Origin of the sequence: Saccharopolyspora sp. NFXS83 (assembly GCF_026241095.1) — a bacterium.
Lineage (GTDB): Bacteria > Actinomycetota > Actinomycetes > Mycobacteriales > Pseudonocardiaceae > Saccharopolyspora_C.
The window spans coordinates 452,011-509,086 of the sequence record NZ_JAPFGB010000001.1; the positions used below are offsets into that span (position 1 = coordinate 452,011).

The following is a 57,076-nucleotide window of genomic DNA, read 5'->3' on the forward strand; positions in this document are numbered from 1 at the left end:
CACGCCGCGGGTGAGCGCGACATGATCACCGGCCTCGGAACAGGACCGATCGGGTGGCGCTCTTGACCTGAACGGCGGAACTCGGTGATCGTTGACCTTCGATACGTTGGCTATGAGAACTGTCCCCGGTCGGCGGAGAACCACGTTCCTCGCTTTCGGAAAGAAATGCCGGCGCCGGGGCCGGCGGAACAGACCGCGAAGAGAGACGAGACCGCCGATCCGGTTCGTGTGGCGTGACTCGAGCGCCGGACCGCATCCGGTGAAGTGAGGGGGTTCGGGGATGGCGAGCATTCCAGGAATCGATGTCGCGCGATATCAAGGAGAACCGGACTGGGCCGCCGTTCGCGGCGCCGGATTCGCGTTCAGCTACATCAAGGCGACCGAAGGCGTCGGCTATGTGAGCCCGACGCTGGATTCACAACTCGGCGGGGCCCGCGCGGCCGGGCTGGTGACCGGGCTGTACCACTTCGCCCGGCCGGACACGAACTCGCCGCAGGCTGAGGCCGCCGACTTCGCCGGGCAGCTGGCCCGGACCAACTCCAGCGGCGCAGGGAACCTGCCGCCGTGCCTGGACATGGAGACCGAGGCCGCCGACCTCGGGGCGTGGATCAAAGGCTTCGTGGACGCGTTGCGCGGCCACACCGGGCGCAACGAGGTCGTCGTGTACGCCTCCTCGTCCTGGTTCAGCGACAAGCTGGCCACCGATTCGTGGGTCGACCCGGGAGTGTTCCTGTGGGTCGCGCACTACGGGAAGCCGCCGGGGCAGCCGGGCTTCCTCACCGATCGGGTGGCGATCCACCAGCACGCCTCCGACGGGCAGGTGCCCGGGATCGCCGGTGCGACCGACCTCAACGTGTCGCTGGTGGACCTGCCGGTGCTCACGGGCGGCACCGCGCCGCCGCCGGCACCGCCTGCGCCGCCCGCACCCGAGACCTACGTGGTGCAGCCGGGGGACACGCTCTCCGGGATCGGGGCGAAGGTCGGCGTGGCCTGGCAGTCCATCGCGCAGGCCAACGGCATCAGCGACCCGAACCTGATCTACGTGGGCCAAGTGCTGCGCATTCCGCGCTGATGGGCTGGGCTCGTTCGCCTCGGGTGTCCGGGCGCGTGATGGAACCTCGGTTGGTCTCTCGCCGTCCTCGCGAGAGGCCAACCGAGAACCCGCCGGTGGTCGCCTTGCTCGCGTGGGCCGACCGCAAGATCAGGTGAGGACCGGGGCGCGGGCGAGTACCGCACCGAGGCCGTAGGCCAGTCCCATGACGGCGAGTTCCGCCGTCGCCCAGGTGATGAGCGCGGTTCGTTGGTGGCGTTCTATTCGTGGGAGCAGCCGGTACCGGGCGTGGCCGCCCAGGCCTGCGAGCAGTGCGAGCAGGGCGGTTTTGAGCAGCACGATCCGCCCGTAGCCGGTGGTCACGAGGCCGTCGAGTCCAATCCCGGTGGCGGTGAGTTCGGTCAGGCCGTTGAACAGGCCGGTCACCGCGACCACGGTGATGGCGGCGGTCGCGAGCCGCGAATAGCGCGGCAGCGTCGTGGCCAGCGGGCCCCGGTGCGGGGCGACGAACAGGGTGATCGCGGCGAGTCCGCCGGCCCAGACGGCGGCGGCGAGCACGTGCAGCTGCACCGAGACCATGCTCAGGTTGTGGTACTCCCAGTCGGTGGCGTGCCCGGTCAGCGGCATCGGCAGCAGGCCGAGCAGGGCGAGCACGGCGCGGAGGTCGTCGGTGGGTCCCTCGTTCGCGCTACCGCCGGTGGTGGTCCGGCCGTCGCGCACGACGCCGGTCAGGCCGAGGGCCGCGCAGCCCGCGGCGCACACCGCGCTCAGCGCCAGCGCCGTTCCGGCGGGGACGCCGCTGACGTATCCGGCGACGTCCTCGGCGGTCGGGGTGCCGCCGACCAATTCGGCGGCGTAGAGCACCAGCAGCAGCAAGGCGCAGATCAGCCAGGTCAATGCCGTGATCACCGCGGTCCGCCGGGACAGCGCGAGGTGCCTGCGAGCGTGCCTGCCGCGGTCCGGGAGCAGCCTGGGCAGCAGGCTCAGGCCGACCGTCGCGACGGCCGCGAGGTCGAGCAGCGCCCGCACCGGTGGTGCGATCAAGCGGGTGGCCGCGTCGGGCGCGGCCAGGCCGGGCACCTCGTCGGCGCCGATGTGGGCCGCGGCGGCGAGCGCGGCGGCTGCGGCGAGCAGCACGGGCGCGATGGCCGCGATGCGGGCGGTCCTGTTCCTCGTGGTCTCGCTGCCGGGAGCGGCGCGTCCGGATCGGTGGTGTTCGGGGCCGGTCCCGGTGTCGGCGGACATCGCAGCATCGTCGCACCTGGTCGAGGCGCGCCTGGGCCTGCGGTGACCGGGAACGGTTCAGCGTGTTGGCCCGATCACGATTTCCACCCGAATAGTTGATCTTGAATGGGCTGCGGATGTTCCGCTGGCGTGCGGTTATTCCCGCGGCATAACGATTTCCGCCGGTTCGGATCCACCGCCGCCGCGTGGCGTGAAACCATCGTTCGTTGTGTTGCTGACAAAGGTCTCAGCGTGGTTGTTCTACAGTCGTGCACGTGGATCAAGCGGGCGGTAATGAGTGGGCGGGGTATGTGGCGCATACCCCGCTGCTGCTCGCGCCCGCGGATTCACGAGGGGAAGGCGGGGTGGCGCGACTGAACCCGCACCGACCGCGTTCGTCCGTTCACGGCGTGCATTCTTGTTATGCCGGTCGGAGCACCGCGCGGGTTCGGCGCGTTTCCCGCGCGGCGGCCGTTCACTGCTATTCGTCGATTGTTTCCCCGCAGGTTCTGGATGAGCTGGAAACCTTATCGGGCGAGCCGGTCGCGACGGGATCTTCGGCTCGCTCCGCCGAGATCCCGGGCCGCTGCCGCGGGGACCTCCGGGTGATCCCTTACGCGGAACGGAACGCAGGCGGCGGATCCGGTGGTGGTCCCGGGGGCGCTCGTCTGCTGTGTTCGAGGGAATCCGGCACGGCTGCGCTGGGTGAACGGGTCGAAAGGTCCGGATCGAGCCCGTGTGCCGCCGTGCTCGGCGCATCATGGGGTGGACCGATCCGGGGCGGCGGCGCCGTGGACGCTGGTGTGCGCGGCGAATGATCGGCTCAGGGAAAGTGAGGGTGTGCGCCCCGATGTGGGGCGGGCCCGCGATGCGCGAGATTGAGCGGTGTGGACGAACAGCACGGACTGCCAGGGACGACTTCCGGGAGCGGGGTCGGCCGGACGTCGCGTCGCGGGCTCCGGGGTGGGGCGTGCGCGGCTCGGAGGCCGGGTGACCGGCAGGTGATCTTCGTGGGGCGGTGTGCGACGTGACCACGCTCGCGGTGGCGCTGGCGGCGCTGGGCGCCTGCGGCTATGCGGTCGGTGCCCGGCTGCAGCACGGCGCGGTGCAGGATGCGATCGGCGACGGCGGGCTGAAGGTCCGCAGCCAGGTGCGGTTGCTGCGCAACCAGCGGTGGCTGCTCGGTCTGCTCGCGCTGGGCAGCGGTGCGCTCCTGCACGCGTGCGCGCTGGGTCTCGCGCCGTTGAGCGTCGTGCAACCGGTCGGGGTGCTGGCGCTGCCGATCACCGTGCTGCTCAACGCGCGGCAGGAGGGTGTGCGCACGCGGGACTTGAACGTGCACGTGGTGCTGGCGGTGCTGGCCGCCACCGGGGGTGTCGCGGCGTTCGTGTTCTTGGCGGCCGGGAGCGCGACCGCGACCGCGGTGTTGCCGGACGAGCAGGTGCTGGCGACCCAGCTCGTCGCCGGGGTGGTGCTGGCCCTCGGCGTGTTCGGGCTGCTGACCCGGTCGAAGATCCGCTGCATGGCCTACGCCGCGGGCTGCGCGGTCGCCTACGGACTGGTCTCGTTGCTGGTGCGGGCCTTGGTGCAGCAGCTCGGCAGCACGCCGGTGCTGGACATCAACCCGCTGCCGGTGGTCGTGATCGTCGTGGCGATGGTCGTGGGTGGCTGGCTGCTGCAGCACGGCTACGCCAGCGGTCCCCCCGACCTGGTGGTGGCCTGCCTGACGGTGATCGACCCGCTGGTGGCGGTGGGCCTGGGGATCGGCCTGCTGGGCGAGGCCGATGCCGTCGGCAGCGCCACGGCGGTCGGCGAAATCCTGTGTGCCGTGATCGCCTGTGCCGGGGTGTTCGCACTCGCACGGCATCACCCGGACACCCAAGAGCAGCGAGTGCAAGCAACCGTGACCGGCGACGGCAACACCGACGTACGACGGATACGTTCTGACGGGAGTTCAACTTGACTTCGCAACCGTTCGGTGGAGATCGGCTGCGCATCGTGATCGGTGCGGTGATGTACCCGCCCGAGGTGAACGGTGCGGCGAACTTCGGCCACCGGCTCGCCACCGGGCTGGCCCGCCGCGGCCACGACGTGCACGTGATCTGCCACTCGGTGGATCGGCAGGAGAGCACCCGTGTCGAGGACGGGGTGACGGTGCACCGGGTCGCGTCGTACCGCACTCCGGCGCACCCGACGTTCCGGGCGTGCCCGCCGTGGCAGGCGTCCTCGGTGGCGGACCGGTTGCTCCGGGAGATCCAGCCGGACATCGTGCACGTCCAGTCGCACTTCTTCATCGGCCGCGGCCTGATCAACGCCGCTCGCCGGCAGGGCATCGGGCTGATCGCCACCAACCACTTCATGCCGGAGAACATCTTCGGCTACGTGCGGATCCCGCGAGCCCTGCAGAAGGCGGGCGCGTGGCTGCTCTGGCACAACCTGATCAAGCACTACGGCAAGGCGCAGCTTGTCACCGCCCCGACGCCGCGGGCGGTGCAGCTCCTGCAGGAGAACGGGTTCTCCAAGCCCGCGGTGCCGGTGTCGTGCGGTATCGACGTCGACCTGTACCGGAGCCGGGCGCAGGAGGTGCGCAAGCAGGATCCGGACCCGGCGACCCGCACCATCCTGTTCGTCGGCAGGCTCGACGAGGAGAAGCACATCGACGACCTGCTGCGGGCGATGGCGCTGCTCAAGACGACCCACGCCACCCGCCTGGAGATCGTCGGGGACGGCAGTTGCCGGGAGCCGCTCGGCGAGCTGGCCGCCGAGCTCGGCATCGAGGACCGGGTGCACTTCGCGGGCCTGGTCGACGAGCAGGAGCTGCTCGACGCCTACGCCAGGGCGGACCTGTTCTGCATGCCGAGCATCGCCGAGCTGCAGAGCCTGGCCACCATGGAGGCGATGTCCGCGGTCACGCCCGTCGTTTTGGCGGACGCGATGGCGCTGCCGCACCTGGTGGAGGCCGGGAAGAACGGCTGGCTGTACCCGCCGCGGGACGTGCACGCGCTGGCCCACGCGATCGACGACGTGATCGCCGACCGCGACACCATCGACCGGATGGGCGCCGCGGGCGAACGGCTGGTGAGCCGCAAGCACGACATCGACGCGGTGCTGGGCCGGTTCGAGTCGATCTACCGGCACGCGCTCGCGCATGACGACGGGGTGACGCCCGTGGAGCTGCCGGCCGAGCTGGCGAGTTGAGCCGCCGCCATGACCAGCAGACCACTGACCCGCGACTCCGCGGTCCCGCCGGAACCGGTCCTGAGCTCCGAGCTGCGCGTCGAGCGCACCCAGGGTTCTGACCTGCATTTCTGGATCTACCGCACCGAGGCCGGCGAGTCCCCGGAGCACCGGGGGCACGGAGCTCCGGGGACTGCGGTGCCGGAGCCCGGCGCCGATGTCGATGAGACCGGCGGAGATCCGCTGATCGTCATGGTGCACGGGCTGCGCGGTACCCACCACGGGCTGGAACCGATAGTCGAGCGGCTGCCCGGTCGCACCGTGGTCGTTCCAGATCTGCCTGGTTTCGGGGACTCCGGTCCGATGACCGACCGCGCGCACGACGTCGCCGGGTACGCCGCCGTGATCGTCGAGCTGATCGAACGGCTCGGCGGGCGGGAGCGGCCCGTGGTGCTGCTCGGGCACTCGTTCGGTTCGATGGTCGCGGCTCATGTCGTGTCCTGTGATCCGGAGTTGGTGGCACGGCTGGTGCTGGTGAATCCGATCTCGAGCCCGGCGCTGCACGGGCCGAGGGTGATGCTGTCCCGGCTGACCTCGCTGTACTACACGCTGGGCACGGCGTTGCCCGCGCGGCTCGGCCGACTCCTGTTGGCGAACCGGTTGGTGGTGCGGGCGGCGGGCCAGGCGATGCTCCGGACCCGCGACCCGCAGGTGCGCCGCTTCGTGCACGAGAGCCATCTGCGCCACTTCAGCCGGTTCCACAGCCCGCAACTGCTGAGCGAGACCTACGAAGCCTCGGTGACCGGCACGGTCGCGGACTACCGGGCGGCGCTGGTGCTGCCGACCCTGCTGGTCGCGGGCGAGTCCGACGAGATCGCGCCGGTCGCCGGTCAGCGCGAACTCGTCGCGGGCCTGCCGGACGCCGAACTGGTGATCATCCCCGGCGTCGGACACCTCGTGCACTACGAGACCCCGGCCGCCGCCGCGGCGGAGATCGACCGCTTCTTGGGAGAGGCATGAGCGCACGCCCCACCGATGCGGCCGAGTCCACCGGCGCCGCCGACGTGGTCGACGGGCGGTCCCCGCGAGTGTTCGTGGACGCCCGGTGGACCAGGACCGACGCGCATGACGGGATCAGCCGCTTCGGGGCCGGGCTGATCGAGGCGCTGCACGCCCTGCACCCGGTGACGATGCTGATCCACGACGATCGCCAGCTCGCCCTGCTGCCGGCGGGCGTACCGCACGTCAAGATCAACAGTCCGCTCTCGGTGCGGGAGCTCGTCGTCTCGCGCAGGCTGCACGCGCTGGGCGCCGACGTGGTCTTCAGCCCGATGCAGGTCATCGGTGGCGTCGGCCGCCGCTACCGGCTCGTGCTCACGCTGCACGACCTGATCTACTACCGGCACCCGGAGCCACCGGGCTTCCTGCCGGCGCCCGTGCGGGCGATCTGGCGGCTGTACCACCGCGCCTACTGGCCGCAGCGGGTGCTGCTGAACCGCGCCGACGCGGTGGTCACCGTCAGCGAGACCACGCGGCGGTTGATCGGGCGCCACCGGCTCACCCGGCGACCCGTGACGGTCGTCCCCAACGCGCCCTCCGAGCCCCCGGAACCGGACCAGGACGGTGCCGAGCAGGCCCCGGTGGGCCAGGTCCGGGACCTCGTCTACATGGGTTCGTTCATGCCCTACAAGGACGTGGAGACGCTGCTGGCGGGAATGGGCTCGCTGCCCGGGCACCGCCTGCACCTATTGAGCCGGATCGCGCCTGCCCGGGAAGCGGAGCTGCGCGCGCTGGTGCCGTCCGGATCGGACGTGGTGTTCTGGAACGGCATCGAGGAGGAGGCGTACCGGACGCTGCTGCGCCGGTCGGCGGCCCTGGTCACCGCCTCGCGGGACGAGGGTTTCGGATTGCCGATCATCGAGGCGATGCATGCCGGAACTCCTGTCGTGTGCAGCGATCTGGACATCTTTCGCGAGGTGACCGGTGGCCACGCCCGGTTCTTCCCCGCCGGTGACGCCACGGCTTTCGCGGCGGCGGTCCGCGAGGTGGACGACCCCGAGCAGCGAGTGGAATTGGTGCGTCGCGCCCGCGAGCAGGCGGCCGGGTTCACCTGGGACCGATCGGCCCGGCAGCTGTTGCGCGTGCTGGCGCCGGGCCGACCTGTGTCGTCCGAGGAGTCGGCGTCCTGAGGAGTTCTCGCAGGTGATCCGCGCAGCGGGTCGGGTGGCGGAACCGCGGCGGTTTCCGCACCGACAAGGCGAGGATCAAGCTGCGCGCATTCCCGGCGGGACGGCCGACGGGGATCAGCGTGGCCAGACCTTGATGGCGCGCGCGACGTAATCGGACCGGGGGACGAAGGAACCCGGCGGATAGGTCGAGAAGTCGGCGTGCGTGTCGCAGGTCGGATCCTGGTACACCGTCACGGGTTTTCCGGTCTGGTTGACGAACGACTTCGTCTCCGGCTGCGGTGGCAGCGCGACGCATTCTTCGAGCGCCGTCGTGCGCAGCTCCGCCCGGTGCGGTTCACCCTGGTACTCCACGTGCGGGTAGGCGCAGAAAGAGCCGTCCTGGCACGGAATCGGCTCGGCCGGGCCTGCTTGCGCGGCGGCTCCGCCGAGGGCGCTCAGCGCGATCCCGACCGCGAGCGCCGGGGCCAGCGCGAATCGTCGTGAAATCCACAGTGGACAAATTCGCGAGCGCGCGGACCTGATCTGAGAAGTAGCGGCGTGCATGAGCGATCACCTTTCACGGCAAGGGAAATCAACGGAAGAATCGTCCTTCGGGCCGTCCTCGCGGCCCTGACGAAATCCAGATTCCCGAAACCGGGATCAGAGCGCCAGCACTTCAACCGGATACACCCCGACCGAGTGGATTTCCGGTTCGCCGCCGACGATGTGGCGACGAACCGGAAATCCCGGCTCAGCCCGCAGACCTGGTGACCAGCGAGCGCGTGACCCGGACCGCGCCCTGCCGCACGGCGCGCTCCACCGCCCACCGCCGGACGCGGAACTCCGCGATCGGCAACGAGATGGCCACCGAGGCGGTCACGCAGCCCGCCGGGTCGAACACCGGCGACGCCATGCACGCCAGCCCGGGCTGGAACTCGGCGATCTCCAGCGCGATCTGCGACTGCCGCACGTGCGAGAGGTGTTCCTCCAGCGCGGCGGGGGTGCGGATCGTCGACGGGGTGCACGGAACCATCCCGGCCTGCTCCAGGTAGCGCGCCCGCTGCTCCGGCTCCATCGCCGCGAGCATGATCTTCCCGAAGGCCGTCGCGTGCGATGCCTGGTGGAAGCCCACGTCCAACGGCTGCACCCGGGGCCGTCGATCGGAATCCTCCACGTGCGCGATGACGACCTCGGTGTCCCGGTAGATCGCGTAGTACGCCGCCGCGTCGGCGTGCTGGTGCAACCGCCGGATCGCCGCGGCGATCTCCGGCTGCACCGCGAGCTGTCGCGACAGCGCCTGCCCGAGGAACCGGGCCTTGTACCCGAGCGCGAACACGTGCTGGTCGGTCAGGTGCACCACGTGTCCGGCCTCCACCAACGTCGTGAGCAGGTGGTAGGTCGTCGGCAAGGTCAGGTCGAGCTCGGCGGCGAGCTGCTTCGCGGTGACCCCGCACGGGGAGGCCGCGATGGTCTCCAGCACCCGCAACGCGCGGCCCACCGACTGCAGGGTGCCCGACGGTGCCTTGGCACCGTTGTGCTGCGAGTCCCGTCCGCCGGTGGGCAGCGCGTTCATGGTTCTCAATGTAGGCCAGACCGGGCGGTCGTCCCGCCCGATCCGTACCGGGTGTCGAGCAGGCCGCGACACCAACCGGCATTGCCCTCGATGCTGACGCGGGTCGTGCGCGCGAACCGCAGCCGGGCCGAGAGGCCCTCGACGGGCACGGCGGCACCGTGCTCGTCGATCAGCAGCAGCGCGTCCGGCCCGGACGGCAGTCCGAGCTGGTCCCGGCGCCTGCGCAACCGGTCCAGCGCCGCGCTCGGCCGGAGGCCGCCGAGCCGGACCTCGACCAGGTCGTCCAGCTCGGTGCCCGCGCGGAGCAGCTGCTGGGCGACCTGTTCCTGGTAGGCCAGGTGCGCCTTGCGCAGGAACGTGCGGCGCAGCTCGTCGAGCTCGCCCGCGGCCAGGCCAGGGAACGCCGCGTCGAAGCCGTCACCGGCCGCGACCCCCGCGTTGATCTCCTCGGAGGCGAAGTGGTCCAGCAACCGGACCCGCACCCGCCGGACGCCGGGCAGCTCGGCCACCGCGTCGTGCGCGTCGGCGACCATCAAATAGGCGAAGTTCGGCGCGCAGAAGTACGTGGGCAGCCGCAGGTCGACGTGCACCTCGTCGTCGTCGATCTCCGTCCTGGCCACGAAGTCCAGCTCGGTGACGGGCTGGTCGAGCTCCGGGTCGAGCACGGTGCCCAGCGCCCGCCACACCTCGGTTTCCAGGCTCACGGCGGTGGTCATGACGACATCGCCTCCTTGTTCAGCTCCGAGGCGACCGGCTCGCGCCCGGCCGGGACCTCCGGTTCGGCGGCGCGCATCTCGGCGGGCACCTCGAGGTCGTAGAGCCGCGCGGCGTTCAAGCCGAGGATCTTGCGCTTGACGTCGGTGGTGAGCACTCCGTACTCGGACTGCATGTCCTCCGGGATCTGGAAGTCGACGAACTGCTCCACCAGCCACTTCGGCGTCCAGATCGCGTAGTCACTGGAGAAGGTGATCCGGTTCTCGTCCAGCCAGAACAGCAGTTCACCGATGATCTGGGCGAAGTAGCGCGGCCGGTGGTGCATGAACGCCATCGCCACCGCCAGTCCGCCGTAGACGTTGGGTTCCTGGGTCGCGATCCAGCAGAAGTCCTCCAGCCGCGGCAGGCCCACGTGCTCCACGATGAAGTTCAGCTCGGGGAACGCCGAGGCCACCTCGTCGACGTCGGCGACGTCGAAGGCGTCCCGGTTGAGCGGGTAGATCGTCGGTCCCTTGTGGATGTGGATGTTGCGGATGCCCAGTTCCTGGCACTTCTCCAGGTACCGGTAGGCCCACGGGTCGGTCAGCTTCCAGCCCTTCGACTCGCCCTTCCACTCGGCGGTGTAGAGCTTCGTCCCCTTGAGCTGCCACCGTTCGGCCAGCCGTTCCAGCGCGCCCAGCCCGGCTTCGCCGTCGCGCGGATCCCAGCCGCCGTTGACGATGAACTTGTCCGGGTGCTTCTCCGCGAGCGCGCCGTCCTGCTCGGTGGTGTTGAAGCCGTTGACGAAGAAGTCGGTGAGGTAGGTCGGCTGGAAGATGGCCTTGTCGACGTGCCCGACTTCGAACAGGTCGTGGAGGATCTTCTCCTCGCTCTGCTTCTGGAACTGCTCGTGGGTCCACAGCTCGGATTCGGGGCTGAGGTTGCGGTGGTAGTCGTAGAAGCAGTTCAGGAAGCCTTCGCCGTAGCGGTTGGCCTGGTTGGCCGGGGTCCCGTCCCACGCGTGGATGTGGCTGTCGACGATGAAGTACTTGGTGCCGTCTTTTTCGTACATGGCGAGCCTCCGTGGCGGGACGGGTCAGGGAACGAGGATGGCGCGGCCACCGGGAATGCGTCCGGCGTCGAGGTCGTCGAGGGCGTCCAGCGCGGCGTCGAGCGGGTAGGTGCGGGTGCGCAGCGAGACCTTCCCCTGCGCGGTCAGCGTCATCAGTTCGTCGAGGTCGTTGTAGGAGCCGACGAGGTTGCCGATCACGTTGATCTCGCGGGAGATGATGTCGATGGTCGGCACGTCGACCCGCCCGCCGTAGCCGATGACGAAGTACGAGCCGGCGTCCCTGGTCATGGCGATTCCGTCGGCTTCGGTGCCGTTCTCGCCGACGAAGTCGAGGACCACGTGAGCGCCCTTGCCGCCGGTGATGTCCCGGACGGCGTCGACGTGGTTCCCGTCGGCGGCCACGGTGTGGTGCGCGCCGAGTCGCGCGGCGAGTTCGAGCGCCTCGGGCGACCGGTCGACCACGGTGATCTCGGCCGGGCTCAGCGCCACGAGCGACTGCAACCCGATGTGGCCGAGCCCGCCCGCGCCGATCATGACCACGTGCGCGCCGGGGTGCAGCAGCGGCACCGCCTTGCGCACCGCGTGGTAGGCGGTGAGCCCGGCGTCGGCCAGCGCGGCCACTTCGGCGGGCACGAGCCCGTCGTCGAGCTTGACCACCGAGCGGGCGTTGGTGCGCAGCAGCTCCGCCATCCCGCCGTCGGTGTCGATGCCGGGGAACAGCGAGTTCTCGCAGTGCACGTCGTCCCCGCTGCGGCACGCCCGGCACAGTCCGCAGGTGACCAGCGGGTGCAGGATGACCTTGTCGCCGGGGCGCACGTTGCTGACCGCGGCGCCGACCTCGCGGACGGTTCCGGCGTTCTCGTGGCCGATGACGTAGGGCAGCGCGACGCCGCTCTTGTCGGCCCACTGGCCTTCGATGATGTGCAGGTCGGTGCGGCACACACCTGCCGCGCCGACTTCGACCAGCACGTCCAGCGGTTCCCGCACGACCGGATCGGGGACCGATTCGACCGCGGGTCTCTCGCCGTATGCGTGCACTCTGACGGCTCGCACGAGGGACTCCTCTCCGTTGAGCTGTGTCCTGCTTCACAGCGTGGACGGAGCGTCCAGGAGCCGGAAAGAGCCGTTGTCAGATGCTGATAACGGCAGGTCCGCGACCTGGCGGACCAAGGGCCTTGAGCGGTTCAGCGGAGTCGGTGGCGGCCGAACGCCGCGCGCGGGCCGACGCCGGCGGAGGTCGGCGCCGGCGTGCGCTCCGAGCTGTGCCGGGAGTGGGCCACGGGGACACTCCGGGCATGGGCGAGATCGGCTGGAAGGTGCGCATCGGGCACGACGAGCTGGTGGTGCGGCGCCGTTACGAACTGCTCGGCATCGGCAACGACATGCTCGTCGCGCTCTGGTTCATCGCGGGCAGCGTGCTGTTCTTCCACGACTACACCGCGACGGCGGGCACCTGGATGTTCCTGCTGGGCAGCATCGAGCTGGCGATCCGCCCGGCGCTGCGGCTGTCCAGGCACCTGCACCTGCGCCGTTTCGGGCCCGCGGTGCCCCACGAGTCGTCCCAGGAGTTCTGAACGGTCGCGGGCACCTCGCTCACAGGTAGCAGGCGCTGACGTAGCCGGTGATGCGGGTGCGGCGGTCGAGCAGCTGCCACCAGGTGTCGTCGCGCGCCCCGCCGGGGCAGGTGACGTGCTCGCCGACGACCTGGCGGCGCAGCCGCACCTGGTCGCCGGGGTTGCCGACGCCGAGCACGACCGACGAGGTGCCCGGACCGGCCCGCAGGTTGACGCCGGGCGTCCGGAAGTCCCCGTAGCGGTCCACCCCGGCCTCCCGGCTCAGTTCGGCGAGCCGATGGCCGAATTCGAACACGAAGTGCGCCACACCGGTCGCCAGGCCGTTCATCGGCAGCACGAGTGCGGCCACCCCGGCGAGCACGGCATTCCGGATCGTGTGCATGAGTTCCCCCTGACTCCCGCAGCCAGGTCGAACACCCCCGGCCGGGAGTTCGCGAATAGATCGTTCCGACGTTTCCCCGTAGCCGAATCAATCGAACGCTCCTCCCATTTTATCTGCTGCGACCCCTTCGTCGGGAGTGTCCGATCGAGTGCATCGATGAATGCTCGATCTCGTGTGGAACTCTGAAAAGAATTCGCGGCCGGATTACGGTGCGCGATGCGGATACCCACTTCAGTGCCCACGACGTGCCGATGTGGTGGAAGGGGTTCAGCGGTGCGTGACGGCGTCGCGGGGGAGTCCGGTGGATAGGATCCGCGGCGTGCGGAACTCCGTTCGTCGCGGGACGGCAACCGAACCGGAGGAATCGATGACCGATGTGGACCTGTGGGACGGCCTCGCGGTGCGGCCGGGTTTGTGCCGGGAGTGCCGCCACCCGTCGTTGAACCGCACGCGACACGGCGTCACGTACATGCGGTGCACCCGAGCCGGATGGGATGAGCGGATTCCACGCTATCCGGGACTTCCGGTAGCGGAGTGCGTCGGATTCGAGCCCCGCGCTAGGCCATGAGGACTACGCCACCGGGAACCGGCGATTCTGGCTGGTATTCCGGTGATTCGCCGGCATTCCGCCGTGCTGACCTGGTGGAACATTCGGAAGAGGTCTCGGCGGACGGGTGCCGGGGCGCCCGCGTGGACGCCCCGGCACCAGCGGGTCCGCCGGTCATCCCTTCTCGGCGCCGATCCCGGTCAGCGAGCGGACCTCCATCTCGGCCTGCCGCTCGCGGTCGCCGGTCTCCTCGCTGAACAGCGTGCCGATCGCGGCGAACAGGAAGGAGATCGGGATCGACACGATGCCCGGATTGCGCAGCGGGAACAGCGCGAAGTCCGCACCGGGGAAGATCGAGTCGGGCGATCCGGACACGACGGGCGAGAGCAGCACCAGCAGCAGGCAGGACACCAGTCCGCTGTAGATCCCCCACAACGTGCCCGCGGTGTTGAACCGCCGCCAGAACAGCGAGTACAGCAAGGTGGACAGGTTCGCCGAGGCCGCGAAGGCGAACGCCAGTCCCACCAGGAAGGCGATGTTCTGGCCGTTGACGGCGATGCCGCCCGCGATGGACAGGCCGCCGATCGCCAGCGCCGTGTACCGCGCGACCCGCACGACCTGGCCGGAGTCGACGTCGCCGTCGCGGATCATGTTGGCGTAGATGTCGTGGGCGAACGAGGCCGAGGCGGTCAAGGTGAGCCCGGCGACGACGGCCAGGATCGTCGCGAACGCGACGGCGGCCACGATGCCGAGCAGCAGCGTGCCGCCGACCTGGTAGGCGAGCAGCGGTGCCGCGGAGTTCTCCCCGCCGGGGGCGTCGAGGATGGCCGGCGTGCCGACGAGCGCCGCCGCGCCGTAACCGATGATCAGGGTGCACAGGTAGAACAGCGACATCGTCCACACTGCCCACACGACCGAGCGACGCGCCTCCTTGGCGTTCGGGACGGTGTAGAAGCGCATCAGGACGTGCGGCAGGCCGCCCACACCGAGCACCAGGGCCAGCGACAGCGAGACGAAGTCCAGCCTGGTCATCGAGGACAGTCCGTACTGCACGCCCGGCGCGAAGATCTCCCGGCCGTTCGGGTTGTTCTCGGCCGCGTAGGTCAGCAGCTTGGAGATGTCGTAGCTGAACTTGCCGATCAGGAAGATCGTCAGCAGGCCTACGCACACGAACAGCAGGGCCGCCTTGACGATCTGCACCCACGTGGTGCCCTTCATACCGCCGACCAGCACGTACAGCACCATGATCACGCCGACGACGGCGATCACGATGGCCTGGCCGCCGGCGTCGTGCACGTTGAGCAGCAGCGCGATGAGTCCGCCCGCACCGGCCATCTGGGCGATCATGTAGACGAAGGTGATCGCGAGCGTGGAGATCGCGGCAGCGGCTCGCACCGGGCGACGGCGCATCCGGAAGCTGAGCACGTCGCCCATCGTGAACCGGCCGGTGTTGCGCATCCGCTCGGCGATGAGCAGCAGGTTGATCAGCCAGGCGACCAGGAATCCGATGGAGTACAGGAAGCCGTCGTAGCCGTGCACCGCGATGGCTCCGGCGATGCCGAGGAACGAGGCGGCGGACAGGAAGTCGCCGGACAGGGCGATGCCGTTCTGCGCTCCGGTGAACGAGCCGCCCGCGGCGAAGTAGTCGTTCGTGGTGCTGCGGCTGCTGCCGCGGTAGACGACGAACAGGGTGATCAGCACGAACGCGGCGAAGATGCCGGTGTTGACCGCGGGGCCCGCGGCGGGCAGCAGCGATCCGCCAGGGGCGTCCCGGGCGAGGGCGGTGAGCGAGTGGTTCACAGGCGCTCGCCACCCACGTCCGGGACGGCCTGGGCCGCGTCCACTTCGGCGCGGAGCTCGTCGATCCGGGGGTCCACGAAGCGTTCGGAGAACCGGACGTAAGCGGTGGTGATGAGCACTGTGGACAGGAATTGCCCGAGGCCCAGCAGCAAGCCGATGTTGATCTCGCCGAACACGGGGGTCGCCATGAACTCGGTCCGGTAGGCGGCCAGGAGCACGTATCCGAGATACCAGAGCAGGAATAACGCGGTCATCGGAAATACGAACGTGATCACCTTGCGGCGGAGCGCGTGGAATTCGGAGCTCGCCGCGATGGCCCGGTAATCCGGCCCGCTTCGCAGCGCGGGGTCGGTGCTGCGCTCGATTCCCGCGAAGGGTTTCGGCGTTTTCCTCCTGGCGCGGTGCTGCGGATACGCGCGTATCGCTGTTTGAGTAGCGTCGCTCATGCTTCCTTCCCGGAAGTTCTACGTTCGGGTCGGTTGAACTCGGGGGACCCGGTGGATGCGATGTCGAAGCTTTGCGGCGGCGAAGTTAACCACTCCTCCACTGCAATTGAAAAGAGATGTCACCACACAGGATGACGAGTCGATCACTTAGTGTGACTTTTGCCGCGCGTGCGCGGTCCTCGTGACACGACAGGTTGGACTTCGACCGCTCGGCCGCGAGTGCCGGTGAAGGTTTTCGGTCGGCGTCGTCAGGCCTCGCAGCAGCCCGATCCTGCTTCCGCGCAGTGAAAAATTCCTCGTTCTGGGACTGCCGGAGCAACCTTCGGCGCACTTGACGTGCGGTGTTCGCTGGAGCGGATTGAGCCCAAAACGCCCTCCGCTGTTTCCGGGGGGCGGGGTTTATAGTGCAGGCACCGAAAGCAGACCGTCTCCTCTTCCTTCGCCCCGGTTAGGTGTCCGTGTCCGGAATGCCGCCAGTCCCGGCACAGCTAGTAGCGATCGGTTCGGTAACGCTCGGTCTCGCTGGAGCCGCCGTACCGATACGGTCCTGTGCTGGAAGTACGCCCCGCCGACTGCGAGCCTGCCCGCCGCCGGACCGTTTTCCACCCGACAACCCAGACGACGATTGCGGGATCACACGCATGCGCCGTTCCCCGACGCCAAGATCACTCGAGAGAGCTCACCCGCTGAGCCCGGCCGGTCGGCCGACGCCGGGGTGGTGCTCGTGACGGCGCCCAATCCTGCGCGCAGGCGAGTCGCGTTACGCCAATGGCGGAACTGGAGCCTGCCGGTCAAGTTCGCCGCGGTCGTGCTGGTGCCCGTGATCTTCGCGGTCGGTCTCGGCGTCTCCCAGATCCGCTGGCAGGTCGAGCAGGCCAACGAGTACGAGCGCGTCTCCCGCGTCCTCGACAGCGCGCAGCAGGTCGAGCCGCTCGTGGCCGCGCTGCAGAACGAGCGCAACGCCGCCGTCCTGACCAACAACGCCGCCGAGCTCGACCGCCAGATCGCCGAGGTCGACAAGGCGTTCGCCGCCGTGGACGAAGAAATCGGTCACGGGGCCGGGCACGGTGCCGACGAGTTCGGCCGGGTCGTCGAAGACCGCCACGACGAGGTGCACGCCGCCCTCGACAAGCTCAAGGGCGCGCGCGAAGCGGTCCGGCGCGAATCGCTGTCGACTCCGGACACCATCACCGCCTACAGCACGGCGATCACCACGGTGCTGTCCCTGGACCGCGCGCTGACGAGCACCGTGTCCGAACCGACGCTGGCCAGCACCGCATCGGCGCTGCAGGACATGCTCGCCATGATGGAAGAGGTCCGGCTCCAGCAGTCCTGGGTGCTCAGCGGACTCTCTCAGGGGCAGCTCGCGCCGCAGTCCGTCGACGCGCTGCAGGGATCCCGCGCGCGGCTGATCTCCAAGATCGCGGACGCGCGCGCCACGGTCGCCCGGCATTGGCAGGAGCGGCTGGACCAGACGACCCAGGGTCCCGAGATCGTGCAGCGCAACACGATGCTCACGCAGATCCTGATGGCCGGCATGAGCGGTGGCCCGTTCCCCGCCACCCCGGAGCAGTGGAACGGCATCTCCGACCAGGTCGTCATGCTCATCGACGACGGGCACAACGACCTCGCCGACGAGGTCCGCGCCGGAGCCGCCACGCTGCGCGAAGACGCCGGCAACGCGGCGGGCTGGGACTCGGCGATGCTGCTGGCGTCGCTGCTGGTCGCCGCCGCGGTCATCACCGCGATCACCCGGCAGTTGCTCGGCTCGCTGCGCACGCTGCGCCACGGTGCGCTCGACGCCGCCCAGCACGAACTGCCGGAAGCGGTCGCGGGCATCCGGGCCGGTGAAGAGGTCTCCGACCTCCCGCCGCTGCCGGTGCAGACCACGGAGGAGGTCGGGCAGGTCGCCCGCGCATTCGACGAGGTGCAGCGCCAGGCGCTGCGGCTCGCCGCCGAGCAGGCCTCGCTGCGGCACGGCTACAGCGAGTCGTTCGTCGGCGTCTCCCGCCGGAGCCAGGGCCTGCTGGAGCGCCAGCTCCGCCTGTTCGAGCAGCTGGAGCAGGACGAAGAGGACCCGGACCAGCTGTCCAGGCTGTTCCAGCTGGACCACTTGGCGACCCGGATGCGCCGCAACAACGAGAACCTGATGGTGCTCTCCGGCAGCGACCTGGCGCGGCGGTTCGTCCGGCCCACCGAGCTGGGCGACATGCTCCGCGCCGCCGTCTCCGAGATCGAGCAGTACCCGCGGGTGATCGTGCAGCCGCCGCCGCAGGTGCGGCTGTTGGGCCACGCGGCCAGCGACCTGGTGCGGCTGATGGCCGAGCTGATGGACAACGCCGCGAACTTCTCCGCGCCGGACACCTCGGTCACCGTCTCCAGCTACCAGGCCGGCGACGGGTCGATCACCGTGGACGTGCTCGACGAGGGCATCGGCATGGGCGACCAGGAGCTCGCCGCGGCGAACGAGCGGTTGTCCAGGGTCGACGAGAACGACCTGGCCACCTCGCGCCGGATGGGCCTGTTCGTCGTGAGCCGGCTGGCGTTGCGCCACGGCGTCAACGTGCGGCTGCACGGCGGGCCCGATGTGGACGGCGTGCGGGCCACTGTGGTCGTGCCCGCCGAGCACGTCGTCGCCGGTGCCCCCGCGGCAGCGCCCACCCCGGCGATGGGCGGGCAGCGCAACGGAGTGGCGCACCACGACCTGCCGACCTCCGGCTCGTTCGCGACCGGTCCGCACTCGGCCGAGTCGTTCAGCGACGCCGCGTCGCAGCAGTCCGACGACACCGGGTTCGTGTGGAGCACCAGCGGCGGGGACTCCGGTTTCAGCACCGGTGAAACCGGTTTCAGCACGGCTGAGACCGGCTTCGGCACCGGTGGGACGGGCTTCGACACGGCGGCCGAAACCGGTTTCAGCACGGCGGAATCCGGCGACTCCGGGTCGAACACGTTCAACACCGGATTCCTCACCGCGGCCGGTGACGGCCTGACCAGTTCCCCGCTGCCCAAGCGGGAACCGGCCGCCGGGCTGGTGGGGCCCCCGCAGCGCGAGGACTCCGCGTCGAGCGAGCCCGCGGGCAGCCTGTTCACGCCGATGGAGATCCCGGAGCAGGACCAGGGCGACTCCCACGACTTCTCCTCGGACTGGACCTCGTCGGACCTGGCGTGGCCGCCGGCGATCGAGGACCGGCCCGCGTCGGACGACGGACCGTCGCCGATCTTCGAAGAGGTCTCCACCCAGTGGTTCCAGCCGATCGAGGGCGAAGAGGAATCCGCGGGCGGCGCGCAGGACTGGCCCGGTGACGACGAGCAGGCGACGTCCATCATGGACAGCGGGTCCTGGTCGTTCACCGCGGATTCCACCGAGGAGGCCGAGGCGGAGGCCGCGGCGGCCGAGGGCGGTTCCGGGGTCGCGGAATCCGGCCTGCCGCGCCGCGAGCCCCGCGACCAGTCGGCCGTGCACGTCGATGCGAACGATCCTCTTGGCATCGGAGATCTGGACGAACCGGGTCCCGATCAGGTGGACTCGACCGGCGGGACGGTGACGATCGACGCCGCCGCGGCGGGCGTTCCCGCCGATCGCAGCCCGCAGGAGCTGAGCCGCAGACTGGCCGACCTGCAAGGTGGTCTGCGATTCGGGAGGAAGGGCCCCATGACGTCGTCGCAGGACAATGCCGCGTCCGGACCCTCCACCGGGGAGCAGGAAGCGACGTTGGGTGGCGGGAGTTCCAGCTGGATCGCGGACTCCGCGAGCAACGGCGACTCGGCACCGGCGAACGGCAACGGCAACGGCAACGGGGGCTGGAGCTTCGCCACCGACGAGTCGTGGAAGCAGGTCGAGGCGGCGACGACCTCGAACCCCACGTCGTTCACCGACTCCGGCCTGCCCCGGCGCACCCCGAAGGCCCAGTTGGCTCCGGGCAGCGCGGGCACCGGTCCGGCCAGGCCGGAAGGCCAGCGCTTCGAGCGGGACGCGAGCGCGTTGCGCGGCAGGTTGTCCAGTTTCCAGTCGGGTGTCGAGCGCGGCAGGCATCGGCTGCCGGACGAATCGTAGGAGGACGCATGCGTTGCTCGGCTGCGGATGAGCCTCGACGTCAGAAGGAGTTCTAGCCAGGCCACTGAGGGCGCGGGAAGACCGCGTCCGGTTCCACCGATTCGGCAACATGGAGTCGTCCGGACCGACATCGGCGATTCCACGACCACAAGCCAGGAGGTTGCATGACTCCCCAGGAGACGATGTCCCGGCGGTTCGGGTGGCTGGTCACGGACTTCACCCAGCGGGTCGCCGGTGTGGCGCACGCGATCGTGGTGTCCGCCGATGGGCTGCTGCTGACCGCTTCGTCCAACCTGCCCCAGGATCGCGCGGAGCAGCTCGCCGCGGTCTCGTCCGGACTGCTCAGCCTCACCAACGGGGCCGCGAAGTGCTTCGAGGCCGGTGAGGTCACCGAGACCATCGTGGAGATGCAGTACGGCACGCTGATCCAGATGGGCATCAGCGACGGGTCCTGCATGACGGCGTTGGCCGCGCCGCAGTGCGACATGGGCCTGATCGCGTACGAGATGGCCATGCTGGTGGAGCGCGTCGGGCAGATCCTCACCCCGGAGTTGCGGCACCAGCTGCAGGGCGCGAGAAATCCGTTCTCCCGCCCGGCCGCGGTGAGGTGACCCGATGAGCGAGTCGGGGTTCGGCGAGCAGGACCGAAGACGGGACGAGCCGGACGCGAGCAGCTTCGCCGACGTGATGAACGGATTCACCTTCGACAGCGGCCGGGGAAGGCGTGGCCGCCGGAAGAAGGGGGATCCGGTGGACGAACCGGCCGCCGAGCAGGACGCGGGACAGCAGGGGGATGCGGGCGCGTCGCAGCCCCCGCCCGCCTACCCGCACGCTCGGCGTCCGACGGCTCGGCCGCCCGCGGACGTGTTCGACGGGCGGGATCCGTTCGACGCACCGGATCTGGAGTGGGAGACGCAGGCGCCGTCGTACCGAGACCCGGACGAAGGCTGGGGGGAGCATGCGGATTTCGATTCGCGGGCCGGGGGTTCGGCTCCGTGGAACGTCGGGGCACCTACCCGGGGAAGGTCCGAGCGGCCGGCCCCGGGAAGGCCCGAGTGGGGGGGAGGGAACCCGGTGAGCGGACAGTCCAGGGGGGCGTTCGATGCTCCGGTCCCAGCACCGGAACCGTCGGCGGACGCCCCCGCGGCCATTCGCTCGTACACCTGGACCGGCGGTCGGACCAGGTCGAACTACGAGTTGCAGATGGAGACGCTCGTGTCCACGAGCGAGGCCTTCCGGCCTGGCTCGGCGGGGCGGATGGAACACGAGTCGATCGCCGAACTGTGCCGGCATCCCAGGTCGGTAGCCGAAGTCGGAGCGCTGCTTTCCGTTCCGATCGGGGTGGCTAGGGTGTTGCTGGCCGACATGGCGGAACTGGGGATGGTGACCGTGCACCAGACGGTCACCGAAAGCGGTAGCGCACCACACCTGTTGTTGATGGAAAGGGTATTGAGTGGACTCCGTCGGCTTTAGAGCTCCCCAAGGAGGCGCTCGGGGGCCGGTTGCCCCCCAGCGCGGTGCCACCACCTCGGCGAAGATCGTCGTCGCGGGCGGCTTCGGTGTCGGGAAGACGACGTTCGTCGGTTCCGTTTCCGAGATCGTCCCGCTGACCACCGAGGCGGTGATGACGGAGGCCAGCGCGGGCGTGGACGACCTCGCGGCCACACCGGACAAGAGAAGTACGACGGTCGCGATGGACTTCGGCCGCATCTCGCTCGATTCGGACCTGATCCTGTACCTGTTCGGCACGCCCGGGCAGCAGCGCTTCTGGTTCATGTGGGATGACCTGGTCAAAGGCGCGATCGGCGCGGTCGTGCTGGTCGACACCCGCAGGCTGGCGGATTCGTTCTCCGCTGTGGACTTCTTCGAGGATCGCGGCTTGCCGTACTTGATCGCGGTGAACTGCTTCAACGGCGATCTGCAGCACCGCATGGAGGAGATCCGGGAGGCGATGGCGATCGGGCCGCACGTGCCGATCGGGCCGTGCGACGCCCGGGACCAGCAGTCCACGAAGCAGGCGCTGATCGCCTTGGTGCAGCACGCGATGCGGCACTGGCAGCAGCAGGGCGGCCAGCAGCCGCCGAGGTGAGCCCGCCCCCGGCCGACCGGTTTTCCCGCCGGCGGCCGGGAATTCCGGTGGACGGGTTCACCGGTGGTCGCGGCACAACTGAAGATCCTCCTGGCGAGCGCGCCGTTGGAGCGGTTTTTCCGCTCAGCGGCGCGCTCGCCGTTGTGCGGAGCGTTCCTGCGGTGCCGCGCGGGGACGTGCGTCCTGAGCCCGCACGGGAGGAATCAGGCGGCTCTGCGCGCGTCCTCCCGGCGCTCGCCCGCCCGCGTCCGGTGCGCCGGTGGTCGGCGGTGTCGCCCGTGAGGACGGGAAAGCCGTGGTGCCGCAGGAGGTTCCGCCTCGCCAGGACGGAGACGTGAGCGTCGCCGGGGGGACTGTCCACCATGGCTAGTGGATCTTCGATCCGGCCGGGACGCGGACCGATCCGGACGGTCTCGGCGGCCGGTGCGCGCGCGGGGGTGCCGCCGAACGCCGTGATCGCGTTTTCGCTGCCATAGTCGAACTTTTCAAGGGATCCGGTCCGGATTCGGGCTGGTTAACGCACTTGTGCAATACCGTCCGTTGTGGACGAAAGAGCGGGAATCGGCGGCTGTTCCGCGCTCGGATATTCACCCAATTGAAAGAGTGCGCGCATCGTTATCGGGCGGCTAGCATTCTTTAATAGCGGCCCGTGGTCGTTACTTCCACTTCTTAAGATCATCTGAACCAGCACGATCGGCTGTCCACCCAAGATCTTCTTTGGGGGGTGTGCCGCGCTGTGCCAGTTGGTTTTCCGCTTCATGCAAGGAGATTCGGCGAAAGGTGGCCACTGTGGACTTCGACGCGCTCTTTCATTCGCACTTGGCGGCGATTCGAGCCAGCGTCCGTGCGGGGTTTCGCTTCCGGCACCTGCCCACCGGGCAGGAAGACGAGTTCGTGCTGCAAGGGTTCCGCGTGGAGAACGGGGTGATGGACACGTTCCTCACCTATGCGGCCGACGATGCGGTCGCGGCTCGATATCGGGTCTCGGACCTGGAACTTCCCGATCCTCCCGCGTTGTGGCGCCGCGACGGGCCGGTGGACGAGGTGGTGCTCGCCTTACTGGCACTGCCTGCGCACGGGGCTCGCGGCTCCCCGATGGCGGCCGGTTTCCCGGTGCACTTCGGCATTCCGCCGCACGCCCACCGGGCCCGGCGGCATCCGGAAACCGAGTCGGATCCGCCTCCGGAGGCGGCTGAACCGTCCGCGCCGCCGGATGGTTCGGCGCCGTCCGACGTGCTGTCCCGCATTCCGCGGCCCCGTGCCGGTGGCTGCGTCCCGAATCCGGGGACACCGCGCGGTTCCCGCTTCCCCGGAGGTGGGCGATGAACGGCAAGAAGCATCTGCCGATGGCCTGGCACTTCGAACGGGTCTCCTCGCGGGAGGCCTACACGTTCCGCTGGGGGCGCGGCTCCGGAATGATCACCGTGCACCGCGGGGACGCGCGCGGTTCGCACAGCGACGACAACATGGTCGACTGCGTGCCGGTCGGCATCGACTGGATCGACGATCAGGACGTTCGGGTGCAGGCCCGCAAATGGCTCAGGGCGAACGCGGGACGTGGCGTGCGCTGAGTGCGCCACCCGTCGGGATCCGCATTCCGGCGTGCGGCGTTCGCGTCGAATTCACCGAACGCCATTTCAACCCCGGAATCGGGGAGTCGGTTTCGAAGCGCATTCATCCGGGCCCGCTCCTGCCCAGGTGCGGTGGTCCTGAGCGTCGAACCGGCGGGGGCGGTGGCGGAAACCGGATCGTTCCGGGATGCGCCGATGTCGCGAGGTGCGCGGCGGGACCGGCGGTGCGTTCAACGGGCGAGGGGGGCGCGGGGCCGTCCGGCCCGAGCGCGCTGCGGCGATCGTGGTAGCGGCGGCATCCGCTCGGCGCGGTCGCCGAGCTCGGACCTTTTCGGCTGGTGCGGGGCGCCCCGGAATTTCGGCGGACGTTACACGGACGACCCCGGTCGGCAAAGCGCCGTGCGTAGACCTGACCGGGAGGCGTTCGTTCCCCCACGCGCGGGTCGAGCAGGTGGACCCGGCAGAACAGGAGGTGTGCGGTGAACGTCCTGCTGCACGCGCCCGCTGCGGAACTGCCCGCGGAATGGTCCTGGTGCGCGGATTGCGCGGGCACCGGGCTGGTCCAGGCCGAGTCGGCCGAGCCGCCGCCCGTCGAGGAGGAGTGCTGGTCCTGCCGCGGCCTCGGCGTCGGTGCCTGGCACATCCTCTGAAGCGAGCTCCGGCCGGCGTCGTCGGCCGGAGCTCGTGCGGGCCTCCCGCATCCCCCAGTGGTGGGCCCGTGGCCACCCGGATTCCCCGCCGCGTCCGTTCTCGTCCGACGGGACGAACCGCGCGTAGCCGCCGGATACCCGTTCGCCTGACAGCGATGGTCCTCTACCGTGGGATGGTGGTTCCCGGACGGGAAGGAGGCCGTGGGTGGCGACGCAGCGGGTCCCGCCGGACATGTTCCGCTTCGCGGTCGGTGCTCAGGCCGAGGCGTACTCCGCGATCCTCCACGCGTTCGGCGAGGCCAACGAGAACTGGGAGACGGCGCTCGGCGTCGACGACATCCGGAGCCGGTTGCGGTCCGCGGGCTGGTTCGACGCGCTCACCGACGAAGACCTGGCGGAGCGGCTGAAGAAGCTCGCCGAATGGGGACTGCTCGACGTCGTCCAGAACCACGCGGAGAACTACCGCACCGCCACCGAGTACGAGCGGCGGAACCTGCACTACTCGCTGACGAAGACCGGTGAGGCCGCCTACGCGGGGGTGCGCCACGCGCTCGCGGTGCTCAGCGGGACGGGCGCGTTGCAGACCGCGGTGCTCGACGCGATCGCGGACCGGCTCGCCGAGCTCGCCGGGCTGCTCGACGACCCCGGTTCGGCGGATCGGCGGCTGTTCAGCGCGGTGCGGGAAGTGGAAGGGCACCTGGAGGCCCTGCGCACCGGCACCACGCGCTTCAACGGGGAACTGCAACGGCTGCTGCGCGCCGAGGGCGCCGACCTGGCGGCGTTCCACGAGGTGAAGGCCGCGACGGTCGCCTACCTGCAGGAGTTCGTGACGAATCTGGACCAGCGGTGCCACGCGGTGGTCGCCGCGTTGAGCAGGGTCGAGGAGCACGGCGTCGAGGAGCTGCACCGCCGCGCGCTGCGGGGCGCGGACCTGCCGCCCACCGCGGGCGAGCACGCGGCGGAGGACTGGCTGCGGCACCGGCGGTCGCGCTGGGACGGCCTCCGCTGCTGGTTCCGGCCCGCGGACGGGAGCACGCCGCGGGTCGACCAGCTGCACACCGTGGCCCGGCGGGCGATCGTGGCGCTGCTGCAAGTGCTGGACCGGATCACCGAGACGCGCCGCCACTCGTCCAGCGCCGCCGCCGATTTCCGGGAACTCGCGCGGTGGTTCGCCACCGCCGACCGGGACGAGGACCTGCACCGGTTGTGGTCGGCGGCGTTCGGGCTCGGTTCCGCGCGCCACGCCCACCTCGCGCACGAGGACCCGGAACTCGTCGCGCCGTCCACGCCGTGGGCGCAGGCGCCGCGGGTGCGGGTGTCGGCCCTGTTGCGCAGCAACGGGCGCACCGAGAAGTTCGCCCGCACCGGGAAGGTGCGGGACGTGTCGGCGGTCGCCGCGCTGCGCGCGAGCCGGGCCAGGCAGGAACGCGCGGAGCTGGAAGCGGCCTGGCAGCGCCTCGCCACCGGCGGCGAGGTCCGGTTGTCCGCGTTCGGCGAGCTGGAACCGGGCGTGTTCGACCGGCTGCTGGACCTGCTGGGGCGGGCGCTGGCCACCCGTGAGGACAGCACCGGGGCGCGCCGGGCCTGCACCGGCGACGGCCGGGTGGAGATCGTGCTGCGCGATCCCGGTGACGCCCGGTCCGCGCAGCTGCGCACCTCGCGGGGGACGTTGCGCGGCGCGGACTACGTGGTGGAAGTGCGGTTGCTCACCGATCCCCCGGACGCGGAGGCGGTGGGATGAGCAACCTGGCGAACCAGCTGGTCATCGCGGAACGCACCGACCTCGCGCGCGGCATCAAGCTGCTGCTGGCCCACCCGCTGATCCGAGCGGACACCGATCCGGACGGCTTCGACCTGGTGCGCCGCCGCAAGGACACGCTCACCGGCTGGTTCGACTACCACTGCGGCTGGGCGCTGGCGGTGGAGCCGCGGCTCGGCTACGCGCGGCTGGCGAAGGTGCGCTCCGATCCCGACTCGTCCCGCCCCGCTCGGCGCAACCGCACCAGCAGGGCACCGTTCGACCGGCGCCGCTACACGCTGTTCTGCGTGGCGGCGGCGGAACTGCTGGGCGGGCCCGCGACGACGATCGGGCTGCTGGCGGACCGGATCGTGCAGGCCACCGCGGCGGACCCGGTGCTGACCGCGTTCGACACGGCGATGCGCTCGGAGCGGATGGCCTTTGTGGACGTGCTGCGAGCGCTGGAGACCTTCGGGGCGCTGGAATCGGTCGACGGCAGCACGGAGAGCTTCGTGGACTCCGCCGAGGCGAAGGTGCTGTACCGGATCGACGCCACGCTGCTGATGCGGTTGCTGTCCGCGCCGAACGGACCGTCGCAGCTGCCCGAGCGGGAGCAGGACGCGGACCCGGACGAGGCGCTCGCCGCGCTGGTCGCCGAATCCCGCTACGGCAACGCCGAACAGGGCGCCTCCGAGGTGCAGCGCAACCTGTGGCTGCGGCATTCGGTGCTGCGCAAGCTGTTCGACGATCCGGTGGTGTACTGGGCGGATCTGACCGGCGCCCAGCACGCCTACGCGACCTCGCCGACGGGGCGCCAGATCATGCGGAAAGCCGCGGAGCAGGGCGGTTTCGTGCTGGAGGAACGCACCGAGGGCATGCTGCTGGTCGATCCGGAGGCGGTGGCCACGGACGCCAAATTCCCGGACGACGCGAACAACGCGAAGGTGGCGGCGCTGCACCTGCTGGACGCGCTAGGGGCTTCCCGCGCCGGGCGCACCGCCGAGCAGCTGCGCGGGGACGCCGAATCGGTGCTGGACCGCTCGCCCGGTGCCGCGCGCACCTACCGCTACTCGGATGGGCCGTCGCGGCTGGTCACCGATGCCGTCGCGGTGCTCGTCGACTTCGGCCTGGCGCGGCGGGACGGGGAGCGGATCGTCGCGCTGCCCGCCGCCGCCCGCTACACGGTCGTGTCCGGTTTTCCCGACTCCGCTGGAGGAAACCCGTCGTGACGGTCTCCGAACCCGCCGAGCCCGCGCCGTCCGCGGGGGCGCGCGCGACGACCTCCCGGTGGCGGCCTTCGCGGGCGGGCATCCTCAACGTGTGGCGCTACTACGACGAGGTCTTCGAGTTCCACAAAGGACGGTTGCTGCTGCGCGGACCGAACGGCACCGGCAAGTCCAAGGCCCTCGAACTGCTGCTGCCGTTCCTGTTCGACGCGAACCTGCGCGCGAACCGCCTGTCCACCTTCGGCAGTTCCGAACGCACCATGCACTGGAACCTGATGGGCGAGGGCGCCGCAGGCGTGACCCGCGTCGGCTACGTGTGGCTGGAATTCCAGGCCGGGGACGGCGAGTGGTTCAGCTGCGGGGCCCGGTTGCAGGCCAGCAGGCACACCTCGACGGTGCACGCCGACTACTTCACCACCGGCCGCCGGATCGGCGTCGACGGCGGGCTCGCGCTGGTCAACGACAGCGGGCAGCCGCTGACGAAAGCCGCGCTCACCGAGGCGCTGGGCGCCGACGGCACGGTGCACCCGACGGCCGCGGACCACCGCGAGGCCGTGCGCGGCGCGTTGTTCCCGGACCTCAGCGAGCAGCGCTTCGAAGCGCTGATCACGGCGTTGTTGCAGCTGCGCACGCCGAAGCTCTCCGAACGGCTCGACCCGAACCTGCTGTCCACCTTGCTGTCGCGGGCGTTGCCGCCGCTGGGCCGCACGGAGATCGCCGAACTCGCCGAGGGCTTCGAACGGCTCGACCGGCAGCGCGAACACCTCACCAGGCTGGACGCGGAGGTGCGGGCGGCGGAGGCCGTCGCCGACCGGCAGCGCACCTACGCGCAGCGGGTGCTGCGCGCGACCGCGGCAGGGGTCCTCTCCGCGACCTCCGAACTGGAGCGGCTCTCCGACGCGGCGAAGGGCAGCGCGGGGCAGCACGAGCAGGCCGTGGCCGACCGGGAGGCGACCGAGGCCGAGAAGACCGAGCTGGCTCAGGACGCCGAACGCACCCAGGCCCGCATCGACGGGCTGGCCGACAGCGAGCGGTACCGGCAGGGCCAGGAACCGGACCGGCTGCACACCGAGGCGACGGCCGCGGTCCGGTTCGCGGCGGGCCTGCGCGATCAGGCCGAACAGCGCGCCGAGCAGGCCGCGCGGGACGCGGAGCGAGCCGAGTCGGCCGAGCACCGCGCCACCTCGGCGTCCGCGGCGGCGCAGCGCGCCGAGCAGGACGCGCGCAGGCACGCCGAGCGCGTCGGCCTGGCCGGGGCGTTCCAGGAGGTCGCGGGCACCGAGGACCGGCAGCGCACCCGGCGGCTGCTGCGCGCCGCCGTGCGCAGCAGGCACGACCTGATCGCCGAGGTCCGCGCCGAACTCGACCGGCACGACGCGGCGGTCGCGGCACGCACGGGCGCGGAGCACGAGCTGGAACAGGCCAGGACCGACCTGGCCGCCGCCACCGACAGGCGCACCGCCGCCGCTGAAGCGCACGACGCCGCCGTGCAGCGCCAGGACGAGCTGGTCCGGACCTGGGCGGCGCGGCTGGCCGAGCTCCCCGTCCCCGGCGCCGACGAGGTCGCCGCGCACGCCGACTGCCGCACCGCGCTGCTGGAACACCTCCGCCCCGGTTATCTCGCCGCCGCCGACGGGCTCGCGCAGCAGCACGCCGCCGGCGTCGCGCGGCGCCAGGAGTGCCGCGACCGGCACGCCGAACTCACCGCGCGGCGCGAGAGCCTGCGGGAACGCGCAGACCTGCCGCCCGCCGCCCCCGCCGCGCGCACCGCCGACCGGGTCGAGCGGCCCGGCGCGCCGCTGTGGCGGCTCGTGGCGTTCCGCAACGGCGTCGCCCCCGGTGTGCAGGCGAAGGTGGAGGCCGCGTTGCAGGCCGCCGGGTTGCTCGACGCCTGGATGAGCCCGGAGGGCGTGCTCGACGTGGACGGGCACGACACGTTCCTCGACCCCGCGCGGCTGCACGCGGTGGACGGGTCGTCGCTCGTGGAGGTGCTGCGGCCCGAATCCGCGGGACCCGTGGACCGCGACCGGATCTGGTCGGTGCTGCACGGGATCGGCTACGGCGCGGAGCGGTTCGACGCCGACGCGGGCGGCAGGCATCGCGGGCCCGAAGCGGACCCGATCGTGGCCGTCGCGCCGGACGGCCGGTGGCGCGTCGCCGGGCTCGCGGGCAGCTCGGACAAGCCCGAAGCGGCCCACGTCGGCGCCGCCGCCCGGGACCGCGCCCGGCGCCGCCGCATCGCCGAACTCGACGGGTGGATCGGCGAGCTCGACGGCGAACTCGCCGAGCTCGACACCACCGCCGAAGCCCTCACCCGGCGCCGGGACGCACTGCACGCCGAGTGGAACGCCGTGCCCGACGACGCGGCGGTGCAGGAGACCCGGCGGGCCGCCGACGTCGCCGAAGCCGAGGTCGCCGCCCGCGACGACGCCGTGAGCAGACGGGCCGCGCAGGTGTCGGAGACGGCGGAAATCGCGCGGCTGAGCGGGAATCGGCTCGCCACCCTCGCCGCAGAACGCGGACTGCCCGCCGACCGGCCCGCGCTGGAGGAGCTGGACACCCGCGTGGAGGGGTTCACCGACTCCGCCGAGGTGTGGCTCGACGCCCGCTTCGAGGCGGACAACGACCGTCGAACCGCCGATACCGCCGCGGACGTGGCGAAACGGGCCGAGGACATCGCGGCGGAACGCCGGTCCGAAGCCGCCGCCGCCGAGCTCGCGGCGCTGCGGCTCACCGAACGCGCCGACGCGGTGCGCGACGCGCTCGACACCGGCCACCAGCAGGCCCTCGACGAGATGGCCCGGCTGCGCGGGCACCTGCTGGATCTCGACGGGCAGCGCGAGCAGGTGTCCGAGCGGCTCGTCGAGATCGCCGGGCGCATCGGCTCGCTGAGCAACCAGCGCGCCGCTGACGCCGACCGCCGGGACGCCGCGCTCGCCGACCGCGACGCCGCCGCCGACAGGCTCCGGGGCCGGGCCGCCGCCGGTTTCGCCGACGACGCGGGCATCGACCTGGACCTGTCCACAACGGACGACGTGACCGCCGCACTGGCCGCGGCCCGCGAGATCGCCGCCACCTGGCCGAAGACGCCGCACAGCACCAAGAACCTCACCGACGCGCTCGGCAGGCTCAACGAGGCCATCTACGACAGCCGCCAAGTCCTGGCCGAACGCGCCGACCTGGAACTGGAACCCGACGACGACGTGCAGGTCTTCGTCGCCACCCTCGACGGGGTCCGGGGCGGCGCGACCGGGCTGCGGGACGCGCTGCACGCCGAACGGGACCGGGCCCGCGACGACATCACCGGCGCCGAACGCGACCTGTTCGACAAGACCCTCACGGGGGACACCCGCAGGCACCTCGCGGCCCGCATCCGCCAAGCCGGGGAACTCGTCGACACCATGAACACCCGGCTCAAACGGGTGCGCACCGCCTCGAAGGTCGCCGTGCAGCTGGTGTGGGATGTCGACCCGAACCTGCCCGCCGGCACCCAGACCGCGCGGGAACTGCTGCTCACCGACCCGGCCCAGCTCACCGGCGCGGACAAGGACGCGCTGCACGACTTCTTCCGGGACCGCATCGACGAGGCCAAGCAGGACAACGCCGCCGCCAGCTGGGAGGGCCAGCTCGCGCAGGTCTTCGACTACACCGCCTGGCACCGGTTCGGCGTGAAGATCGATCGGGCGAACGGGGACGGCTGGCAGCTGCTCACGAAGCGGCTGCACGGCGCGCTCTCCGGCGGGGAGAAGGCCATCGCGCTGCACCTGCCGCTGTTCGCCGCCGTCGCCGCGCACTACCAGGCGGTGCCGGCCGCGCCCCGGTTCATCCTGCTCGACGAGGTGTTCGTGGGCGTGGACGCCACCAACCGCGGGCAGGTGTTCGACCTGCTCACCGCGCTCGACCTGGACCTGGTGCTGACCAGCGACCACGAGTGGTGCACCTACCGGGAACTCGACGGCATCGCGATCCACCAGCTCATCACCGGCGACGGTGACGACGCGGTCACCACCGCCCGCTTCGTCTGGGACGGCCGGGCGCTCGCGGAGCAACGCGGTGCTTCCTGACGGTCTGCGCCGAGCCGAGTTCGCACCGCTGTGGCAAGCGGTGCACGACCGGCTCAGCTCCGGCCTTCCCGTGAACCGGGTGCGGGTCGGGCCGCTGGACCGCGGGCAGCGGGAAGCGCTGGCGGACCTGCTGGGCATGGACCGGCTGCCGCCCGACCACGTCGCGGTGTCGCTGCCGCGGCTGGACGTGCTGCTCGGGCAGATCTGCGGGATGGACGCCCGCGGCATCGTCGAAGAGCTGATCGGCCCGCTGGAGAACCGGGCGCGGCAACGGCAACGCGTCCAGCAGCAGCGCGCGGCGCTGTGGGAGTGGCTCGCCGAGCACCCGGTGGTGGCCGCGCAGCCCGCGCTGCGGGAATGGGTCGAGCAGGTGCGCCGGGGCGGGGTGTTCGGCGGATCTCCCACCGCCACCGGGGAACTGCTCGACGCGGCGCTGCACGTGCTGTCCCGGTTGCCCGCGGCGGGGACGCCGTTGCCCTCGTTCGCCGGGGACGTGCTGGGCGACCCGCACGCCCTGGACGCCGGCAGGCGGGTGTCCGGGCTGGTGCTGCGCGCGCTGGCCGAGGTCTACGGCGTCGCGCTGCCCGCCAGCGCTCAGCAGCGCCGCGACCTGTGGCGGCGGGCCGGGGTCGGCGACGACGAACTGTCCACTGTGGTGCTCACCGCCGGGGTGCAGCCCGTCGGCGGACGGCTGTGCGGCGAGATCATGCGCTCCTGCACCGATTCCGGGCACGCCGCGGTGCTCACCCTGGCCCAGCTGCGGGACGCGGGGCGGATCGTGCTCGGCACGCGGGAGGTGTGGGTGGTGGAGAACCCGAGCGTGCTCGGGCTCGCGCTGCGCCGGTTCGGCCGCACCTGCCCGCCGATGGTGTGCACCTCGGGATGGCCGAACAGCGCCGGGATCCTGCTGCTGCGGCTGCTGTCCGCCGCGGGTGCGACGTTGCGCTACCACGGCGACTTCGACGGCGAAGGCGTGCGCATCGCGGCCTACGTGCTGGCGAAGGCGGGGGCGGTGCCGTGGCGGATGAGCGCGCAGGACTACCTGGCCGCGCTGGACCGGTACCCCTCCGGGCCCGGGGTCGGACGGGTCACCGAGGCTCCGTGGGACGCGGCGCTGGCCGCGGCGTTGCGGGAGAACCGGATCGCCGTCCCGCAGGAGCGCCTCGCCGACGCCCTGCTGGACGAAGCAGCCTGGCGCTCTTCGTGACCGGTGGGGTCTTCGCGCGGTCCGCGCAGGTGGTCGGGCGGCTGGACCTCGGCGTTCTTCTCGCTGCGGGATCACTTCTTCGAGCGGGTTCCCCCCCGCAAGTGCCGTCCTCGTGCGAAGAGCGCTGAGAACCCGCGGGTGGTCGCCTTGCTCCAGGTGGTCGCTGCTCAGCGGTTTCGCCGCTGACGAAGACGGGAACCGAGGTCTGTTGTGCGCGGGCTCGGTGGGGGTCCTGTTCGGGGGTGTGCCACGTCCTCCCGGGCGGGGAGCGGGGCTTCTAGCTTGGGAACTCGGGTCCCGCCCGGTGTGGTCCGCCTGGTGCTGCCGCGGCGTTCTGGGCCGGTGTGCTGCGCGGAGCTTCGCGGGCGTCCCGAATCGGCAAGCTCCACTAGTCCACATTGGACGATGTAGATCGTGAGGTCGTCATGTCCGTTTGGTTCATCACCGGAATTTCTCGTGGTCTCGGCCGGGCGTTGGCCGAGGCCGCGTTGGGCCGGGGGCACACCGTCGTCGGCACCACTCGCAGCGGGGAGTGCGACCTCGCCGTCGCGGACGGCAGGCTGCGCACCGTGGCGCTCGACATCACCGTCCCGGAACACGCCGCCGCGGCCGTCGCGGCAGCGCACGAGTTCGCCGGGCGCATCGACGTCGTCGTGAACAACGCGGGCTACGGCCTGCTCGGCGCCATCGAGGAGACCTCGCCGTCCGAGGCGGAGCACGTGTTCGACGTGAACTTCTTCGGCGCGCTGCGCGTGGTGCGGGCGGCGCTGCCGGTGCTGCGCGAACAGCGCTGCGGGCACGTCGTCAACATCTCGTCCATCGCCGCGCTCGCACCCGGCGGCGGTTCCGGGTTGTACGCGGCGGCGAAGGCTGCGCTCGGCGGCATGTCCGAGGCGTTGGCGCAGGAGGTCGCGCCGCTGGGCATCAAGGTCACCGCCGTCGAACCGGGCCAGTTCCGCACCGACTTCCTCTCCGGGCGCTCGCGGCGCAACACCGCCACCGCCATCGACGACTACGCGGCGACCAGCGGCTCCGTCACGGCCTTGGAGGGCAAGCACGGCAAGCAGTTCGGCGACCCGGCCCGCGCCGCCGAGGTGATCCTCGACGCCGTCGCCGACGCGGAACCGCCGATGCACCTGGTGCTCGGCGCGGACGCGCTCGACCGCACCCGCGCCAACGCGGACCGGCTGCTCGGCGACCTGCGGCGGTGGGAAGGGGCGTCCGCCGCAACGGCTTTCCCGTCCTGACGCTCGGGAAGCCGGACCGCACGCGGCGACCGGCTCGCCGTGCACCCGGTCCGGCTCAGAGCATCGCGAACAGCATCGCGCCCATGCCGATGCTCATCGCGCCGTGGCAGGCCGAGTCGAGTGCGCGGCGGGTCGCGTCCGGATCGGCGGGCGCGCCGGTGGTGTCCGCGGCGTCCAGGGCGTGGCGTGCCGTGTCCACCGCGGTGGAGATCCAGGCCGTCGAGGACAGCACCAGGAACGCCGCGAGCACCGCGGAGATCGCGACGACCGCGCCGGGAGTGGTGTCGGCGGCGGCCGGGGCCGCGAGCACGCCGGAACCGCCACCGGTGCCCATCGAGTGGTGGTGACCGCCACCGGAATCGGAGGCACCGAGCATGAGCAGCGGCATCGTCGCGATCATCCACACCATCGCCGCCGACATCACCGCGTGGTGGCTGTGCGCCAGCCGGGGTGAGCCGTAGCCGTGCGCGCACGGCGTGCGCAGCACCGTCAACGCCGCGAACCACAGAGCGGTCGCCGCGAACAGCACGATCTGCGGGGTGGCGGGCACGCTCATGCCCCACGGCCACACCATCGCGATCATCAGCAGGCTCATCACCAGGTGGCTCACCGAGCTGAGCCGATCGCGCGGCAGCAGCGCCGGCCGGGTGGCGCTGTACGCGCACCACGCCGCCGTCACCGCGAACAGCACCGTCAGGACCCAGCTCAGCAGCAGCGATTCGACCACGATCAGACTCCGGTGCTCCGCCGGGCGCGCAGTCCCAGCACGATGTCGACGACGAGGAACAGCAGCAGCGACGCCCCCAGCAGGGGCAGGAAGTAGGCGACGAACGCGGCTCCGACGATGATCGGCGCCATGATCCGGCCGGGGACGCGCCGCCACGCGCCGCGTTCCGGTGGCCTGCCGATCCGGCCGTCGCCGCGGGTGGGCCTGCGCAGCCACCACATCCGGTAGCCCCAGAAGATCATCGAGAGCAGTCCGAGCATCAGCGCCGCCAGCAGCAGCTGGTTCACCAACCCGAACAGCAGGCCCATGTGCGCGTCGATGCCCCACCGGGAGAGCTTCGCCATCAGCGGGTAGTCCGCCCACCGGATGGTCTCGGTGATCGTGCCGGTGGACGGGTCGACGGCCACCTGGTCCTGCTTGGTCGGCCAGCTCCGCTGTTGCTGCTGCACGGTGTAGGCGGAACCGGCTTCGGGCGGCTTGATCTCCACCGGTCCGTCCAGCCCTGCGGCGAGCGCCGCCTGGTGCACCCGGTCGATGCCGACGTCGGACGTGGGCGCGGACGGCAGCCCGGTCGACACCGCCGGTGTCTCCCAGGACAGCTGTTCGCGGGCCGCCGTGACGTTCTCCCCGGCGTGCACCGACCAGGTCAGACCGGTCGCGGACAGGAACAGCAGCCCGAGCGCCGCCCACAGGCCCACCGCGCCGTGCCACGACAGCACCCGCCTGCGACCGGCCGGGCGCAGCTCCGGAGCCAGCAGCAGGCGGGCCCGCCGGTTGCGGCGGGTGCGTCCGACCCACAGCGCGACACCGCCGAGCACCACGACCCACAACCAGCTGGCGGCGAGCTCGCTGTAGAGCCGTCCGGTGTCGCCGAGGTGCAGGCCGCGGTGCAGGTTGTCGATCCACGCGCGCAGCGGCAGCGCCTGCCCGGAGCCGTAGGTGACCAGGTCACCGCGCACCTGCGCGGTGTGCGGGTCGATGAACACGGTGCGCTGGTAGCTCTCCGGCAGGTCCGGCGCCGCGAAGATCACCTGGGTGGTGTCGGTGGGCGTCGCGCCCGGACGCACGGCCTGCAACTGCTCGCCGGGCCGGACGGCCTGCGCGACGGAGACCTGCTCGGCCAGCGGCTTCGTGTTCGCCGCAGCCGGAACGTGCAGCTCGTGCGCGTAGACGGCCTGCTCCAACTGCGGTGTGAACACGTAGACGAGGCCCGTCAGGGCGGCGATCACCAGGAACGGGGCGATGAACACCCCGGCGTAGAAGTGCAGCCGCAGCACCAACGGCCGCAGCACGGCCCAGGTGGAGGGCGTCCGCTCCGGCGCGGCCTGCTCGGACGCCTCCGGCGGAGAGGACTGCGCCGCGAGTCCTGGTTCCGTCACCATCGCCACTCCTGCTGGTTCGCCGCTTCGGTCGCCTCACTGGTCGTCTGATGATCGGTGCTGGTTCCCGCTGTGACATCCCCCTCCACGATGTGGGAACGAATGGCCTAACCGCGCTCGTCTCCCCGGCCGCTGCGCCGTGTCCGGTGCGGGTGAGGTCACACGGGACGGCCGGAACCGCCGGACGATCCGGTACGACCAGTCCGGGTGCGGGCAGCAGCCCGCCTCCGGCGGGAACCGCCGGTGCGGTGACAGTCGTGTGAGGACCAGCAGTGCCGGAAACGAGTTCGCAGCGCCCCCGACCAGGACCGTGGGGCGCGGGTCTGAGCATCGCGGTGCTGGTCACCGTGGCCGTCGTCGCGATCGTCGGGGACGGCGCCCACACCCCGCTCGGGCTGTCCGACCCCGGATCCGTGGTGCGCTTCGGCACCGGTCTGGTGCGGTTGGTGGCCGACGGCGCCGCGGCGGTCTGCCTGGGAGCGTTGGTGTTCGCGGCCCTGTTCACCTCGCCGCGCGAGTCCGGCGGCATCGCACCGGACGGTTTCGCCGCGGTCCGCGCGGGCGGTTCGGCCGCGTGGGTGTGGGCCGTGGCCGCGGCGGCGATGGTCCCGTTCGAGATGGCCGACGCGACCGGCCAGCCGCTGAGCCGGGTGCTGGCCCCGGAGGCGTTCACCGGGCTGCTCGGCGCCTTGTACGAGCCGAAGGCCTGGCTGATCACGCTGCTCGTCGCGGTGCCCGTGGCGGTCAGCGCGCGGATGACGCTGCGGTGGCGCCCGACGCTGGGGCTGGCCGCGATCGCCGCTTTCGGCCTGCTGCCGCCCGCTGTGGTGGGGCATTCGGCGTCCAACGCGGGCCACGACTTCGCCACCAACGCGATCGTGCTGCACGTGGTGGTGGCGGCGTTGTGGCTCGGCGTGCTCGTCGCCGTCACCGCGCACCTGCGCAGAGGCGGTGCGCACCGGGAGTCGGTGCTGGCGCGGTACCGCGCGCTGGCCGGGGTGTGCTGGGTGGCGGTGGCCGCTTCCGGCTTGGTGGACGCGCTGGTGCTGATGCCGCTGGGCGACCTCGGGCGCACCGTGTTCGGGACGCTGGTGCTGGCGAAGGTCGTGCTGCTGCTGGCCCTGGGCGGCTGCGGGGCGTGGCTGCGGCGGCGGGCGACGGCACCGGCGGCGCTGCTCGGCGCCGAGCTGGTGATCGTGCTGGTGTCCGTCGGGGTGTCGATGGGCATGGCGCACACGCCGCCGCCGAACCTGCTGGACCGCACGGCGAGCACTTCGGAAGTGGTCCTCGGCTACGACCTGCCGGGGCCGCCGAGCCTGCTCGGATTCCTGACCACGTGGCGCTTCGACCTCATCTTGGGGACCGCGGTCGTCGTGCTCGCGGCGCTGTACCTGGCGGGGGTGCGCCGGTTGCGGCGCCGTGGTGACGCGTGGCCCGCCGGGCGCACCGCCGCGTGGCTGTGCGGTTGCGCCACCGTGCTGATCGCGACGTCGTCCGGGCTCGGCGTCTACTCGTCCGGCGTGTTCAGCGTGCACATGCTCGTGCACATGGTGCTGAACATGCTCGCGCCGGTGCTGCTGGTGCTCGGCGGGCCGATCACGTTGGCACTGCGCGCCTTGCCGCCTGCCGGGAAGGGAAACCCCCACGGCGCCAGGGAAGTGCTGCTCGCCGTGGTGCACTCCCCACCGGCGCGGTTCTCGGCGCATCCGGCGATCGCGACGGTGCTGTTCGTGGGCTCGTTCTACGCGCTCTACTTCACCCCGCTGTTCGAGAGCGCGATGTCCGAGCACTGGGCGCACGAGCTGATGAACGTCCACTTCGTCCTCGTCGGCTACCTGTACTACTGGACGGTCATCGGGGTCGATCCGGCGCCGAAACCGCTGCCGCACCTGGCCCGGCTCGGCATGGTGTTCGCGGTGATGCCGTTCCACGCGTTCTTCGGCGTGATCGTGATGAGCATGGACGCGGTGATCGCCGAGAACTTCTACCGCACCCTGGACCTGCCGTGGGCGCAGGACCTGCTCGCCGACCAGTTCCTCGGCGGCGGCATCGCCTGGGCAGCGGGGGAGGCGCCGCTGGTCGTGGTGCTGATCGCGCTGCTCACCCAGTGGTACCGGCACGACATGCGCGCGGCCCGTCGCGCCGACCGCTCCGGCGACGAGGAGCTGGCCGCCTACAACGCGATGCTCGCGAAGCTCGCCGACCGCCGCTGAGACCGGCTGCACCGGGGTGAACGGACCGTTCGTCCAGTCCCGTTGGGCGAACGGTCCGTTCACTCGACGAGTTCACCGCACCACGAGCGCGACCGCGCTGATCAGGACGAAGTGAACGGACCGTTCGTCCAAGGAGGTTGGGCAGACGGTCCGTTCACTCGGGTCGGCTGCCGCGCGGACCTGGGGTGCGCCGCGCAGGAATGAGTGAACGGACCGTTCGTCCAACGGAATTGGGCGAACGGTCCGTTCACTTCGCGTCAGGTGCGCGGGTGGTCGAGGTGGCCGGTGCGGAGGTGGGTGAGGAAGCCGGCCCAGGCGGTGGGGGTGAAGGTTAATGTTCCGGCGTCTCGGTCCTTCGTGTCGCGGACTGCCGCGATGCCGGGCGCTCCACCGACTTCGACGCAGGCCCCTCGGGGTGCCGATCTCGTGCTCGTACGCCATCTACTGATCTCGGGCGCCATCGCTCAACCTCCCAGCTCGGTTCGAACCGCTGCAATGAAGTTCAGCGAATCACCCTCGCTCAATGCAATGGCTTGCAACTGTTCAACGGCGTCGGCATGGGCGGAGATGTCGCGAGGACCGTTGAGGAAGATCAAGCTGTTGTAGTGATCGATCTGGACGATCGGATCTGCCTTCGGGAAGTGCAGCAGGATGAACTGTCCCGCGTGTGCGGCGTGGAAGGACTGCGAGCCGGACGGGATGACTTGAACGGTGACGTTCGGGTGCGTGGTCGCTTCCGCCTCGATGTGCTTCAACTGCGCGGCCATCGCTGCCGGGCCACCGAGCGGCTCGCGCAACGCCGCTTCGCCGATCAGTGCTGTGAACTCGGGTGCTCCGTCCTTGGTCAGAACCGTCCGTCGTTCCATTCGGGTCAGGATGCGCGCTCGGATTTGCTCGTCGGGCAACTGCGCCATCGAGGCGTGCATGTAGTCCGGTGTTTGCAGCAGCCCTGGAATCAGCATGGGCGCTACCTCGGTGATCCGGGTAGCGGTGCTCTCGAACTCGACGAGTGACGCGAGTTCCTTCTGCACTCCAGGGATGCCCGAACTGACCCAGCTTCGCGAGTCCGCGTTGCGCGCCTGTTCGAGGATTCGTTCGTACTCGTCGCCGGTGACGCCCAGTGCGGTGAGGAAGCTGGCGACGTGCTCGGGAGCCGGAACGCTCGTGCCCGTTTCCCAGCGGCTGAGCTGTGTCTTGGCTGCCGCAAGACGCTCAGCGAGTGCTCGGAGGCTCAGCTTGGCGCGTTTTCGCGCGTCGCGAAGCTCCGCGCCCAACGCACGAGCTGCGGGTGTGTTCGCTGCTCCAGTCGCCATGTGCGCCGATCTTAGGGCGCTGCCGATGTCCGCTTTGCTGATCACCCGAACGAGGCATAGAAGTGTCCCTGTGTCCAAGGTTATGTTCACAGGGACATAAGTGATCGAGTCGTGAAGTTGCTGCGGGCATGCGTGCGGCTTTCGTGCGGCGATTTTCGCTAGGAGGTGTGCGTTGCCGTATCCGTTTCGTTGGTTTCCGGCGCAGGGTGAGCGTCATGCGAGCGTGGATTCCGCTCCGCGGTTGGGGTTTCGCTCCGGCACGGAGGTGAAGGCCCTGTGCGGGGCGGAAGTCTCCGCCTCCGAAGGCGACGAAGCCTGGCTGTGGCCGACCTGCCCTGCTTGTACCGAGGGAGTCCGGCCGATCGCGCAGCGGCACAACGCAGTCCTCCCGTTGCCGGAGGTGTGGCCGCATGGACGTTGAACGCGGTGGTTGGGTCTGCGGCGTCGCCGAGTCCACTTGGCACCGGCTGGTCGGTTATCGACGGCGCCGCAGGCTCCGCGCACCCGTCGCGGGATGCGGGCACGTCGTGGTCGGGCCGGTCCACCGCAGCTTGCGGGTTCCGGTGTCCTGCGGCGGACGGCGGATCTGCCCGGCGTGCACGCCACTGGGGGCGGCGGCCGAGCCGTCGAGTCCGGTGACCATCACCGGTCGCCACGTGATCTTCGCCCCGGAGCGGGCGGATCGCGCTCCGGTCGCGGAGTCGCTGCCTCGGGGCGCGGCGGCGTGATCCACGACGCTCCACGTGAACTCGGCTCGGGAAGGCCGACTGCCTCCGCGGCCTTCCCCTCTCGGTCCGGCGCTGCGACCTCCCTCCCCCTCGCGGCATCGGACCGGGCGGGCCGGGCGGTGCGCATCAAGACCCCGACTAGCGCACTGCCCGGCCGCGCCCAACCGAATCGGTCGTGCCGGGCCGGAATCGACCGCGTCGACCGGGGTACCGCGGGTGCGGAAGCAGAGTCCGGCGAGAACGAGGTCCTCGGTGGTGCAGGTCAACCGTCCTGTATGGACAGGCCGGTGAAGCGGCGGAGGCGGAGGCTGTTGGAGACGACGAAGAACGAGGACAGGGCCATCGTGGCTCCGGCGATCAGCGGGTTGAGCAGGCCGAGGGCGGCCAGCGGGAGTGCGGCGAGGTTGTAGCCGAAGGCCCACAGGAGGTTGCCGCGGATCGTGCGCAGCGTCGCGCGGGCGAGGCGGATCGCGTCGGGAGCGACGGTGAGGTCTTCCCGAACCAAGATCAAGTCGGCGCTGTCGATCGCGATGTCGGTGCCGGTCGCCACCGCCAGGCCCAGATCGGCCGTGGCCAAGGCGGGCGCGTCGTTGACGCCGTCACCGATCATCGCCACCGTGCGGCCCTCCGAGCGCAGGCCGCGCACCACCTCGGCCTTCTCGTCCGGCAGGACCTCGGAGATCACCCGCTCGATGCCCACTTCGTCGGCCACGGACCGGCCGGTCGCGGCGTTGTCACCGGTCAGCAGCACCGTGCGCAGGCCGAGCCGGTGCAGCTCGGCGATCGCCCGCGCCGCTGACGGCTTCACGGTGTCGGCCAAGCCGAACACGGCCAGCGCACGCCCGTCCTCCCCGGAGAGCACGGCGGTGCGGCCCTGCGCCTCCCACTGCTCGCGCCGCCGATCCAGCTCCGCCGGAACCGTCCAGCCTTCGTCGTCGAACAGCGCGCCGCGCCCGATGAGGATCTTCCGGCCCTCCACGGTGCCGCTGGCCCCGAGGCCCGGCCGGGCTCTGAACGAGCCGACTCCGGGCAGGCGGTAGTAGGAGGCCTGCGGATTGGGCGACCCGTCACCGGGAGCGGGGTTCTCGGGTGAGCCGGAAAGCGCTTGTGCGCCGACGGATCGCACGGCATCGGGCCGGGCTTCCCTCGGCCGGGCAGGAACCTCGGACTCCGCCTGTGACTTCGAGAGCTCGGCGGCTGCCAGCGCACTGATCGCGGCGGCAACCGCGTGCTCGGAGGCCTCCTCGACCGCGCCCGCCCGGCGCAGCACCGCCGTGCGGTCCTCGCCGTCGGCGACGTGCAGGTCCACCACCGACATGCGGCCTTCGGTGACGGTGCCCGTCTTGTCCAGCACCACCGTGTCGACCGCGCGGGTCGATTCCAGCGCCTGGTAGCCCTTGATGAAGATGCCGAGCGTGGCGCCGCGTCCGGAAGCGACCATCAGCGCGGTCGGCGTGGCCAGGCCGAGCGCGCACGGGCAGGCGATCACCAGCACGGCCAGCGCCGCGGTGAACGCGCGGTCCGGGGAACCGGTCAGCAGCAACCAGGCCAGCAGCGTCAACGCGGAACCCGTTAGCACCGCGGGCACGAAGTACGCGGAGATCCGGTCGGCCAGCCGCTGCACGGCCGCTTTGCCGGACTGCGCCTCGGAGACCAGCCGCAGCATCGCGCCGAGCCGGGTGTCCGCGCCGACCGCGGTCGCCCGCACGACGAGCCCGCCGTTGAGCGCGACCGTGCCGCCGATGACCGCGTCGCCTCCGGCCACCTCGACCGGGGTCGACTCGCCCGTCATCGAGCTGCGGTCGAGCGCGCCGCTGCCTTCCTCGACGATGCCGTCCGTAGCGACGGTGCCGCCGGGGCGCACCAGGAACCGTTGCCCCGCTTGAAGATCCGCCGCCGGGATCTCGTGCCGGGAGCCGTCGTCGTGCAGCACGGTGACGTCCTTGGCGCGCAACGCCGCCAGCGCGTTCAGCGCGTCCCCGGCCTGCCGCTGCGCGCGTGCCTCGAAGTAGCGACCGGCGAGCACGAAGGCGGTGACGCCCGCCGCGACCTCCAAGTACAGCGCGCCCTGCGGATTCAGCAGCAGCGACCAGCCGGATTCACCGGCGGGGTCGGGCTGGAAGAACATCGCGTACAGCGACCAGCCCACCGCCGCCGTGATGCCCAACGAGACCAGGGTGTCCATTGAGGACGCGCCACGGCGGGCGCCGCGCAGCGCGGCCCGGTGGAACGGCCACGCGGCCCAGCCCGCGACGGGCACCGTCAGCGCGATCAGCAGCCACTGCCAGCCGGGGAAGCGCGCTTGCGGGAGCACGATGAACAGCAGCGACAAGTCGCACAGCGGCACGAACAACCCCACCGCCACCAGCATCCGGCGCCACAGGTCGCGAACTCGATCCGCTGGGGCGTCCGCACCGCCGGGCTCGTCCTCGGCGGCGGGTGGTGACTCCGGCCGGACCGGTTCCGCGTCGTAGCCCGCGCCGCGCACGGTGCGCACCAGCAGGTCCACGTCCTGCTCGGCGGAGAACTCGACGTCGGCGACGCCGGTCGCGTAGTTCACGCCGGCCCGCACGCCGTCCAGCTTGTTGAGCTTGCGTTCCACCCGCACCGCGCACGCCGCGCAGGTCATACCGCTCACGGACAGCTCGACGCGGCGAGCTTCGGCAACCGTCGGGGACATCGGACACCCTCTCGCGAATCCGGCGACCCGCGTTCAGGTCACCCGTGCACACAGTCGGTCAAGCCCGTGGAGCGGTTCCCGCGACTCGGTGTGAGGTGAGGAACGTCCGGGCCTTGAACAGGCGCACCGGAGCCTTCGTGGGGCGGGCCGGGCGCTGCTTCCATGATTACGGGGTCGAACTGGCGTTCGCCATCACACGATCGATCGGGGGACCCGGTGAATCAGGCCGCGGCTTTCGCGACCTTGGCGACGAAGAAGCCCTCGAAGACGTCGGAAGGCATCACCCGGACCGCGTGCTTGAGCCGCTTGTCGAACTTCGTGCCCCGCCAGGAGTTCAAGCCGGGCAGGAACTCCTCCTCGCTGAACCCCAGCGGTTCCACCGTGAGGTCGGAGTGCCGCTGCAGGACCTTGTTCACCGGGAACTCGTCCTCCTCCGGGCTGAGCGTGCAGGTCGAGTAGACCAGCACCCCGCCCGGCTTGAGCAGCTTGTACGCCGCGTCGCACATCTTCGCCTGGAGGAACTTGTACTTCTCGATCCGCTCCTCCGACCAGAACCGCAGCGCGTCGGACTTGCGCAGGTTGACCCGGCCTTCGCCGGAGCACTGCACGTCCAGCAGGATGCGGTCGAAGCGCTCCGCGGGCACCGACTTGTCGATGTACTGCGCGTTGTGCGTGGTCAGCTCCGCGTACCGCACGCCGTAGAGCTCGGCGAGTTCGGCGAGCTTGCGGGCGCGCGGCGGCGCCGAGTCGTTGAGCCACAACTCGCAGTCGTTGCCCACCCGCGCCGCGATGTGGAAGGCCTTGCCGCCGGGAGCGGAGGCGATGTCGAGCACCGAATCACCCGGCTGGGCGTCCAGCGCCACCGGCGGGATCAGGCTCGCCGCGTTCTGCAGGTACACCCGGCCCTCGTGGGCCAGCGGCAGGATGTCGTCGAAACCGTCGTTGTCCGGCCAGAAGAACGTGTGCTCGCACCAGTCCACCGGGATGAGCCCGGGGGCCTTGTCCCGCACGAACTCGACCGTCTCGCGGTAGCGCTCGTCGTCGAGCAGCCGGTTGACCCGGATCGAGGTGGGCCGGGCGCCGCGGAAGACGGATTCGACCTCGTTCGGGCGGATTCCGAGCACCTCGGACATCCGCTTCTCGAACGTGCGGGTCTTGCGCTGGCTGCTCACGGCCACTGCTCCTGTCGGGTCGAACTCCTCCGGCGCCCCGAAGCCTGGCACGGAGGCCTCGCGCGCGGCGCCCTCGACCCAATCTACCGGTGCCGGAACAGCGCTGACCTGCCGCTCCTCGCCCGCGGCACGGCCTCGACGCGCGAGACGTTCACCCCCGAGCGGGAGACGCCTCCCTCCCGGGAGGGAGGCCGGAGCGCGGTGCGAACCGCGATTCTGCCGACATGACGGTGGAAACGGGGAAGCGGACGTGGGGAGTCGTCGCCTCGCACGGTGCGGCGGCGTGGTCGGTGGTCTTCGGGCTCGTGCACGTGTACTGGCTGGCGGGCGGCGGGGTCGGGCTGCCGCCGGGCACGTCGCTGGCGTCGAACCTGCCGCTGCTGATCATCGACGTCGTGGCGATCCCGCTGTGCGCACTGGCGGCGCTGGTGGCGCTGGCACCGATCCGGCCGTGGGGGAGCCGGGTGCCGAGGTGGCTGCTGCACGCCGCGGTCTGGGGGGTCGCGGCGCTGCTGGTGGTGCACGCGCTGCCCTCGGTCGTCGACTGGCTGCTGCTCGCGTCCGGGCGGCTCGCGGTGGCGGACCTGGACCCGATGGCGCGGTTCGTGACGCTCCTCTACGAGCCGGTGTTCCTGACCGGTGGGTTGCTGTTCGGACTCACCGGACTCGGATGCGTTCGCGGCCGGTGACCGGCGGGTGAGGATCAGCGGATGATGCGGTGGACGCTCGGACCGGTGCTGCGCCGCTCGACCCCCCGGCGCTGGGCCTACCTGGTGTTCGGCGGGGCGATGCTGGTGCCGCCGCTGGTGTTCGCCGCCGTGGGCGTCCCGGCGGTGGTGCCGATCTCGACCGGGCTCGGCGACCGCCATCGGAACCGTGCTGGCGGTGGCGGGGCCGTGGGCTGCTCGTTCGTGCCGGCCGTGCGGGTGCTGGAGGGTGCGGCGGTGCGCGCGCTGCTCGACGATCCCGCGCCGGACGCGAAGGTCGACGATCCGGCGGTCCGGCTGCGGGCGAGCGCGCTGAGCGTGGTGCTGCCGGTGCTGCTCGTGCTGTCGCTGCCCGCCCCGTTCACCGGAGTGCTCCGAACGCGTGGAGCTGCTGCGCGGTGAGTTCCACGCGGGGCCGCGTGGCCAGGACTGGGAGGTCGCGGTGCGGATTTCCGCTGGAGTGGCCGTGAACCGCATCGGCGTCCTGCTGGTCGACGACGAACCGCTGATCCGGTCGGGGCTGCGCGCGATCCTGGACTCCGAGCCGGACATCGTCGTGGTCGGCGAAGCGTCCGACGGGGCGGAGGTACCCGGTCGGGTGCGCCGGACGCGGCCCGACGTGGTGCTGATGGACGTGCGGATGCCCGCCGTGGACGGCATCCGGGCCACCGAGCACTTGCTGTCCGCTGTGGACGGGTCGCTGAAGGTGCTGGTGGTGACGACCTTCGAGAACGACGACCACGTCTACGACGCGCTGCGCGCGGGCGCCAGCGGTTTCCTGCTCAAGCGGGCCGGGCCGGAGCAGATCGTCGGCGCGGTGCGCACCGTCGCCGCGGGGGAATCGCTGCTGTTCCCCGCCGCGATCCGGTGGCTCGCCGCCCGCCACGGCAGGACGGCGGGCGGCCTCGGCGACGCCGGGCTCAGCGGGCGTGAAGCGGAGGTGCTGCGGCTCATGGCGACCGGCCTGTCCAACGGCGAGATCGCCCAGCACCTGTTCCTCGGCGTGCAGACGGTGAAGACCCACGTGGGAAACGTGCCGGCCAAACTAGGCGCGCGGGACCGAACGCAAGCGGTGATCAGAGCGTTCGAATCAGGTTTCGTCCCACCATCACCCGAAACCTGACCGTCCCCTCCCCGCGAGCCGAGTCCCCCACCAGGCGAGAACCACCCTGCGGCGAAGCCGTGCCTTCCGGCGAAGCCGTGCAGTGGGCAAGCGAAAGCGATGCTTGCTTTGCGGCCGAAGGCCGTGCCTGGATGCGCGAAGCGCATAGCCCACGTCGAAAACTTGGTCACCCGCGGGTGTCTTCTCGCGAGGACAGCTTTCTCCCTCGTGGCGGAGCCACTAGGGAAAAAGATCCCGCAGCGAGAAGACAGCTGAGGTTCCGCCACCCGACCACCAAAGCAACACGAGCCGTGCAAGCCCCCCCCGGTAGAATCGGCAACGGCGCCGCCGATGGTCCCTGCTGGCCCTGGCGAACGTCGCCGGGTGCACGTAGGAGGCTGCGCATGGCGAACGAGACCGCGGAGGCCCGGATTCCCGCACATCGACGGCGTTTCACGCGCTCGCAGGGCGTGGTGCTGCTGGTCATCGCCCTGGGCGGCGGTCTCGGCGCCGTCTCCCGCTACGGAATTCTGCGGTGGCTGCCGACCGCTCCCGGGCACTTCCCGTGGGCCACGTTCGCGATCAACGTGCTCGGGTGCCTGCTCATCGGCGTGCTGATGGTGCTGATCACCGAGGTGTGGACGGCGCATCCGCTGGTGCGGCCGTTCCTCGGTGTCGGCGTGCTCGGTGGATTCACCACTTTCTCCACCTACGCGGTGGAATTCGACGAGTTGCTGAGGCCGGGCGGCGTCGTGGTCGCCGCCGCTTACCTGGCGGGGACGCTGGTGTGCGCGCTGCTCGCGGTGCTCCTCGGCGTCGCGGTCACCCGGTGGGCGGTCTCCCGGAAGGAGAGCTGAGATGGCACTGCGCATGTCGATCTTCCTCGGGGCCGACGACCGCTGGCACCACAAGCCGCTCTACCACGAGATCGTCAAGCGGGCGCGCGACGCGGGCCTCGCCGGAGCGACCGTGCTGCGCGGTGTCGAGGGCTACGGGCTGTCGTCCCGGGTGCACACCACCCGGCTGCTCGACCTCGCCGAAGACCTGCCGATCCTGGTGGTCGTCGTCGACACCGAGCAGCGGATCCGCGCGTTCCTGCCGGAGCTGGACGAGCTGATCACCGATGGCGCGGTGGTCCTCGACGAAGTCGAGGCCATCACCTACCGAGGGGGAAGGCGATCGTGACCGCCGCACTGGTGTTCCTCGGGGCGATGGTCGGTGCGCCGCTGCGCTACCTCGCGGACCGGGCGGTGCAGTCCCGCCACGACACGCTGTTCCCGTGGGGGACGTTGGCCGTCAACGTGCTGGGATCGCTGGTGCTCGGCGGGCTCACCGCCGCGGGGTCGGTGCTGCCGCCCGCGGTCTCGGCGGTCGCCGCGGTCGGGTTCTGCGGTGCGCTGACGACTTACAGCACGTTCGGCTACGAGACGCTGCGGCTGGCGGAGGACGAGGCGTACTTCTACGCCGCGCTCAACGTGGTCGTGAGCGTGCTCGCGTCGGTGGGCGCGGCGCTGCTCGGCCGCGCCGCGGTCCTGGCCGTGCTCGGGTGATCCTCCCGCCTCGGCCGAACGGCTCGAACCTCGTCGTGTGCGGTTCGAATCGAATTCCGGCGATTCGCGGACGGAGGAATCGCGTGCTGGTCCTCGTGGAGGAAATCCCGCCTCGGGGATCGGGTTCGGCGGTTCGCGAATGAGGTGGTTCGCGATTCGTGGAACAGATGGGTGAACGGCCTCAACTCGGAGGCTGTTCTGGTTTCGTGAAAGGAAACTCCCATGGCGATGACGAATTCCGTCAAGCGGATCTCGGCAGGCGCGGCGGCACTGCTGGGCGGTGCGGTTCTGGTGGCCACGGCCGGGGCGACCGCCGCTTCGGCCGCGGAGCCGGGCGTGGTCGAGCTCTGCGCGCAGGGCGACTACGCGACCTACGTGGAGTTCCAGCCCTTCGGCGATGGGGGCGCAGGCATGGCGAGCACCGTCCAGGAACCGGGCCAGTGCTGGAAGCAGGAGGCCGGGCCCGCCGGTGGCAGCACGGCCGTCGACGTCTGGGGCCTGCGCGCCGACGGTTCGACGTTCCACGTCGGTTCGGCCACCTACGACACCGCCGACGGAATCGGGCTCGGCGCCAAGGGCAGCGAGAGCGCGCCGTCGCTGGCGAAGTGGTGACCCGCCGCTGATCGGGGTCCGGAATTCCTCGCGAGGGGAATTCCGGACCTTTTCTCGAATTGCGTCCGGGTTCGATCCGGGGTGCACGCCGATTCGGCGGGGTCTGGTGCGCGACGCCGAACACCGCGATGGTGGTACCGCGACACCCGCCCCGGAACAGGGAGGACCGTCATGCCCGCTCCGCTCACCTCGCGTGCACTGCTGTTCGACATGGACGGCACGCTCGTCGACTCCACCGCAGTGATCGAGCGGACGTGGCGCTGCTTCGCCGATCGGCACGGTCTGGACGTGGCCGACATCCTGGCCGATTCGCACGGCCGTCGCAGCGAGGAGACCATCGCGCGCCACCTGCCCGCGGGGGCCGATCTCGCCGCGGAGGTCGCTCTCGTCGACGAGCAGGAGATGCGGGACCTCGACGGTGTGGTGGCGGTTCCGGGTGCTGCTGAGTTGCTCGGCGAACTGCCCGCCGGCCGGTGGGCGCTGGTCACCTCGGCAGGTGCGGAGCTGGCGGCTCGGCGGATGTCCGCGGTCGGGCTGCCGATGCCGGACGTGGTGGTCACCGCCGAGGACGTGCGCCTGGGCAAGCCCGCCCCGGAGGGGTACCGCAAGGCCGCCGCCGCGCTCGGCGTGCTGCCCGAGCAGACCGTGATCTTCGAGGATGCCGAGGCCGGGATCGCCGCCGCGCTCGCCGCGGGCGGGCGGACGGTGGTCCTCGGGACGCACGAGGGCCCGGTGACGTCCGGCCTGGCCCGCATCCGGGATTTCCGCGGCGTCCGCGTGCGCCACGAGCCGACGGGCCTCGTCGTGGAGCTGTCGACGGACCAGCCGGCGCGACACCGCTGAGAGCTCTGCCTAGCAAAGAACTGTTCTCCAGCGAAGCGCCGGGCAGTGGCATCAGCACCAGGTAGTACCCGGTGATCAGGTAATAGAGGAACGCGTAGAACGACTGCGCCCACCAGCGCATCACTCCGTGCCTGCGGTAGGGCACCACTGCCAACGCCTGCTGCTGCTGGAACTCGTCGGCGCCGAGGGACGGCGATCGGCGGCGTGGCGGCTGCTGCTGCGGGCGGTGGTGCGGGAAACGACGCGGCCGAACCGAGAGCCGCGCATTCCTGGGCTCGCGCCATCAACGGCGTCGCGCTGGGTGCGCCATTTGGCCGCATCGGACGTTCTCGATCGAGATCCCCGAGCTCCTTGAGCAAGGGTTGTCCAGCTGGAGGATTTCCGCCGGTAAAGAATTGAGGGGTCGCGGAGAATCCCGATCTTGCCGCAATTAGCAGGCTGTTCGCCGGTGCTGATCCTGCGCTTGGAATACGAACCTTCCGCGAGTTTCCGTGTTGCTCGCGGCCCTCGTGGAACGCGGCCCCGGCTGAGATGCGGTTATTAATCGGAGATCCGGACTCCGCGCGGCAGCTCGGCTAGGTCGTTCGGAGCGGTGGGTGTCGTTCGCCGAAGTGCTCTACGGCGCAGGCCGGTGCTAACGGCGGCGTGTGCCTGTTCGGGGCCTGCGGGAACGCGCCGCGTACCGCTGAGTGTCCCGCGATTTTCATCGAGGTGACCCTGCCGTAAACCTGAAACGCTTTCACTTTCGGTGGCGGTCGCCCAGATCGCGACGCTGCGTGCCCTCCGCCGCGGCGGCGTTTCGCCATGCATTTCTGAGTGGTTTTTTCCACTGTTGTGGGCGATGTGTGCACTTGATCACAAGCGTGTCCCGAGGGGGTGAGGTTTCCGCTGTTTATTGTGTAGCGTGAGTTGAGTCGATTCGATCGAGCTCCACCTGTCGGAGATTAAAAAGGAACCCGGGTGCGATCAGCGTCAAATGCTGAATGATTGCCTTCAATTTGCGCCCTTGCGCAGGAATCTTCTTAATTGCGAGTGAGAACCCTGGTGGGCTCTAGGAGGAGTGATGACTGTCGACCTCGTGCGGGAATCCGCACTGGCCGGGCGTGTCGTGTTCTGGGAGGAATCCGCGCGGGACGGTGCCCAGGCCAAGACTTTGATGACACCTGAGTTCCGGGTTCACCTGGCCCGCGAGCAAGGGAGGATCTTCGGCGCGGACGGTCCGCGTCACGTGGTTTTCGCGGCCGGTTTCCCCGCAGTGTGCACCGAGGAGTTCGAGGCGGTCCGGAAGGTCGCAGTCGAGGCCGAAGGTGCCGTGAGCGTAGCGGCAGTGTGCCGGGGAACCGCCCAGGACGTGCGGCAAGCCGTGATGTCGGTCCGGGGCACCTCGAACGCGCGGATCATGGTGGTCGTCCCCGCCTCGGATGCCATGGCGCAGATCATGACCCACCGCCCCGCCGCGGAGGCGCTGGCCTCCGGTGCGGACCTGATCCAAGAAGCCCGCGGAGTGGACGACACCGTGGCGGTTGACGTGTGCCTGGCCGACGCCTCCCGCGCCGGCCACGCGTTGATGGCAGAGCACGCCACACGGATGACCGAGGCCGGCGCCGGAGTCGTCATCCTGGCCGACACGGTCGGAGACCAGTTACCTGGCGGTGCCGGCGCGATGTTCACCGCCGTAGGCGCTCAATCGGACAGCGACGTCGTGCTCGGGTCCCACCTGCACAACGACCTCGGGTTCGGCTTGGCCAACACCCTGCTCGCCGCGCAGGCCGGCGTCCGCGTGCTCTCCAGTTCGTGGCTGGGCATCGCCGAGCGCAGCGGAATGGTCACCACCGAACAGTTGTTGTTCCTGCTCGCCTACCGGCCCGACCGCACCGCGGAACTGCTCGGCGATCAGGCCGTTCCCTGGTGGACTGCGCCTGACCTGACTCTCCTGCCCGGGATTGCGCGTTCGGTGTCGGAGGAGACCGGGGTGCCGCTGAGCGTGACCACGCCGATCGTGGGCGATGGGGTGGGCACCATCTCCACCGGTACACCGTTCGTCCACCCGCAGCTCTTCCAGCCCTACGACCCCCGTGAGGTGCTGGGCATCGAGCCGCGCGTGCTGCTCACCCACCTGGCCAGCGCCCGGGTGATCACCGCGGTAGCCGCCCGGCTCGGACACGAGTTGGACAAGCAGCAGGCGAAAGAGGCGTTGAGCTGGGCCAAGAGGCACGCTTACCGGCAGGGCAGCGCGGTAGTGGAGGAGCACGAGTTCGCCGGCTATCTCGAAGGCCTCACCGCCTCGGCCAAGGTGGGTGCTCTGTGAACAACAGTCCCGTCACCGACGTCGACCGCGTCCGCCGAGCACTGGTGCACGGGCGGGCGGCGGTGCTCCCCAACCCCGCGCCGCTGACCTACGTCGTCGCCTCCACGAACCCGAGAGTGGCGAACGAAGCCAAGGGGCGGCCCGCTGACCAGGCCGTCGCGCTGTGGGCCCACCACCCCCGCACCGTTGACACCGTGTTCGAAGCGCTCGATCTGACACCGGAGGCGGCCACCGCGGCTCGCCGCCTCCTGACCGAGGAACGGGTGACGTTCCTCGCGCCCCGGCGTGCTGACCACTCCCCGCCGGCCTGGCTGGAGCCGGCCAGCAGCAACGGCTGGACGATGCTGTTCGGCGCCCGCTGGGAGCCGTTGCTGCCCGTCATCGGCGAACACCCGGTCCTGTACGTCAGCAGCGCCAACCGCACCGGTCACCGACCGGTCTCCTCCGCGTGTCAAGCGAGGGAAATGTTCGCCGCGGAAGTTCCGGTGCTCGACCCGGCCTCGCTCCCCGGATCCGGTGGGGGCGAGGAGCCCCGCCTAGCGGCCACCACCACCGTGCGCCTGCAGTCCGATGGCACCATCGGACTGCACCGAAACGGCGCCCAGGACAGCAAGTACCCGAGCCCGGCCGCTTATCTGGACCACTTGCGCGACTCCTACGGGTTCGCCGTGGACCGGTCGGCCACGGTAGCGCGGGTCTGACCGGCAACCGGATGGTGGTGCACTGGTTCTGCCGGCTGGTCTGGCGACCAGCTAGGAGAATCCGCCCGCCCCGGAGCCCCGGTCGGGCCGTGCTGGACCGCTAGGAGGAGTAACGAAGCTCCTCGCAGAGGGCTGGTCGGCTCGGAGCAACGCGGTCCAACTGGTGCGGGGGCCGCGGCCACCAATGCGCCACCGGAACCCCTTGCGGTTCCGGTGGCGCATTCGTTCGTCCTGGCGTTGTCGAACTCCGCTGTTCCGCCTCGCGGTCTGCTGGGGGTAAAACGCCTTCGTGGGCACGGACGTCCGGCCTGGCCGGCGTCCGGGATTTCCGCGGCGTCCGCGTGCGCCACGAGCCGACGGGCCTCGTCGTGGAGCTGCCGACGGACCAGCCGGCACGTCACCGCTGAACGTGCCGCAGCCGCCCGATTTCCCAGCCCAACGGCTGGTGCGGACGTGCCGAATGGCCGAAGCGCGGCGGGGTGTCCAGGCAGGACGCTGCTGCGGTGGCCGACGCGTACTTGCTCCCGATCCGCACCGCCGCGGTGCTGTTCCCGTTGCTCGCCTTCCTGCTGCTGGTCCCGGTGGCGGTGGTGCTCTACCGCAGGCACGGAGTGATGCGCTGGTGGGCGCTGTCGTTCTACGCGTTCCTCTACTACCTGATCACCGCGTACTGCCTGGTGCTGATGCCGCTGCCCGGCGCTTCGCTGGACGTGTGCCGCGAATACCCGCGGATGCGCACCTGGCAGCTGATGCCGGGCAACACGTTCCGGGACGTGTGGAAGGAGGCGGAGCACCGCGTCACCTTCGGTGATCTCGTGCTGCACAACTCGGCGGTGATCGAGACCGGGTTCAACCTGCTCCTGCTGCTGCCGCTGGGCGTGTTCCTGCGCTACCACTTCCGCCGCGGGCCGCTGGTGTCGCTCGCGATCGCGGCCGGGGTGGCGCTGTCGTTCGAGGTGACGCAGGGGACCGGCGTGTTCGGGCTCTACGAGTGCCCGTACCGGCTGTTCGACGTGGACGACCTGGTGGTGAACGTCCTCGGCGCGATGCTCGGCTGGGTGATCGGCGGTCCGGTGTCCCGAGCGCTACCGGAACTGACCACGTTGGACGGGAAGGTGCTGGCGCGGCATCCGGTTCCGTTCGGCCGCCGGGCGGTGGCGCTGCTGGTCGACCTCAGCGCGACGTTCGTGCTGAGCGGTTTCGGCCTGCTGACGGCGCTGGTCCTGGACCTGCCGCTGTGGCTGCCGCCGTTCGCGGTGCTCGGCGCGTGGTTCGTCGCGCTGCCCGCGTTGACGGGCGCGACCCCGGGAAAGCGCCTGCTGCTGCTGGAACTCGTCGACGCCGAGGGGCGTCGACCGGCGGTGTGGCGCCTGCTGCTGCGGGCGGTGGTGCTGGCGGTGCCGTTCCTGCCGCCGCTGTTGCCCGTGCTGCTGGCGGCGGAACGGGGAGTGTTCGCCGACCTCGTCCGGTTCGCACGGGCCGGGGAGATCGATGCGGACGTGCTGGTCGTCGCGCTGCTGGCGGCGGCGATCGGCTTCGCCTCGCTGTTCCTCGTCTTCGGCTACGCGCTCGTGGCGCGGTTGCACCCGCGGGACCGCAGCGTCCACGACCTCGTCTCGGGCGTCAGCAACCGCGCGTTGCCGCACCACAACGCGGATTCGCGGACGGCTGAGGTCCGCGAATCCGTGTTGAGCGGATGACTCAGGAGTCCAACGCCACCACGAGCCCGCGGAGCTCGTAGCCGCTGATCGCGTCGTTGAACGACACCTGCGGCGGCGACTCCATCCGCACCGGCAGGGCCAGCAGCCGGTGCAGGAACACGTCGGTCTCCAGGATCGCGAGGTGCGCGCCGGGGCACTTGTGCGGCCCGTCCCCGAACGCCAATCCCGCGGCTCCGCTGGGAATTTCCCGGCCGGGGCGCAGTTCCAGCGGTTCGTCGCCGACCTCCGCCCGGTCCGCGTTGGCGTCGTCGATCACGAGTTCCACCGTCGCGCCCGGCGGAATCACGTCGTTCCCGGGAAGGTCCACGGCGGCGGTGGTGCGGCGCCGGAGCCTGCCGATCACCGGCTCCAGGCGCAGGATCTCGTGCAGCAGCCCGAGCCGGTCCGCCTCCGGTGCCGCGAGGTAGCGCTCGCGCAGTTCCGCGTCGGAGAGCAGGTGCCACGCGGCGAGGTTGATGAACTCCCGCGTCGTCACCATGCCCGCGGCGGCGAACGTGATGCACTCGCCGAGGACTTCCGCGGCGGAGCAACCCTCGTCGAGCAGGTGCGAGATCAGATCGTCGCGCCGCTCCCGCCGCCGCTCCCGCACCGCCGGTCGCACGTCGCGGAAGTAGATCGCGCTCCAGTTCCGCGCCTGCCGCCACACCCACGTGAGCCCGGTCAGGCTGGTGAAACCGGGTGCGTCGAACTCCTCCGGGAAGAACCGCTCCAACCGGCCGCGGATGCCGGGGCGGCTCTCGGTCATGCCGATCACGGCGGCGGTGACGCCGATCGAGAGCTCGAACCCGAGGTCCGCCAAGTGCGCCCGCCCGTCCCGGCGCAACACCGCGAGCTGCGCCTCGGTGATGTCGCCCATGAGCTCGCGGTACTGCTCGTCGACGCGTCGCGGGGTGAAGAACCTCGCCGTCTGCCGCCGGTGCTCCCGGTGCTCGGGCCCGTCCCGGTAGAGCACCGGACGCCGGATGCTGGACGGCATCTTCTGCATCGTCTCGATGCCCAGCCCGGCCTGCACGGTGTCCGTGCTGCGCAGCACCGCCCGTGCCGCCGCGTGCCCGGAAATCCGCCGCACACCGTCGGATTCGGCGCCCACTGGGCAGCCGCCCGCATCCGTCCGCTCCACCTTGCGTGCCATGCGACAGCCTCCCCGCAGTGCCGAAACCTTGCGGTCCCTGCGTAGCAGGCGTCGATGCGGGAACCCACTGCCGCAAGCACTTCACCCCCGACCGGCCCAACGGGGCGTGCTCCGTTCGGCGGTGATCAGGCGTCGAAACGGCCATCCTCGGCGGATGCCACGAACGAGACCCGCTGCGCGGTGCTCGCGAGCATGTGGCCCGCCGCGCGGTCCTTGCCGTCCCGCACCGTCGGCGATCCGCACGACTTCGACGCACGCGGTCTGCTGGCCGGAGCGGGTGGACTTCCGCCACCCCGGCACCTGAACGTCCATGAGCCCCACCCCTCTAAGCGCTCGATGCGGGAGGAGATCAAGTCGACTGCCTGCTCCTCGCTCATCGTTTCCCGTCGTTGGGCACCGACCGCCTGGCGGTAGGCGTCGATCGTCGACGGACGGGAGATGAAGACTCCGCTGGCCGGCATTTCCACGTGCACGATCGGTGCGGCCTGCGGGAATCCGAAGAACATGAAGTGCCCGCCGCGCATGGGCGTCCACCGGCGGAGATCGGCCGCGAGGATGCGGATCGAGACGGTGGTCTTCTCCGCCGCCTTGACGAGATGGCGGAGCTGGTCGGCTTGCTCTTCCGCGCCGCAGACCTGGTCGGAGAGGACCTGCTCGGCGGTGATCGCCTCGAAGGCCGTTGCGCTTGTCCAGCAGATCACGGAGACCGCCCGCATCCCGGCCTTCGCCTCGCGCTCGCCGGTCGGGAGATCTCCCATCACCGCCCGGGAGCAGTCCGAAGTTCGCAGAAGTCCGGGGATCAGCAGTGGCGCTACTTCGACGATCTCGGTGGCGGTGCGCTCGTACTCGATCAGCGTCACCAGTTCGTCGCGGACTCCCGGGATCCCGGGCCTGATCCAGTCCGGGGCGTCGGCTTCCCGCGCCATTTCGACCAGGCGCTCGCGCTGACTGCGGAGATCTCCAGCGCCGACAGGATCGAGCTGACGTCGTCGACGGTGATCGACCGGGAACCTGCACCCCGCAAGGTGAACGGACCGTTCGTCCAAGGGGATCGGGCGAACGGTCCGTTCACTCGCGAGAGGTGCCGACACCCTCAGCGCGTGTCGGCGGTTCCGGCTGGGAACTCCTCGGTGCCGAGGACGCGGAGGAGGTCCAGGCGCTCGCGGGACTCGGCGTCGGCGGGGGTGAGCACCAGGAGTTCCTGGCGCTGGTCCGGGGTGACGAGGGTTTCGCAGTCCACCAGCACCGGGCCGACCCTCGGGTGCACCACGGTCTTGCGGTCGGCGCGGCGCACGCCCACCTCGTGCTCGTCCCAGCGGCGGCGGAAGTCCTCGCTCACCGCCCGCAGCCGCTCCACGAACGCCGCGACCTCCGGATCGCCGGAGCGCCTGCCGGCGGTCGCGCGCAGGTCGGCGACGAGCTCGCGGGAATGCCGCTCGCGCTCCTCCGGCAGCTGGGAACCGTCGTCGGGCTCGGTGAACCAGCGGTAGGCGAGGTGGCGGCGATCGCCGGTGAAACCCCTCTGATCGCCCATCAGCAGGACGCCCATCCGGTTCTGCGCCAGCACCTCCCCGAGGTCGGAGAGCACCGCGGCCGGAACGTCGCCGAGCAGGTCGAGCATGCGCAGCAGCCCCGCTCGGGCCATCCTGGCCGCGCTCTCCGCGAACGGAGGATGGTGCCCGGCGAGGTGGAACAGGTGGTCGCGCTCGTCGTCGGTGAGCCGCAGCGCACGGGCCAGCGCACCGATCAACTGCTCCGAGGGCTGGCTGCTGCGGCCCTGTTCGAGCCGCACCACGTAGTCCACGGACATGCCCGCGAGCATCGCCACCTCCTCGCGGCGCAGACCGGCGGTGCGGCGGCGAGGCCCCTCGGCGATGCCGACGTCGGCCGGACGCACCGACTCCCGGCGACGGCGCAGGAAGTGGGCCAACTGCTCGCGCTGCATGCCCCCATGCTCCTCGGCCGTCACGCCGCGAGCCAGGGAGCGGCTCTCCCACGATGAACGCTCGCTCCCACGACACCCCGTCGCGGCCCAAGGTGGACGGCAGGACGACGACAGAGGAGAACACGATGCAGACACGCGACCTGGGCAGCACCGGACCGGCGACCTCCGCGCTGGGGCTGGGGGCGATGAGCATGTCCGGCTCCTACGGCGACGCCGACCGGGCGGAGAGCATCGCCACCGTGCACGCCGCGCTCGACGCGGGCGTCACCCTGATCGACACCGGCGACTTCTACGGAGTCGGGCACAACGAGCTGCTGCTGGCCGAAGCGCTGCGCGACCGCGACCGGGACGGCTACCAGCTGAGCGTCAAGTTCGGTGCCCTCAGCGGACCCGACGGCATCCCCCGCGGCTACGACGGCCGCCCCGAGGCGGTGCGCAACTTCCTGGCCCACAGCCTCACCAGGCTCGGCACCGACCACATCGACATCTACCGCCCCGCCCGCCTCGACCCGGCCGTGCCCATCGAGGACACCGTCGGCGCCATCAAGGACATGGTCGACGCCGGGCACGTGCGCCACATCGGACTCTCCGAGGTCGACGCCGGCACGATCCGCCGGGCGCACGCCGTGCACCCCATCGCCGACCTGCAGATCGAGTACTCGCTGCTGTCCCGCGCGGTGGAAGCGGAGG

51 protein-coding genes (1 of these 51 cut by a window edge) are annotated in these 57,076 nt (G+C 70.8%); 33 read left to right on the forward strand and 18 right to left on the reverse strand.

The window, feature by feature from the left end; genetic code table 11:
* The first annotated feature begins 280 nt into the window (after window positions 1-280).
* Complete coding sequence (locus OOZ19_RS02270; protein ID WP_266087608.1) at window positions 281-1,072, forward strand: GH25 family lysozyme; 792 nt, start codon at window positions 281-283, stop codon at window positions 1,070-1,072.
* Window positions 1,073-1,201: 129 nt separating this feature from the next.
* Here OOZ19_RS02270 and OOZ19_RS02275 read toward each other — a convergent pair whose 3' ends face one another.
* Window positions 1,202-2,296 (reverse strand): CopD family protein, encoded by a 1,095-nt coding sequence (locus OOZ19_RS02275; protein ID WP_266087610.1) that lies wholly within the window; start codon window positions 2,294-2,296, stop codon window positions 1,202-1,204.
* A 1,006-nt stretch (window positions 2,297-3,302) separates the two neighbouring features.
* Between OOZ19_RS02275 and OOZ19_RS02280 the strand changes: the two genes are divergently transcribed.
* Genes OOZ19_RS02280 through OOZ19_RS02295 form a run of 4 tightly spaced genes read left to right on the forward strand, consistent with a single transcriptional unit; the run spans window position 3,303 to window position 7,641 of the window.
* The gene (locus OOZ19_RS02280; RefSeq protein ID WP_266087612.1) at window positions 3,303-4,238 is read left to right on the forward strand and encodes a hypothetical protein; all 936 of its coding nucleotides are present in this window, start codon (window positions 3,303-3,305) and stop codon (window positions 4,236-4,238) included.
* Window positions 4,235-5,473, forward strand: a complete 1,239-nt coding sequence (locus tag OOZ19_RS02285; RefSeq protein ID WP_266087614.1) for a glycosyltransferase — start codon at window positions 4,235-4,237, stop codon at window positions 5,471-5,473. Before OOZ19_RS02280 ends, OOZ19_RS02285 begins: the two co-directional genes overlap by 4 nt.
* Before the next feature lie 9 nt (window positions 5,474-5,482).
* Window positions 5,483-6,472, forward strand: coding sequence for an alpha/beta fold hydrolase (locus tag OOZ19_RS02290; protein ID WP_266087616.1), 990 nt, complete (start codon window positions 5,483-5,485; stop codon window positions 6,470-6,472).
* Window positions 6,469-7,641, forward strand: coding sequence for a glycosyltransferase family 4 protein (locus tag OOZ19_RS02295; RefSeq protein ID WP_266087618.1), 1,173 nt, complete (start codon window positions 6,469-6,471; stop codon window positions 7,639-7,641). The genes OOZ19_RS02290 and OOZ19_RS02295 overlap by 4 nt, the downstream gene beginning before the upstream one ends.
* Window positions 7,642-7,755: 114 nt before the next feature.
* On the opposite strand, the gene OOZ19_RS02300 is transcribed toward OOZ19_RS02295, so the two are convergent.
* From OOZ19_RS02300 to OOZ19_RS02320, 5 genes are all read right to left on the reverse strand, one after another.
* A complete protein-coding gene (locus OOZ19_RS02300; protein WP_266087620.1) occupies window positions 7,756-8,184 on the reverse strand; it encodes a peptidase inhibitor family I36 protein in 429 nt (142 codons plus the stop codon).
* A gap of 187 nt (window positions 8,185-8,371) precedes the next feature.
* Window positions 8,372-9,193, reverse strand: a complete 822-nt coding sequence (locus tag OOZ19_RS02305; protein WP_266087622.1) for an IclR family transcriptional regulator — start codon at window positions 9,191-9,193, stop codon at window positions 8,372-8,374.
* Window positions 9,194-9,198: 5 nt separating this feature from the next.
* Window positions 9,199-9,909, reverse strand: coding sequence for an iron-sulfur cluster assembly protein (locus tag OOZ19_RS02310; protein WP_266087624.1), 711 nt, complete (start codon window positions 9,907-9,909; stop codon window positions 9,199-9,201).
* On the reverse strand, window positions 9,906-10,958 hold the full coding sequence (locus OOZ19_RS02315; RefSeq protein ID WP_266087626.1) for an amidohydrolase family protein: 1,053 nt from the start codon (window positions 10,956-10,958) through the stop codon (window positions 9,906-9,908). Before OOZ19_RS02315 ends, OOZ19_RS02310 begins: the two co-directional genes overlap by 4 nt.
* A gap of 24 nt (window positions 10,959-10,982) precedes the next feature.
* Window positions 10,983-12,011 carry an NAD(P)-dependent alcohol dehydrogenase gene (locus OOZ19_RS02320; protein ID WP_266087628.1) on the reverse strand — a complete coding sequence of 343 codons (1,029 nt, stop codon included), beginning with the start codon at window positions 12,009-12,011 and terminating at the stop codon, window positions 10,983-10,985.
* 242 nt (window positions 12,012-12,253) lie between these two features.
* On the opposite strand from OOZ19_RS02320, the gene OOZ19_RS02325 reads away from it, so the two are divergent.
* Window positions 12,254-12,532 carry a YrhK family protein gene (locus OOZ19_RS02325; protein ID WP_266087630.1) on the forward strand — a complete coding sequence of 93 codons (279 nt, stop codon included), beginning with the start codon at window positions 12,254-12,256 and terminating at the stop codon, window positions 12,530-12,532.
* 19 nt (window positions 12,533-12,551) lie between these two features.
* Here OOZ19_RS02325 and OOZ19_RS02330 read toward each other — a convergent pair whose 3' ends face one another.
* The 3 genes from OOZ19_RS02330 to OOZ19_RS02340 form a co-directional block, all read right to left on the reverse strand.
* Window positions 12,552-12,914 (reverse strand): SH3 domain-containing protein, encoded by a 363-nt coding sequence (locus OOZ19_RS02330; protein ID WP_266087632.1) that lies wholly within the window; start codon window positions 12,912-12,914, stop codon window positions 12,552-12,554.
* Between the two features lie 721 nt (window positions 12,915-13,635).
* Entirely contained in the window at window positions 13,636-15,213 is a 1,578-nt protein-coding gene (locus OOZ19_RS02335; RefSeq protein ID WP_416309384.1) for a monocarboxylic acid transporter, read from the reverse strand.
* Between the two features lie 44 nt (window positions 15,214-15,257).
* Window positions 15,258-15,707, reverse strand: coding sequence for a DUF485 domain-containing protein (locus OOZ19_RS02340; RefSeq protein WP_266087634.1), 450 nt, complete (start codon window positions 15,705-15,707; stop codon window positions 15,258-15,260).
* 724 nt (window positions 15,708-16,431) lie between these two features.
* Between OOZ19_RS02340 and OOZ19_RS02345 the strand changes: the two genes are divergently transcribed.
* The 12 genes from OOZ19_RS02345 to OOZ19_RS02400 all read left to right on the forward strand — a co-directional run bounded on the left by OOZ19_RS02345 (window position 16,432) and on the right by OOZ19_RS02400 (window position 33,553).
* Window positions 16,432-19,761, forward strand: coding sequence for a sensor histidine kinase (locus tag OOZ19_RS02345; protein ID WP_266087636.1), 3,330 nt, complete (start codon window positions 16,432-16,434; stop codon window positions 19,759-19,761).
* A gap of 164 nt (window positions 19,762-19,925) precedes the next feature.
* Window positions 19,926-20,372, forward strand: coding sequence for a roadblock/LC7 domain-containing protein (locus tag OOZ19_RS02350; protein ID WP_266087638.1), 447 nt, complete (start codon window positions 19,926-19,928; stop codon window positions 20,370-20,372).
* 76 nt (window positions 20,373-20,448) lie between these two features.
* On the forward strand, window positions 20,449-21,234 hold the full coding sequence (locus OOZ19_RS02355; RefSeq protein WP_266087774.1) for a DUF742 domain-containing protein: 786 nt from the start codon (window positions 20,449-20,451) through the stop codon (window positions 21,232-21,234).
* The gene (locus OOZ19_RS02360) at window positions 21,215-21,850 is read left to right on the forward strand and encodes a GTP-binding protein (protein ID WP_416309380.1); all 636 of its coding nucleotides are present in this window, start codon (window positions 21,215-21,217) and stop codon (window positions 21,848-21,850) included. The genes OOZ19_RS02355 and OOZ19_RS02360 overlap by 20 nt, the downstream gene beginning before the upstream one ends.
* A gap of 780 nt (window positions 21,851-22,630) precedes the next feature.
* Window positions 22,631-23,176, forward strand: a complete 546-nt coding sequence (locus tag OOZ19_RS02365) for a hypothetical protein (RefSeq protein ID WP_266087640.1) — start codon at window positions 22,631-22,633, stop codon at window positions 23,174-23,176.
* The gene (locus tag OOZ19_RS02370; protein WP_266087642.1) at window positions 23,173-23,421 is read left to right on the forward strand and encodes a hypothetical protein; all 249 of its coding nucleotides are present in this window, start codon (window positions 23,173-23,175) and stop codon (window positions 23,419-23,421) included. The genes OOZ19_RS02365 and OOZ19_RS02370 overlap by 4 nt, the downstream gene beginning before the upstream one ends.
* Before the next feature lie 479 nt (window positions 23,422-23,900).
* The gene (locus tag OOZ19_RS02375; protein ID WP_266087644.1) at window positions 23,901-24,071 is read left to right on the forward strand and encodes a hypothetical protein; all 171 of its coding nucleotides are present in this window, start codon (window positions 23,901-23,903) and stop codon (window positions 24,069-24,071) included.
* 232 nt (window positions 24,072-24,303) lie between these two features.
* Window positions 24,304-25,812: a TIGR02677 family protein gene (locus tag OOZ19_RS02380; protein ID WP_266087778.1), complete on the forward strand. Its 1,509-nt coding sequence runs from the start codon at window positions 24,304-24,306 to the stop codon at window positions 25,810-25,812.
* The gene (locus tag OOZ19_RS02385) at window positions 25,809-27,038 is read left to right on the forward strand and encodes a TIGR02678 family protein (RefSeq protein ID WP_266087646.1); all 1,230 of its coding nucleotides are present in this window, start codon (window positions 25,809-25,811) and stop codon (window positions 27,036-27,038) included. The genes OOZ19_RS02380 and OOZ19_RS02385 overlap by 4 nt, the downstream gene beginning before the upstream one ends.
* Entirely contained in the window at window positions 27,035-31,099 is a 4,065-nt protein-coding gene (locus OOZ19_RS02390; RefSeq protein ID WP_266087648.1) for a TIGR02680 family protein, read from the forward strand. The genes OOZ19_RS02385 and OOZ19_RS02390 overlap by 4 nt, the downstream gene beginning before the upstream one ends.
* A complete protein-coding gene (locus OOZ19_RS02395; protein ID WP_266087650.1) occupies window positions 31,089-32,306 on the forward strand; it encodes a TIGR02679 family protein in 1,218 nt (405 codons plus the stop codon). Before OOZ19_RS02390 ends, OOZ19_RS02395 begins: the two co-directional genes overlap by 11 nt.
* 425 nt (window positions 32,307-32,731) lie before the next feature.
* Window positions 32,732-33,553, forward strand: a complete 822-nt coding sequence (locus OOZ19_RS02400) for an oxidoreductase (RefSeq protein ID WP_266087652.1) — start codon at window positions 32,732-32,734, stop codon at window positions 33,551-33,553.
* Window positions 33,554-33,608: 55 nt separating this feature from the next.
* On the opposite strand, the gene OOZ19_RS02405 is transcribed toward OOZ19_RS02400, so the two are convergent.
* Window positions 33,609-34,280, reverse strand: a complete 672-nt coding sequence (locus OOZ19_RS02405) for a DUF5134 domain-containing protein (protein WP_266087654.1) — start codon at window positions 34,278-34,280, stop codon at window positions 33,609-33,611.
* Window positions 34,281-34,282: 2 nt separating this feature from the next.
* Window positions 34,283-35,662, reverse strand: coding sequence for a PepSY-associated TM helix domain-containing protein (locus OOZ19_RS02410; protein WP_266087656.1), 1,380 nt, complete (start codon window positions 35,660-35,662; stop codon window positions 34,283-34,285).
* Between the two features lie 269 nt (window positions 35,663-35,931).
* Between OOZ19_RS02410 and OOZ19_RS02415 the strand changes: the two genes are divergently transcribed.
* The gene (locus tag OOZ19_RS02415) at window positions 35,932-37,872 is read left to right on the forward strand and encodes a bifunctional copper resistance protein CopD/cytochrome c oxidase assembly protein (protein ID WP_266087658.1); all 1,941 of its coding nucleotides are present in this window, start codon (window positions 35,932-35,934) and stop codon (window positions 37,870-37,872) included.
* Between the two features lie 257 nt (window positions 37,873-38,129).
* Here OOZ19_RS02415 and OOZ19_RS02420 read toward each other — a convergent pair whose 3' ends face one another.
* A complete protein-coding gene (locus tag OOZ19_RS02420; protein ID WP_266087660.1) occupies window positions 38,130-38,333 on the reverse strand; it encodes a DUF397 domain-containing protein in 204 nt (67 codons plus the stop codon).
* A gap of 3 nt (window positions 38,334-38,336) precedes the next feature.
* Window positions 38,337-39,230: a helix-turn-helix domain-containing protein gene (locus OOZ19_RS02425; RefSeq protein ID WP_266087662.1), complete on the reverse strand. Its 894-nt coding sequence runs from the start codon at window positions 39,228-39,230 to the stop codon at window positions 38,337-38,339.
* Window positions 39,231-39,357: 127 nt separating this feature from the next.
* Between OOZ19_RS02425 and OOZ19_RS02430 the strand changes: the two genes are divergently transcribed.
* Window positions 39,358-39,606, forward strand: coding sequence for an HC3 family zinc finger protein (locus OOZ19_RS02430; protein WP_266087664.1), 249 nt, complete (start codon window positions 39,358-39,360; stop codon window positions 39,604-39,606).
* The gene (locus tag OOZ19_RS02435) at window positions 39,596-39,913 is read left to right on the forward strand and encodes a hypothetical protein (RefSeq protein ID WP_266087666.1); all 318 of its coding nucleotides are present in this window, start codon (window positions 39,596-39,598) and stop codon (window positions 39,911-39,913) included. Before OOZ19_RS02430 ends, OOZ19_RS02435 begins: the two co-directional genes overlap by 11 nt.
* A gap of 262 nt (window positions 39,914-40,175) precedes the next feature.
* Here OOZ19_RS02435 and OOZ19_RS02440 read toward each other — a convergent pair whose 3' ends face one another.
* Entirely contained in the window at window positions 40,176-42,593 is a 2,418-nt protein-coding gene (locus OOZ19_RS02440; protein ID WP_266087668.1) for a heavy metal translocating P-type ATPase, read from the reverse strand.
* 221 nt (window positions 42,594-42,814) lie between these two features.
* Window positions 42,815-43,765: an RsmB/NOP family class I SAM-dependent RNA methyltransferase gene (locus tag OOZ19_RS02445; protein WP_266087670.1), complete on the reverse strand. Its 951-nt coding sequence runs from the start codon at window positions 43,763-43,765 to the stop codon at window positions 42,815-42,817.
* Window positions 43,766-43,989: 224 nt separating this feature from the next.
* On the opposite strand from OOZ19_RS02445, the gene OOZ19_RS02450 reads away from it, so the two are divergent.
* The 11 genes from OOZ19_RS02450 (at window position 43,990) to OOZ19_RS02500 (ending at window position 53,288) form a co-directional block, all read left to right on the forward strand.
* Complete coding sequence (locus tag OOZ19_RS02450) at window positions 43,990-44,454, forward strand: DUF3995 domain-containing protein (RefSeq protein WP_266087672.1); 465 nt, start codon at window positions 43,990-43,992, stop codon at window positions 44,452-44,454.
* Between the two features lie 21 nt (window positions 44,455-44,475).
* Entirely contained in the window at window positions 44,476-44,874 is a 399-nt protein-coding gene (locus tag OOZ19_RS02455; protein WP_266087674.1) for a hypothetical protein, read from the forward strand.
* A 64-nt stretch (window positions 44,875-44,938) separates the two neighbouring features.
* Window positions 44,939-45,595: a response regulator transcription factor gene (locus tag OOZ19_RS02460; protein WP_416309385.1), complete on the forward strand. Its 657-nt coding sequence runs from the start codon at window positions 44,939-44,941 to the stop codon at window positions 45,593-45,595.
* A 383-nt stretch (window positions 45,596-45,978) separates the two neighbouring features.
* Window positions 45,979-46,431 (forward strand): fluoride efflux transporter CrcB, encoded by a 453-nt coding sequence (crcB, locus tag OOZ19_RS02465; protein ID WP_323055084.1) that lies wholly within the window; start codon window positions 45,979-45,981, stop codon window positions 46,429-46,431.
* Between the two features lies 1 nt (window position 46,432).
* Window positions 46,433-46,759: a DUF190 domain-containing protein gene (locus OOZ19_RS02470; RefSeq protein WP_266087676.1), complete on the forward strand. Its 327-nt coding sequence runs from the start codon at window positions 46,433-46,435 to the stop codon at window positions 46,757-46,759.
* Window positions 46,756-47,124, forward strand: a complete 369-nt coding sequence (crcB, locus tag OOZ19_RS02475; protein WP_266087678.1) for a fluoride efflux transporter CrcB — start codon at window positions 46,756-46,758, stop codon at window positions 47,122-47,124. Before OOZ19_RS02470 ends, crcB (OOZ19_RS02475) begins: the two co-directional genes overlap by 4 nt.
* A gap of 222 nt (window positions 47,125-47,346) precedes the next feature.
* Window positions 47,347-47,736 (forward strand): hypothetical protein, encoded by a 390-nt coding sequence (locus tag OOZ19_RS02480; protein WP_266087681.1) that lies wholly within the window; start codon window positions 47,347-47,349, stop codon window positions 47,734-47,736.
* 171 nt (window positions 47,737-47,907) lie between these two features.
* A complete protein-coding gene (locus OOZ19_RS02485; RefSeq protein ID WP_266087683.1) occupies window positions 47,908-48,579 on the forward strand; it encodes an HAD-IA family hydrolase in 672 nt (223 codons plus the stop codon).
* A gap of 1,063 nt (window positions 48,580-49,642) precedes the next feature.
* Window positions 49,643-50,887, forward strand: coding sequence for a hydroxymethylglutaryl-CoA lyase-like TIM-barrel protein (locus OOZ19_RS02490; protein WP_266087685.1), 1,245 nt, complete (start codon window positions 49,643-49,645; stop codon window positions 50,885-50,887).
* Entirely contained in the window at window positions 50,884-51,588 is a 705-nt protein-coding gene (locus tag OOZ19_RS02495) for an L-threonylcarbamoyladenylate synthase (protein ID WP_266087687.1), read from the forward strand. The genes OOZ19_RS02490 and OOZ19_RS02495 overlap by 4 nt, the downstream gene beginning before the upstream one ends.
* A 503-nt stretch (window positions 51,589-52,091) precedes the next feature.
* Complete coding sequence (locus OOZ19_RS02500) at window positions 52,092-53,288, forward strand: VanZ family protein (protein WP_266087689.1); 1,197 nt, start codon at window positions 52,092-52,094, stop codon at window positions 53,286-53,288.
* A 1-nt stretch (window position 53,289) separates the two neighbouring features.
* Here the strand turns inward: OOZ19_RS02500 and OOZ19_RS02505 are convergent, their stop codons facing one another.
* The 3 genes from OOZ19_RS02505 to OOZ19_RS02520 all read right to left on the reverse strand — a co-directional run bounded on the left by OOZ19_RS02505 (window position 53,290) and on the right by OOZ19_RS02520 (window position 56,386).
* The gene (locus tag OOZ19_RS02505) at window positions 53,290-54,441 is read right to left on the reverse strand and encodes a cytochrome P450 (protein ID WP_266087691.1); all 1,152 of its coding nucleotides are present in this window, start codon (window positions 54,439-54,441) and stop codon (window positions 53,290-53,292) included.
* A gap of 125 nt (window positions 54,442-54,566) precedes the next feature.
* Window positions 54,567-55,367: a DUF5753 domain-containing protein gene (locus tag OOZ19_RS02515; protein WP_323055085.1), complete on the reverse strand. Its 801-nt coding sequence runs from the start codon at window positions 55,365-55,367 to the stop codon at window positions 54,567-54,569.
* Between the two features lie 167 nt (window positions 55,368-55,534).
* Complete coding sequence (locus OOZ19_RS02520; protein WP_266087695.1) at window positions 55,535-56,386, reverse strand: helix-turn-helix transcriptional regulator; 852 nt, start codon at window positions 56,384-56,386, stop codon at window positions 55,535-55,537.
* 125 nt (window positions 56,387-56,511) lie between these two features.
* On the opposite strand from OOZ19_RS02520, the gene OOZ19_RS02525 reads away from it, so the two are divergent.
* A protein-coding gene (locus OOZ19_RS02525) for an aldo/keto reductase (protein ID WP_266087697.1) crosses the window boundary here: on the forward strand, window positions 56,512-57,076 show its 5' portion. The gene runs 428 nt beyond the window's last position; the window shows 565 of its 993 coding nt (coding positions 1-565); the start codon lies at window positions 56,512-56,514; the stop codon falls past the right edge of the window.

Excerpts from the sequence above, each read along its gene's own strand:
- OOZ19_RS02385 (WP_266087646.1), top strand. The coding sequence starts at position 25,809 with ATGAGCAACCTGGCGAACCAGCTGGTCATCGCGGAACGCACCGACCTC.
- OOZ19_RS02330 (WP_266087632.1), bottom strand. The coding sequence starts at position 12,914 with ATGCACACGATCCGGAATGCCGTGCTCGCCGGGGTGGCCGCACTCGTG.
- OOZ19_RS02270 (WP_266087608.1), top strand. The coding sequence starts at position 281 with ATGGCGAGCATTCCAGGAATCGATGTCGCGCGATATCAAGGAGAACCG.
- OOZ19_RS02520 (WP_266087695.1), bottom strand. The coding sequence starts at position 56,386 with ATGCAGCGCGAGCAGTTGGCCCACTTCCTGCGCCGTCGCCGGGAGTCG.
- OOZ19_RS02300 (WP_266087620.1), bottom strand. The coding sequence starts at position 8,184 with ATGCACGCCGCTACTTCTCAGATCAGGTCCGCGCGCTCGCGAATTTGT.
- OOZ19_RS02440 (WP_266087668.1), bottom strand. The coding sequence starts at position 42,593 with ATGTCCCCGACGGTTGCCGAAGCTCGCCGCGTCGAGCTGTCCGTGAGC.
- OOZ19_RS02420 (WP_266087660.1), bottom strand. The coding sequence starts at position 38,333 with ATGGCGCCCGAGATCAGTAGATGGCGTACGAGCACGAGATCGGCACCC.
- OOZ19_RS02355 (WP_266087774.1), top strand. The coding sequence starts at position 20,449 with ATGAACGGATTCACCTTCGACAGCGGCCGGGGAAGGCGTGGCCGCCGG.
- OOZ19_RS02290 (WP_266087616.1), top strand. The coding sequence starts at position 5,483 with ATGACCAGCAGACCACTGACCCGCGACTCCGCGGTCCCGCCGGAACCG.
- OOZ19_RS02325 (WP_266087630.1), top strand. The coding sequence starts at position 12,254 with ATGGGCGAGATCGGCTGGAAGGTGCGCATCGGGCACGACGAGCTGGTG.
- OOZ19_RS02305 (WP_266087622.1), bottom strand. The coding sequence starts at position 9,193 with ATGAACGCGCTGCCCACCGGCGGACGGGACTCGCAGCACAACGGTGCC.
- OOZ19_RS02485 (WP_266087683.1), top strand. The coding sequence starts at position 47,908 with ATGCCCGCTCCGCTCACCTCGCGTGCACTGCTGTTCGACATGGACGGC.
- OOZ19_RS02380 (WP_266087778.1), top strand. The coding sequence starts at position 24,304 with ATGTTCCGCTTCGCGGTCGGTGCTCAGGCCGAGGCGTACTCCGCGATC.
- OOZ19_RS02340 (WP_266087634.1), bottom strand. The coding sequence starts at position 15,707 with ATGAGCGACGCTACTCAAACAGCGATACGCGCGTATCCGCAGCACCGC.
- crcB (WP_323055084.1), top strand. The coding sequence starts at position 45,979 with ATGGCGAACGAGACCGCGGAGGCCCGGATTCCCGCACATCGACGGCGT.
- OOZ19_RS02435 (WP_266087666.1), top strand. The coding sequence starts at position 39,596 with ATGGACGTTGAACGCGGTGGTTGGGTCTGCGGCGTCGCCGAGTCCACT.
- OOZ19_RS02455 (WP_266087674.1), top strand. The coding sequence starts at position 44,476 with ATGATGCGGTGGACGCTCGGACCGGTGCTGCGCCGCTCGACCCCCCGG.
- OOZ19_RS02400 (WP_266087652.1), top strand. The coding sequence starts at position 32,732 with ATGTCCGTTTGGTTCATCACCGGAATTTCTCGTGGTCTCGGCCGGGCG.
- OOZ19_RS02350 (WP_266087638.1), top strand. The coding sequence starts at position 19,926 with ATGACTCCCCAGGAGACGATGTCCCGGCGGTTCGGGTGGCTGGTCACG.
- OOZ19_RS02370 (WP_266087642.1), top strand. The coding sequence starts at position 23,173 with ATGAACGGCAAGAAGCATCTGCCGATGGCCTGGCACTTCGAACGGGTC.
- OOZ19_RS02410 (WP_266087656.1), bottom strand. The coding sequence starts at position 35,662 with ATGGTGACGGAACCAGGACTCGCGGCGCAGTCCTCTCCGCCGGAGGCG.
- OOZ19_RS02310 (WP_266087624.1), bottom strand. The coding sequence starts at position 9,909 with ATGACCACCGCCGTGAGCCTGGAAACCGAGGTGTGGCGGGCGCTGGGC.
- OOZ19_RS02275 (WP_266087610.1), bottom strand. The coding sequence starts at position 2,296 with ATGTCCGCCGACACCGGGACCGGCCCCGAACACCACCGATCCGGACGC.
- OOZ19_RS02490 (WP_266087685.1), top strand. The coding sequence starts at position 49,643 with ATGACTGTCGACCTCGTGCGGGAATCCGCACTGGCCGGGCGTGTCGTG.
- OOZ19_RS02515 (WP_323055085.1), bottom strand. The coding sequence starts at position 55,367 with ATGGCGCGGGAAGCCGACGCCCCGGACTGGATCAGGCCCGGGATCCCG.
- OOZ19_RS02295 (WP_266087618.1), top strand. The coding sequence starts at position 6,469 with ATGAGCGCACGCCCCACCGATGCGGCCGAGTCCACCGGCGCCGCCGAC.
- OOZ19_RS02450 (WP_266087672.1), top strand. The coding sequence starts at position 43,990 with ATGACGGTGGAAACGGGGAAGCGGACGTGGGGAGTCGTCGCCTCGCAC.
- OOZ19_RS02480 (WP_266087681.1), top strand. The coding sequence starts at position 47,347 with ATGGCGATGACGAATTCCGTCAAGCGGATCTCGGCAGGCGCGGCGGCA.
- OOZ19_RS02505 (WP_266087691.1), bottom strand. The coding sequence starts at position 54,441 with ATGGCACGCAAGGTGGAGCGGACGGATGCGGGCGGCTGCCCAGTGGGC.
- OOZ19_RS02315 (WP_266087626.1), bottom strand. The coding sequence starts at position 10,958 with ATGTACGAAAAAGACGGCACCAAGTACTTCATCGTCGACAGCCACATC.
- OOZ19_RS02470 (WP_266087676.1), top strand. The coding sequence starts at position 46,433 with ATGGCACTGCGCATGTCGATCTTCCTCGGGGCCGACGACCGCTGGCAC.